Source organism: Amycolatopsis sp. NPDC003865, assembly GCF_053605345.1.
Genome location: NZ_JBSGJA010000028.1, coordinates 1 through 54,832, shown reverse-complemented (window position 1 = coordinate 54,832; position 54,832 = coordinate 1). Strand labels below are relative to the sequence as shown.

The following is a 54,832-nucleotide window of genomic DNA, read 5'->3' as shown; positions in this document are numbered from 1 at the left end:
CCGGCGAGCGGGCCGTCGGCCATGCCGACCGCGACGGCCCGGTTGAGCTCGACGACGGCGCTGGGGACGTATTTGCGCAGCTCGCCGTAAAGACCGGCGATCTGGGCCCAGTCGGTGTCGGCGGCCCGGGCGGCGCCGGCGTGGCAGGCGGCGATGGCGGCCTGGATCTGGTACGGCCCGGGTCGCCGCCGGCGCAGCGCGGTCTCCAGCAGCTGGGTCCCTTCGGCGATTTCGGCCGCGTCCCACCGGGCGCGGTCCTGTTCTTCGAGCGGGACGAGCTCGCCGCGGGCGCCGGCGCGGGTGGCACGCCGGGCGTGCTGCAGCAGCATGAGCGCGAGCAGGCCGAGGACCTCGGGTTCGTCGGGCATGAGCCGGGTCAGGACGCGGGCGAGGCGGACGGCTTCGGCGGCGAGGTCGGGGCGCTGCAGGCCGGGTCCGGCGCTGGCGGAGTAGCCCTCGTTGAACGTCAGGTACAGCACGCCGAGGACGGCGTTGGTGCGTTCGGGCAGCAAGTGCGCGGGCGGGACGCGGTAGGGGATCCCGGCGCCCTTGATCTTGCGCTTCACCCGCACCAGGCGCTGGGACATCGTGGCTTCCGGGACGAGGAACGCGCGGGCGATTTCGGCGGTGGACAGCCCGGCGAGCGTGCGCAGGGCGAGGGCGACCTGCGCTTCGGTGGCCAGGGCCGGGTGGCAGCAGGTGAAGATCAGCCGGAGCCGGTCGTCGGTGACGCCGCTGTCGTCGGGGTCGGGGTCGTCGGGGACGTGCATCAGCGCGGCCTCCCGCAGCTTGGCGGCGCCGACGGTGTCGCGGCGGAGCCGGTCGGTGGCGCGGTTGCGGGCGGCGGTGGTCAGCCAGGCACCGGGGCGCTTCGGGACGCCGTCACGCGGCCAGGAGCGCAGCGCGAGGGCGAACGCGTCCTGCGCGCACTCCTCGGCGAGGTCCCAGTCGCCGGTGATCCGGATGAGCGTGGCCACGACCTGGCCCCACTCTTCGCGGAACGCCTCCGCGACCGCGGTCTCGACGTCCACCGTGCCTCCTTCGCGCCGGGTCACCCACCCGACGAACGGCCGGGACCGGAACCGACAGCGGCGGCCGCGTGGCAGGCGCCGAACCCCTCGGCGCGCGCGACGATCCGGCGGTGCTCGACGCGGACGGCGGTTTCGGTGGCGTCGCTGACCGCGGTGACGCCGGCGGCCGCGGCGAGCTCTCCGGTCGCGTCGCAGACCAGCCGCAGCCGGGGCCGGGCCGGGGGCGTGACGGCCTGGTCGAGGCAGCCGCGCAGGTCGGCGACGGCGAGCCGGGCCAGGGGCGCGAGTTCGCCGGGGTCGCTGGTGACGAGCACGGCGGTGACGTCGGCGCCGGCGCGCACGGCTTCTTCGAAGGCGGCGGCGCGGTGCAGGCCCAGGACGGCGACGACACCGTCGCCGGGCCGGAACGGCTCGCCGGTCAGCAGGTCGGTCGCCGACGGCGGGGTCCAGGGCTCGTCGGCGGGCCGCGCCCGGGTGGTGATGGGCGGAGTGGCCGGCCAGTCGTCGTCCAGGTCCAGGTCGAGCAGCGCGGTGCAGGCGGCGACGATGTGGAACGGTTCGCCGAAGCCGGGCGCGGCCGCGGCGAGCTGGCTCGTGCCGTGCAGGGTCGTCAACGCGGCTTCGGCGACACGCACCAGGCGCCGGCCCGGGCGGAGCCGTTCGAGGGCGAGCCCGAGCAGGATCGCGTCGACCCGCATGAGCTGCGCGAACGGCCGGCGGGTGTGTTCGTCGGCGAGGATCTCGGGCAGCAGGTCGCGGCCGAGGCGCGCTTCGCCGCTGTCGGTGTCGGTGGCCAGGGGCAGCCGGGCGATCCAGGCACGGGCGAACGCGGCGAGGGCGTCGGCGGCGGTGGGGGCGGCCGGCGGCGTGGCGGGGCGGTGCGCGTGTTCGGCGAGTTCGGCCAAGACGGCGAAGTACAGGGCCCGCTTGCCGGGGAAGTTGGAGTACACCGCGCCGCGGGTGAGCTCGGCGTGTTCGGCGATGACGTCGATCTTCGCTTCGCGGAAGCCGCGCCGGGCGAACTCGTCGCGGGCGGCGGCGAGCACCTTCGCGCGGTTGCGCTCCTGGGTTTCCGCCCTGCTGAGCCTGACCATCGTCCTCCTTGCCGCGGCGTCGCGAGTCAAGATACCGTGACCACTGAGATGATAAGAACATCTGATATCAACATCTGGAGTGGTGGATGACGCCCGAGATCGACCTGACCGACTTCAAGGTCCTGACCGACCCCTTCACCGCCTACGACCAGGCGCGGGAAGTGAGCGCGGTGGCGCGGCTGGTGATCCCCGGCTTCGGCCCGTTCTGGGCGCTGACCCGTTACCGCGAGGCCCGCGCGATGCTGGCCGACCCGCGCTTCGAGGTCCGCCCCGAGAGCTTCATGCGCCCGCCGGGCATCCCCGAGCACTGCCTCGAGTACCTGCGCACGATGGCCGAGCAGGACGGGCCCGAGCACCTGCGGCTACGCCGGCTGGTCGCGCCCGCCTTCACCCCGAAGCGCGCGGCTCAGCTGCGGCCGAGGCTGGCGGCGCTGACCGATCGGCTGCTCGACGAGCTGCCCGGCCACGCCGAGAACGGCGTCGTGGACCTCGTGCCCCACTTCGCCCGGCCGCTGCCGATGGACGTCATCTGCGAGCTGGCCGGTATCGCCGAAGCCGACCGGCCGCGGTGGCGCGAATACGGCGCCGCGGTCGCCAGTGGCGTTGGCCCCGATTTCGCGGCCGCGATCCCGGCGATCATCGAGGGCGCGAAGGAAGCGGTGGCGCGCAGCCGGGCCGAACCGGGTGACGACCTCATCGGCGATCTCGTCCACGCCCAGGACGACGACCGGCTCACCGACACCGAGCTGGTCACGCTCGTCTGGCACCTGGTGCTGGCCGGGCAGACGCCGGTGAACCTGATCGCCAACGCCGTCGAAGCGCTGCTGCGGCACCCGGACCAGCTGGACCTGCTGCGCGCGGACCCCGGGTTGTGGCCGGGTGCGGTCGAGGAGCTGATGCGCTTCTGCAGCCCGCAGCTGCTGACCACGCCGCGGTTCGCCCGCGAAGACGTCGAGGTCGACGGGCAGCTGATCCGGGAAGGCGAGCGGGTGACCGCGGCGATGGTGGCCGCCGACCGCGACCCGCGCGTCTTCGGCGACGCGGACCGCCTCGACGTCACGCGGCCCGGGCCGGCCCAGCTGGGGTTCTCCCACGGCCCGCACTTCTGCCTGGGTGCCTCGATCGCGCGGGTGGAGACGGAGGTGGCGCTTTCGGCGCTGTTCTCCCGCTTCCCGGACCTCGCGCCGGCCGGTGACGTGCCGCGGGCGCCCGACGGCGGGACCTGGCGCCCGGCGTCGCTACCGCTGACGCTCTGACACCAGGGCCTCGATGCCGTCGAGGACGCGGGCGAGGCCGAAGCGGAAGGTGTAGGCCGGGTCTTCGGCGGCGTTGTGGGCTTCGCCCGCGGCCTGGCCGACGCGGGAGGCGAGGGGGTAGTGCTCGGGCGCGGCGGCCGGGATGCCGGCCAGCACCGGCGCGGCGCGCTCCCACCACTGCGCGTCGGTCAGGCCGCTGGTGCGGACCAGCCGGGCGGCGTCGAGCGAGCTGCGCGCGGTGGTCCGCACCAGTCCGGTGACGAGGCCGACGGCGGCGTCCATCTCGACGTCGTCCAGCCCGATGCCGTCCAGGGCGCGCAGTTCGTGCTCGTACTTGGCGAAGCTGTGCGGCCCCAGCGCCGAGCGGCTGGTGGTGACCTGCAGCAGCCAGGGGTGGCGGTGGAACAGCGCCCACTGGTCTTCGGCGATCGCGGTCAGCGCGTCGCGCCAGCCCAGGGCCGGATCGGGGACGGCCAGTTCGCCGTGGGCGTGGTCGATCATCAGGTCCAGCAGCTCGGCGCGGCCGGGTACGTAGGTGTAGAGGGACATGGGGGAGACGCCGAGCTGCTCGGCGACGCGCCGGATGGTGACGGCGTCGATGGTGTCGGCGTCGGCCAGTGCGATGGCCGCGCGGACGACGTCGGTGGTGGTCAGCTTCGGTTTCGGGCCGCGCCGCGGGGGCGCGGCGACGCCCCAGAGCAGCTCGATCGCCCGTCGCGGGTCGCCGTTGCCGTTGTCCTCGGTGCTCACGCCGCTCATTCTGCCCACCGGATTCTCGTACGCCGTACAGAGTTGTGCTACAGTTTCTTTGTACACAGTACAGAGTTAAGGGGCTCGATGACTCCGCAGATCCACGCCGAGGGACTCCGCAAGCGCTACGGCGACGCGTACGCCCTCGATGGGTTCGATCTCTCCGTCCCGGCCGGGACGCTGCACGGCCTGCTGGGACCCAACGGCGCGGGCAAGACGACGGCCGTGCGCGTGCTGTCCACGCTGCTGCGCCACGACGGGGGTACCGCACGCGTGGCCGGCTTCGACGTCGTCACTGAATCGGCGAAAGTGCGCGCCTCGATCGGGCTGGTCGGCCAGCAGGCCGCGGTCGACGAGATCCTGTCCGGGCGGCAGAACCTGATCCTGTTCGGCCGACTGCACCACCTGGGCCGGCGCGAGGCCGCGCGCCGTACCGACGAGCTACTCGAGCGCTTCGGCCTGGCGGACACCGGCGCCAAGCCGGTCGCGGCGTACTCCGGCGGCATGCGGCGACGGCTGGACCTGGCCGCGTCGCTGCTGGCGGCCCCGCGGGTGCTGTTCCTCGACGAGCCGACGACCGGGCTCGACCCCCGCAGCCGCACCGAGGTCTGGCGCGCGGTGCGCTCGTTGGTCGCCGACGGGACCACCGTCCTGCTGACCACGCAGTACCTGGAGGAGGCCGACCGGCTGGCCGACCGCATCTCGCTGGTCGAACACGGCCGCGTGATCGCCGAAGGTACCCCCGGGGAGCTGAAGGGTTCGCTCGGCGCGACCCGGATCGAGCTGGCGCTGAGCGAGCCGGACACGGTGGCCGCGGCGACGGCGTTGCTGGCCAGGGTCACCGGCGCCGACCCGGTCGCCGAGGAGCTGCGGGTGAGCGCACCGGCCGAGCCGTCGATGCTGACCGACCTGGTGCGCGAGCTGGCCGCGACCGGGCTGGCGGTCGCCGACGTGGCGCTGCGGCACCCGACGCTGGACGAAGTGTTCCTGGAGCTGACCGGAAAGGGGGCGCGATGAGGTGGGCCCTGGCCGACGGCTGGACGCTGACCGGCCGTTACCTCGCGCAGCTGGCCCGGCGCCCGGCGCGGCTGGCCACGGTGGTGGCGTTCCCGATCCTGATGGTGCTGATCTTCGCCTACCTGCTCGGCGGCGGGATGACCGTGCCCGGCGGTGGTTCCTACCGCGAGTTCCTGATGCCGGGGATGTTCGCGATGACCATGGCCTTCGGGCTGTCGGGGACGATGATCGCGGTGCTCGACGACGCCACCAAGGGCGTCACCGACCGGTTCCGGTCGCTGCCGATGGCACCGTCGGCGGTGCTCACCGGCCGGGTCGCGGCGGACCTGGTCAACGCGGTGCTCGCGCTGGTGGTGCTGCTGGGCTGCGGGTTCGCCGTCGGCTGGCGGCCGCACGGTTCGCTCGCCGAAACCCTGGCCGCGTTCGGGCTGCTGCTCCTGCTGCGCACGGCGCTGGTGTGGGCCGGGATCTACCTGGGGCTGCTGACCACTGATCCGGCGATGGTGACGCTCGCGCAGACGCTGGAGTTCCCGTTCGGGTTCCTCTCCAGCGCGTTCGTCGCGACCGCGACGATGCCGGCGTGGCTGGGAACCGTGGCCGAGTGGAACCCGTTGTCCTCCACGGTGACCGCGGCGCGGGTGCTGTTCGGCAACCCGGGCGCGGCCGGGACGTCCTGGGTGAGCGCGCACCCGGTGCTGATGGCGGTGGTCTGGCCGCTGGTGCTGCTCGCGGTGTTCGTGCCGCAGGCGGTCCGCCGATACGGGAGGCTGGGAAACTGAACGTCGACTTCGAACCGGGCGAACCACCGCGCGCGAGCCGCCTCGTCATCGACGGCCGCCGGCTGTCCATGGTGGATGGTCTGCCCGAACTGCTCGCCGGGCCCGATCGTTTCTGGGCGACCGCGGCGAAGGCGGCGCTGCGCTTGGTCGCGGCCGGGCGGTTGCTGCCCGGCGTCACCGACACCGGGCACGACGCCTGGCGCGTCGGTCCCCTGGAGCCGGCGGAGGCGGCGTGGCTGCGGGACCTGGCGGCGGCGATGCCGGTGGACGAGCGTGCGCCGGGCCCGCTGCTGCGGGCGTTCCTCGACGCCGTCGCCGACACCCTGCCCCGCACCCCGGCCGCCGCGAAGGCGGCCGGGGTGCGGCTGTTCGCCGCGGTGGCCCCGCAGCGGGCGGAGTCGCTGCGGGACTGGGCCGACGAGCTGGCGGCCGGGCTCGACTCGGGCATCCGGGTGTCGCTGCGCGTCGAGGCGCCCGACGGGTTCGACACCGGCCGCTTCCACCTCGTCGTGCAGGTGCACAGCCTGGCCGAGCCGGGCGAGGTCGCCGACGCGGCGCGGTTGTGGGAGACGGGCCGGTTCGGGCCGCGGGCGCGCATCGACGTCGTGCTGGCGCTGCGGCGCGGCGCGCAGGTGTGGCCGGCGTTGGGCCCGTTGCTCACCTCGGCCGTGCCGGATGAGCTGGCGCTGGGCGAGGACGAGGTGACCGAGCTGGCCGCGGCCGCGGCGCCGCGGCTGGCGGCGGCGGGCATCGACGTGCACTGGCCCGCGGAGCTGGCGGGGTCGCTGACCGCGCGGGCGGTGGTGACCGCCGGCGACGCGCCGGGCGACCTGCCGTCGTTCTTCGGCGGCGGCCGGGCCTTGGCCTTCGACTGGCAGCTCGCGCTGGGCGGGCAGGTGCTGACCGAGGCGGAGCTGGACGCGCTCGCCGAGGCCCGCCGCCCCGTCGTGCGGCTGCGCGACCGCTGGGTCCTGGTCGACCCGGCACTGGCGGCGAAGGCGCGGGACCGGACGCTCAAGCCGTTGACGCCGGTCGACGCGCTGGGCGCGGTGCTGACCGGGACCACCGAAGTCGACGGCGAGCGCGTCGAAGTCGTCACCGAAGGCTGGCTCGCCCGGTTGCGAGAGCGGCTCTCGGCACCGCCGGAGCCCCAGGCGCCGCCGGCCGGGCTGGCCGCGACGCTGCGGGACTACCAGCTGCGCGGGCTGCAGTGGCTGGCCACGGTCACCGGCCTGGGTCTCGGTGGTTGCCTGGCCGACGACATGGGGCTGGGCAAGACGGTGACGCTGATCGCGCTGCACCTGCACCGGGCTTCCGGTGCGACGCTGGTGGTGTGCCCGGCGTCGCTGCTGGGCAACTGGGAGCGGGAGATCCGGCGGTTCGCCCCGGGCGTGCCGGTGCGCCGCTTCCACGGCACCGCCCGGTCGCTCGAGGACGCCGCCGGGTTCGTGCTGACGACCTACGGCACCCTGCGCGCCGATCCGGCGCCGCTGGCCGGCGTCCGGTGGGGGCTGCTGGTGGCCGATGAGGCCCAGCACGTGAAGAACCACCGGTCGAGCACGGCGAAGGCGCTACGGCTGGTGCCCGCGGCGGCGCGGGTGGCGCTGACCGGCACGCCGGTGGAGAACACGCTGTCGGAGCTGTGGGCGATCCTCGACTGGTCCGCGCCGGGTCTGCTGGGGTCGCTGCCGGAGTTCCGGGCTCGGTGGGCGAAACCGATCGAGGGCGGGGACGCGGTCGCGGCCGAGCGGCTGTCGCGGCTGCTGCGCCCGTTCCTGTTGCGGCGCCGCAAGTCCGACCCCGGGATCGCGCCGGAGCTGCCGGCGAAGACCGAGACCGACCGGCCGGTGGCGCTGAGCCCGGAGCAAGTGGCCCTGTACGAGGCCGTGGTGCGGGAGATGATGGCCGGGATCGCCGCGAGCGAGGGGATGGCCCGGCGCGGCCGGATCGTCAAGCTGCTGACCGCGCTCAAGCAGATCTGCAACCACCCCGCCCAGTACCTCAAGCAGCCCGGTGGCCGGTCGGGCAAGCTCGACCTGCTCGACGAGCTCCTCGACACGATCCTCGCCGAGGGCGGCGCGGTGCTGGTGTTCACCCAGTACGTCGCCATGGCCCGGCTGCTGGAACAGCACCTCACCGCGCGCGGGATCGGGACGCGGCTGCTGCACGGCGGCACCCCCGTCGCCCGCCGGGAGGACCTCGTCCAGCGGTTCCAGGACGGCGAGGTGCCGGTGTTCCTGCTGTCGCTCAAGGCGGCCGGGACCGGGCTGAACCTGACGCGCGCGGACCACGTCGTGCACTTCGACCGCTGGTGGAACCCGGCGGTCGAGGACCAGGCGACCGACCGGGCGTACCGGATCGGGCAGACGCGGCCGGTGCAGGTGCACCGGCTGGTGGCCGAAGGCACGGTCGAGGACCGGATCGCGGCGATGCTGCGGGAGAAGCGGGCGCTGGCCGAGGCGGTGCTGGCCGGCGGCGAGGCGGCGTTGACGGAACTGACCGACACCGAGCTCGCGGAGCTCGTCGAGCTGAGGAGCCGCGGATGAGCGACGAGGCGGTGCGGGGGTTCCCGGCGTTCGGGGCGGGCGGCCGGCTGGCCCGCTCGTGGTGGGGGCGGGCGTGGGTGCGCGCGATGGAGGACACGGCGCTGGACCTGCGGCAGCTCAAGGCCGGACGCAAGTACGCCGCGGCCGGGCTGGTCGGCCCGATCACGGTGAGCCCGGGCCGGATCGCGGCGGTGGTCGAGGACGCCGACGGCGGCCCGTTCCGGACCGAGCTGCGGCTGGCGGTGCTGTCCGAAGTGGACTGGACGCGGTTCCTGGACCGGGTGGCCTCCCGCGCCGGGCACCTGGCGGCGCTGCTGGACCGGGACATGCCCCACGACCTGGTGACGGCGGCCGACGACGCCGGTGTCCACCTGCTGCCGGGCATCGGGGACCTGGACCCCGAATGCGACTGCCCGGGCTGGGAACTGCCCTGCCGGCACGCGGCGGCGTTGTCGTTCCAGGCGTCGTGGCTGCTGGACGCGGACCCGTTCGTGCTGCTGCTGATGCGGGGCAAGGGCGAGCGGGAGATCCGGGAGGAGCTGGAGAGCCGCACGGCACCGCGGGCGGAGCTGGTCGTCGAGGACCGGACGCTTTGGGTGCTGCCGGACCTGGCGGAATTCCAGCCGGCGGGGGCGCCGTCGATCCCGGCCGCGCCGGGCGTGCCCGCGGAGGCGTTCGCCGTGCTGAGGGCTCACGCCGGGGCGCAGGCGCGGGCGGTGCTGGCCGGGCAACCGTGGCCGGGTCGGCGGGCCGACACCGTCCGGCTGGCCGCGGAGTTCCCGTCGGTGGCGTCGCGGCTGGGCGAAGGCGCGGAGTTCGAGCGAGCGGTCGCGGCCTGGAGGCACGGCGGGCAGGCCGGTCTCGAGGTCCTGGACTCGGCGTGGAGCCCGCCGAAGGCGGCGCTGGCGGCGGCGCTGGCCGCGCTCGCCGAGGAGGAACCGGTGTTCGAGCGCAACCGGTGCACGGTGGGGGAGGTGCAGCTGCGGCTGGACCGGGCCGGGCGGTGGCACCCGTACCGGCGTGAGGGCGGCGACTGGTGGCCGTCGGGTCCGCCGGAGTCCGATCCGGGGCTGCTGGTCGGCTGACGCTTCTTCACGGGCTCAGTCCGTGGCAGGCCAGGGATTTTCGTGGGATTTCGCGGTATCCAGCGTGATCGTCGTTGTCTCCTGTGCGCGACGGCGGGATATCCGCCGGGACCCACTGGGGGTGCGGGCGCGCGGGGCCGGTCTTTCCCGCGCGCCCGCCCGGTTTCGCTACGCGGCGGCGCGGTCGGCGAGCGGACGGCGGCGCAGGTCCGGCCGGCTCAGCCACGGCGGCTGGTAGGCCTGGTCGAGGACCCCGACGTCGGTGCCGGGCGGGACGATCTCGTCGATGCGGTCGAGGAGGTCGTCGGACAGGGTCACGTCCACACCGGCCAGCAGGTCGTCGAGGTGGGCCGTCGTGCGGGCGCCCAGGAGCGCGCTCGTCACGCCGGGGTGGGCGATGGTGAACGCCATCGCGAGGTGGGTCGGGGGCAGGCCGGCTTCCGCGGCGAGGGCGGCGAACTTCCCGGCGACGGCGAGCCGGGTTTCGTCGTCGAGGTGGCGGACCAGGCCGGCGCGGCGCAGCTCGCCGGGTTGCCGGCCGGTGAGCAGGCCCTGCCCGAGCGGGCCCCAGACGAGGGTGCCCATGCCGAACCGCTGGGTCGCGGGCAGGACCTCGCGTTCGATGCCGCGGTTGAGCAGCGAGTAGACCGGCTGTTCGGTGTGGAAGCCGGTCAGGCCGCGGCGGGACGCGGACCACTGGGCTTCGACGATGCCGGCGGCGGGGGTCCCGGACGCGCCGATCGCGCGGACCTTCCCGCTGCGCAGCAGGTCGTCGAGGGCCGCGAGCGTCTCCTCGATGCCGGTGTCGGGGTCGGGGCGGTGCAGCTGGTAGAGGTCGATGTGGTCGGTCCGCAGGCGGCGCAGGGAGTTCTCGACCGCGGTGACGATCCAGCGCCGGGACGCGCCCTGGTGGTTGGGGTCCTGCCCGGTCGGGCGGCCGAACTTGGTGGCGAGCACGACGTCGTCGCGGCGGCCTTCCAGGGCTTTGCCGACGATCTCCTCGGAGTCGCCGTAGGCGTCGGCGGTGTCGACGAAGTTGATGCCGGCGTCGAGTGCCTTGTGCAGGACGCGGGCGGAGTCGCTGGGGTCGGCGTTGCCGATCGACGTGGCGAACATCAGGGTGCCCAGGGCGTAGGGACTGACCTGGATGCCGGTCCGGCCCAGGGTGCGGTACTGCATGGGAGCTCCTCGGGAGTACGCTAAGCGGAAAGCTTTTCCGCAACTATACGGAAAGCCTTTCCGCTTAGCTACCACGAGGAGGACCGTGACCGGCAGCAGCACCCCACGGCGTCGCCGGGCCGACGCGCAACGCAACGTCGACGCGCTGCTCGACGCGGCGAAACGCGTCTTCGCCACGTCCGGGGTGGATGCACCGGCGAAGGAGATCACCGATCTCGCCGGGCTCGGCGTCGGCACGCTCTACCGGCACTTCCCGCAGCGCGCCGACCTGGTCGCGGCCGTGCTGCAGCGCGAGATCGACGTCCTGGCCGACGCCGGGCCGGCGATCAGCGCCGGGCACGCGCCCGCGGCGGCGCTGCGGGAGTGGCTGCGGCGCTACACCGAGCTGGTCGGCACCAAACGCGGGCTGGCCACGGCGCTGCACTCGGGCGACCCGGCGTTCGACGCCCTGCCGGGCTACTTCATGGAGCGGATGGAACCGGTGCTGGCCACCCTGCTCGAAGCGGCGGCCGCGGCGGGGGAGGTCCGCGCCGACGTCAGCGCGAAGGACCTCCTGCACGCCGTGGCCCTGCTCTGCCAGCCCGTGCGCGGCGAGGACCTGACCTACAACCAGCGGATGGTCGCGGTCCTCGCCGACGGGCTCAGCCCACGGGCGTGACGGCGTAGTCCCCGACCCGCATCGAGTCGTGCATCCGCACACCGCCGGTGTTGAGCTTCGCCAGCGCCGTCGTGACCCGGGCCGGGAGCGCCGACACCAGCTGCCCGCCGCGCGCCAGCGCCCAGACGCCCGCCCGCGAACCGGGGATCAGGCTGCGGGCCGCGCCGACGGCGAACGCGCGGCTCTTGCGCACCAGCTCGCCCATTTCCCGTTCGTAGGCGGCGAAAGCGCGCTCGTGGTCGCCCCCGGCCGCGGCCAGCTCACCGGCCAGCACGTACGCGCCGAGCACGGCGAGACTGGTGCTGCCGCCGACCGCGGGCCCGGGGCAGTAGCCGGCGTCGCCGACGAGCGTGACCCGCCCGCGCGACCAGCTTTCCAGCCGCAGCTGGGTGATCGAGTCGAAGTAGAACGGGCCCGGGCCGTCCAGCTCGGCCAGCCAGGCGTCGACCTGCGGGTGCATCCCGGCGTAGGCCTGGCGCAGCAGCTCCTTCTGCCGCGCCAGGTCGCGGTGGTGGTAGTCCAGCTGCCGGTCGCGGCGGAACAGGAACACCGCACGGGCCTCGTCGAGGTGGCGGGCGCCGTAGATCCCGGCGGTGCGCCCGGCACCGAGGTGGATGACGGTCTCCCCGTCGCCGAGGCCGAGCGTGTCGGGCAGCGACAGCACGGCCAGGTAGGCCCCGATGAACTTCGTCAGCCCGGCTTCCTCGCCGAAGGTCAGGCGCCGGACGTTCGAGTGCAGGCCGTCGGCGCCGACGACGAGGTCGAACTTCCGCGGCGCGGCGTGCTCGAAGGTGACTTCGGCGTCGGGAGAGATCGCCGTGATCGAGTCGCCGAAGAGGTACTCGACGTCGTCGCGGCCGGCGTCGTAGTAGATCTCGCTGAGGTCGTCGCGCATGATCTCGACGTGCCGTTCGGAGGTGGCGCGGTAGATCTTCGTCAGGTCCACCCGCGCCGGCCGGCGGGCGCCTTCCCGGTGCAGCGTCATTCGCGTGGTGCCGGTCTTGAGGGCTTCGACGCGCGGGAGCACGCCCATCTTTTCGGTGATCTCCACGGCCGGCCGGAAGAGGTCGACGGCGTGGCCGCCGGTCTTGCGCAGCTCCGGGGCGCGCTCGACGACGGTGACGTCGAAGCCGTGCCGGGTGAGCCAATAGGCGAGGACCGGGCCGGCGATGCTGGCGCCCGAGACGAGGATCCGCATGAGTACCTCCCTGACTTAACGGTAGGTAAGTTGTACCACAGCTCCTTACCTATCGTTAAGTCAGTTATGCTGGGCCGGTGCCGAAACCCTCCGACACCAAGCAGCGCATCCTCGACGTCGCGCGCGAGCTGTTCGCGACCCAAGGCGTGCAGCGCACCAGCCTCCAGGACATCGCCGACCGGCTGGGCATCACCAAACCCGCGCTCTACTACCACTTCCCGTCCCGCGACGACCTCGTCCGCAGCATCATCCAGCCGCTGCTCGACGACGGCGAGCAGTTCCTCCTCGCCCACGAGGCGCGCGGCGACACCCCGGCGCGGGAGCTGATCGAGGGGTTCTTCGACTTCAACCACCGCCACCGCGCGCCGGTGATCATGCTGCTGGCCGAGATGCCGACACTGGCCGACCTCGGGCTCATCGACCGCGTGCTGGGCTGGCGCAAGCGGCTCACCGAGCTGATCTGCGGCCCGCAGCCGTCACTCGAGCAGGCCGCCCGCGCGGTGCTCGCGCTGGGCGGCCTGCAGGACGTCTGCATGCAGTTCCCCGACGCCCCGGTCGACGACCTCAGGGCCGCCGCGGTCGCCGGCGCCCTCGACGCACTCGGCCGCTAACGCACCGCGGCGCGGTCGATGATCGCGGCCGTGTCCACCCCCGCCGGCAGCGTGCCGAACGCGATGCCCCAGTCCCCGCCGAACCGGGACGCGCAGAACGCGTCCGCGACCGCCGGGTGCCCGTGGCGCACCAGCAGCGACCCCTGCAGCACCAGCGCCATCGCCTCGACCAGCCGCCGGGCCCGGTACTCGATGCCGTCGAGGTCGGTCAGCTCCTTGCGGACCCGGTCCACGGCGTCGTCGAGCCGCGCGTCCCCGCCGGCCGCCCGCTCGACCTCGGCGAAGAACGCCGCGACCGACTCCGGCTGCTTGCCCATGGCACGCAACGCGTCCAGCGCGGCGACATTGCCCGAGCCCTCCCAGATCGACGACAACGGCGCCTCGCGGTAGAGCCGCGGCATGCCCGACTCCTCGACGTAGCCGTTGCCGCCGAAGCACTCCAGCGCCTCGGCCGCGTGCATCGGCGCGCGCTTGCACACCCAGTACTTCGACACCGCCAGGCCGAGGCGCCGGAACGCCTGCTCCTGCCCGTCGTCGCGCCGGTCGCCCGCCGCGGCCAGCCGCATCGCCACCGTCGTCGCCGCCTCCGACTCGACGACCAGGTCCGCCAGGACGTTGGCCATCAGCGGCTGGTGGAGGAGCGCCTTGCCGAACGCGTACCGGTGCGTCGCGTGGTGCACCGCGCGCACCGCACCCAGCCGCATCCCCGACGCGCTGCCGAGCGTGCAGTCCAGCCGGGTGTTGTTGACCATCTCGATGATCGTGCGGACCCCACGGCCCTCCTCGCCGACCAGCCAGCCCACCGCGTCGTCGTACTCGATCTCCGACGACGCGTTCGACCGGTTGCCCAGCTTGTCCTTCAGCCGCTGCAACCGGATCGGGTTGCGCGAGCCGTCGGGCAGGACCCGGGGGAGCAGGAAGCACGAGAGCCCGCCGGGGGCCTGGGCCAGCGTCAGGAACATGTCCGACATCGGCGCCGAGGTGAACCACTTGTGCCCGACGAGGGTGTAGCCGCCATCGGCGGACGGTGTCGCCGTGGTCGTGTTGGCCCGGACGTCGGAGCCGCCCTGCTTCTCCGTCATCGACATACCCGCGATCAGGCCGCGCTTGGAGCTCGGCTCGCGCAGCCCGAAGTCGTACTCGGTCGCCGCCAGCAACGGCTCGTACCGCGCGGCCAGCTCCGGGTTCGCCCGCAGCGCCGGGATCGCCGCGTACGTCATCGAAATCGGGCAGCTGTGCCCGGCCTCGACCTGCCCCCACACGTAGAACTTCGCCGCGCGCGCGGCGTGCGCCCCCTCGCGCGGGTCCTGCCAGGGCGTGCCGTGCAGCCCGTGCGACACCGCGACCGTCATCAGGTCGTGCCAGTGCGGGTGGAACTCGACCTCGTCGATCCGGTGCCCGTACCGGTCGTGGGTGCGCAGCACCGGCTCGTTCTCGTTGACCAGCCGCCCCCACTCCTGCGCCTGCTCGCTCCCGGCCAGCCGGCCCAGCTCGTGCAGCTCCTCCGCCGCCCAGCCCGCCCCACCGCGCTCGAGCCCGGCCACCAGCGCGGGATCGTCGGCGACGTCGTGGCCCACCAGCGGCGGGACCTGGTTGGTGACCTCATGCGTGGCGGGCATCGGAACCTCCTAGAGCGCGGACGACGAACGTGCGGAGCTCGGCGACGTCACCGGCGTTGCCGCTGGTCAACGGGCCGATGAGAACTTCGGCCGCCGCGCCGACCAGCGCGGCGGCGGTGAGCCGGCCGTCCTGCGGCGGCAGCACGCCCTCCTTCACGCCGGCCGCGACGTGTTCGGCGACGACCTCGGTGAACGCGCGCCGGAACTCCAGCCGCTCGGCATCGATCAGTGCGTCGACCGGCTCGGCGAGCAGGGCGTAGGCCTGCCTCGGGGCTTTCAGGGCGCGCTGGGCGAAGGTCTCGAACACCGCCACGACCCGCTCGGCGGGCTCACCGGGCTGCGCCGACACCGCCCGCACCGCCTCGACCTCCCGCGTCACGACCTGCCGGAACACGTGCACGACCAGGTCGGCCTTGGTGGGGAAGTGCTGGTAGACGCTCCCGACGGCAACCCCGGCGCGCTCGGCCACCGCGGCGACCGAGCAGCCGCCGTAGCCGTGCTCGGCCAGCTGCTCGGTAGCGGCGGCGACGATCGTCGCGCGCTGAGCGTCCAGGCGTTCCTGCACCTTCGGGGTACGGCGGTACGGCACGTCAAGAAGTGAAGCACCGATTCATTGCTTCAGTCAACGGCTCGAGCCGACCTGAGGAACGCCCGCACCGCCCGCGGCGACCGCAGCTCCACGACGTCCACCCCGGACTCCGCCAGCACCCGCCGCACCCCCGGCAGGTGCCGCCACCGGTAGGTCAGCACCCACCACCAGAAGTCCCACCGCTCCCGGCCCCTCCGCAAAGCCCGCCACGCACACCGCACCGGCGACAGGTTCAGCAGCACCACCGTGTCCGCCGCCGCCAGCCGCACCTCGAGCACGTCGTACGGCCCCAGGTCACCGTCCAGAATCCACTCCGGACCCGCGACCAGCCCCCGCTGCGTCGCCACCCACTCCGCGCGCGAAAGCCCCACCGGGCCCGGCCGCCAGAACACCGAGTCCAGCTCCACCACAAGCAATCCCGTCCGCACCCCCAGCCGCCGCGCGAAGACCGACTTCCCCGCCCCGCCGCAGCCCAGCACCAGCACCCGCTCCACACCGGCCATTGTCGCTACTTCCCGGTGATCACACCCACCGCGATCCCCAGGATCGCCGTGTTGTAGACGAACGACACCACGCTGTGCGTCAGCACCGTGTACCGGATCGGCCGCGCCCGGACCTCCACATCGGACGTCGCGAACGAAGTCCCCACCGTGAACGCGAAATACGCGAAATCCAGCAGGTTCGGCTTCTCAGTCCCCGGGAACCGCAACCCCGCCTCCGCCCGGTGGTGCAGGTGCGCGTACCGGTCCGCGTACCCGAAGTGCAACAGGATCCACGCCGCCAGCACCGCCGGCACCGCGCACACCTGCAACGCGAACGCGTACTCGTCGTCCTCCTCCGCGATCGCGTTCGCCACCAGGATCAACCCGCCCGCCGACATCCCCACCACGCTCACCAGCACCGTCGCCGCGAAACTCGACCGGCGGCCCAGCAGGCTGTGCAGCCACGCCGGCTCCGCGTCACCCGCCACCCGGTACCGCCGGATCCGCAGGAACCGCGTCCCGATCACCGCCACCGCCAGCACGTCCCACGCCAGCAGGAACACCACGTCCAGCCCCGTGTCCGGCGCCAGCAACCAGCCCAACCCCAGCAGCACCAGCACGAACTCCGCGCACTGGTACCAGAACCTCCGCAGACGACGCACCGCGCGAAGCTAACCGCCACCGCCCGCCACGGCACCCCGGATCACCCGCTCAGGTGGCCCGCTTCACCAACGCCACCAGGTACCGGCAGGGGAGCGGCCCCGGGTTCACGAACACGCAGTCCGCCGCCGCCCCCAGCTGCAGGCAGTCCCCAGCGGCCAGCTCGTGCACCTGCGTGTCCTCGAGGAACCGCAAGTGCCCCGCCAGCACCCAGATCTGCTGGTGCAGGAACGCATACGTCCCCGCCGCCAACGGCACCTCCGCACCCGGCGGCAGCTCGACCTCCACCAGCTCCAGCGGACGCCCGCCCGCGGGGGAGACCGCCCGCCGCCGGTAGCCGGTGTCCGGATCCACCCACACCGGCTGCTCCGCCGCGCGCACCAGCCGCCGCTCGTCACCCTCCGCGCGCGCGATCAGCTCCGACAACGTCATGCCCAACGCCGCCGACAGCTTCGCCAGCAACGCGGCCGTCGGCTGCACGTCACCCCGCTCGATCTTGCCGATCATCGCGCGCGAAACCCCGGACTGCTCCGCGAGCACCGCCGCCGACAGACCTCGGGACGTACGAGCCGTGTGCACAGTGGCCGCCAGGCGAGCGGTCAGGGGATCCGTCATAAACCTGGATACTATACGACCCAAATTGGCTACCATCTGAGCCATGATTCGAGACGCCCTCCCGGCCGACGCCGCCGCCTGCGCCGCCCTCTATGCGCCCTACGTCACCGACACCGCGATCTCCTTCGAAACCGAACCACCGTCCGCCACCGAAATGGCCCACCGCATCGCCCACGCCCACGCCTGGTTCGTCCTCGAAGACGACGACCACATCGCCGGCTTCGCCTACGCCCACCCCTTCGCCGAACGCGCCGCCTACCAGTGGGCCTGCGAAACCAGCATCTACCTCGAACGCGGCCGCCGCCGCACCGGCGCCGGCCGCGCCCTCTACGAAAACCTCTTCGAACGCCTGCGGGAGAAAGGCTTCTGCTGCGCCTTCGCCGGCATGACCCTCCCGAACGACGCCAGCGCCGGCCTGCACCGCGCGCTCGGCTTCGAACCCGCCGGCGTCTACCGCCGCGTCGGCTGGAAACACGGCGCGTGGCACGACGTCGCCTGGGTCCAGAAAGACCTTCAAGCAACCGATGGTTGCGCGTCGCCGCCGGCGCGGCTACCGTAACGAGCAACCAAACGTTGCACGAGGAGCCGACATGGACCACGGAACACTCGAACGCGAAATCCACATCGACGCCAGCCCCGACATCGTCTTCGACGTCGTCAGCAACCCCGAACACGTCCGCGACTGGTGGACCGACGAAGCCGACTACCCCGTCGAACCCGGGGGAGCGGGCCACATCGGCTTCGGCGGCACCCGGATCGGCTTCACCGTCGTCGACGCCATCCCGCCCAAGCTCTTCTCCTTCCGCTGGACCCACGCCGAAGGGGAGACCGCCGCACCGGGCAACTCGTTCCTCGTCGTCTTCGAACTCGAACCCACCGCCAACGGCACCCGCCTGCGCATGACCGAAACCGGCTTCCGCGAACGCGGCTGGGACGAAGCCAAGATCGCCGCCGAATACGCCGACCACGTCAGCGGCTGGGACCACTTCCTGCCCCGCATCCCCGCCTGCGCCGCCAAGGCCGGAGCCGCACGGTGAGCACCGCCGTCGACGACGACCTCTGGTCCGCCATCGGCGACCCCACCCGCCGCCGCCTGCTCGACCTGCTGCTCAGCGCCGGCGGGGGAACGGCCACCACCCTCAGCGAACACCTCCCGGTCACCCGCCAGGCCGTTGCCAAGCACCTCGCCGTCCTCGACCGCGCCGGCCTCGTCCACGCCCGGCCCGAAGGACGCGAAAAACAGTTCCGCGTCGACGAAACCCAGCTCGCCCGCGCCGCCGCCCAGCTCGCCGACGTCGGCAAGACCTGGGACGCCCGCCTGCAGCGCGTCAAGCGCATCGCCGAAACCATCGAACGGAAGAAGAAGGAGCAGTAGAAATGGACATCCTGCACCGCATCGGCGTCCACAACGCCACGCCGGAGAAGGTCTACGACGCACTCACCACGATCGACGGCCTCGCCGGCTGGTGGACGGAAAAGACCGAGGGGGAGACCGCACCCGGTGGCGTCATCGCCTTTCGCTTCATCCCGGGCGGCTTCGACATGAAGGTCCTCGAACTCGATCCGGGCAGACTCGTCCGCTGGGAGGTCGTCGACGGACCGCCGGAGTGGATCGGCACGACGATCCGCTGGGACATCGAGCAGCGCGACGACTACACGATCGTCTTGTTCAAGCACGAGGGCTGGCGCGAGGCCGTCGAGTTCATGCACCACTGCAGCACCAAGTGGGCGATCTACCTGATGAGCCTGAAGCGGCTGCTGGAGACCGGGGAAGGCGCCCCGGCACCGCGGGACGTGATGATCAGCGACTGGCACTGACGTTACTTGACATAATGTACATTATCGGCACTTGAGGACACGCTGGGACGCCGAGCCGGGAGGGGTGCCGAGGGCGGGAAATGCAGGAGACACGTTCACTTCGTCAGGACGGCTTCTCCTCAGGTTTCCGGCGAGCCGTCCGTCCCTCCAGTCCCTCGAGAGCACCAGAGATTCCCCTGAAGGCCACGAGAAGGCCGCAGGAGCACCCCCTCGGAGCCGTTGAGCCGACGTCGGACCACCCGACCTCAAAACGTCACGGTGACGAAACTATGGTGACCGATCCGGCGTTGCGAAGCCCGCCGGTGACGCTCACGTGGCGGCCCGCCGAGGTCTCCCTGGATACCCAGCTTTCCCAGGCCGGCGGTCCAGCTGCAGGTTATCGAACACCTGTGCGCATCCCCGCTGCGCGCATCAAGGGGTGTCTCGGCGGCCGGAATCGTCGCGGAGAGAGTCCCGGATCCCCCAAGGGCCCGATCCGGGCCAAACCGGCATTTCATGCATAATGGCAATTATGCATGAAATGGGGAGAGTGACCCGGCGGCCGAAACTGTCGGTGGTGTGCGGTACAAGATCCACATGAAGGTTTCCGAGGCCCAGCAAGCCTTCTTCGCGGCCCGCCGGCCCCGCAAGGACTCTCCGCACACCACCGACGCCTACCGCCGGGACCTCGCCGGGATCACCACTCTCCTGGTTTCGGAACTGGGGCGCCCGGCCGAAGACCTGGATGTCGCCGACCTCACCGGGCCGGCGCTGCGGGCGGTGTTCGGCGTGTTCGCCGACGGGCACGCGAAGAGCTCGGTCCTGCGCGCGTGGTCGACGTGGAACCAGTTCCTGACGTTCTGCGTGGCGGACGGGCTGCTGGAGGGCAATCCGATGGGGGCGGTGGCGCGGCCGCGGACGCCGGCGTTGACGCCGAAACCGTTGCGGGGTGAGGAAACCCCGGAGCAGCTGCTGTCGGCGGCGGCCGCGGGTTCGCGGCGGGCGCGGGATCCGTGGCCGGAGCGGGACGTGCTGGTGATCGCGCTGGGGCTGGTGGCGGGGTTGCGGGCGGCGGAAATGCGGGCGCTGACGGGCCGGTCGCTGGTGGGGCGCGCGGGTGAGCTCCGGTTGCACGTGAAGGGGAAGGGCAGCCGGGACCGGTCGATCCCGGTGCAGCCGGTGCTGGCGGAGCTGATCGAGCGGTACCGGGAGTCGTGCCGGGTGCGGTTCCCGAGTGTGCGGTTCTCCCCTGGTTCGCCGTTGCTGCTGGACCGGTCGGGTGAGCCGATCGGGCGGGGTGCGCTGGAGTACCTGGTGAAGTCGTGTTACCGGGGTGCGGGGTTGCACGACCGGGTGCCGGTGGGGGCGAATCTGCACGCGCTGCGGCACACGTTCGCGACGCGGTTGGCGGAGGACGGGGCGTCGGCTTCGGAGATCATGGCGTTGCTGGGGCATGCGAGTTTGGCGACGAGCCAGAACTACATCGAGGCGACGGGTCGCGAGCAGCGTGCGGCGGCGGCGAGCAACCGGACGTACCGGGCGCTGGACGGTTTGGGCTGATCGTGGGGGTCAGCGGAGTTGTTCGAGGTCCTTGGCGGCGTGGGCGATCTCCTGGGCGAGTCCCCGGAGTTCTCGGGGGTCGGCGCCGTCGTCGGCGGCGGTGACGATGTCTTCGGCGGCGCAGCGCAGCTGGAAGAGGCGGTCCTGGAGGGCGGCGATTTCGGCGTCGGAGAGCACGACGGCGTCTTCGGGGAGGCCGCTTCGCTGGAGTGCGGTGCGGCGTTCGTAGGCGCGCTGGCGGCAGGATTGGCCGCAGTAGCGGCGGCGGCGGCCGACGTTGCCCGCTTCGGGCAGGCGGCGGCCGCACCAGCCGCAGTGCTTGGGGGCGCCGCGGCGGGCGGGGGCGGGTTCGAGCTGGATCGGTTCGGCGGCTTCCCTCACCCGGGAGACCCTAGCTGGCCACCGGTTGCTCATGCCGGGGTCATGGCGGAAGGGCACACTTGGGGGATGCAGGCGTCGTATCCGTACCTGGCCGATCCGGTTCCCCGTGCGTTCGCGCACCGGGGGTGGCACCTCGACGAGCTGGAGGGGCTGGAGAACTCGTTGCCGGCGTTCCGGCGGGCGTGTGAGGAGGGGTACCGGTACCTGGAGACGGATGTGCACGCGACGGCGGACGGGGTGGTCGTGGTGCACCACGACGCGAACCTGGACCGGACGACGGACGGGTCGGGTCCGATCGCGGCGCAGACGTGGGCGCAGCTGAAGAACGTGAAGGTGGGTGGGAAGGCTCCGCTGTCGCGGCTCGAGGACGTGCTGGAGGAGCTGCCGAACGCGCGGTTCAACGTCGATGTGAAGGCCGATCGGGCGGTGGAGCCGTTCGTGGGGGTGCTGGAGCGGACGAAGGCGCACGACCGGGTGGCGGCGGCGGCGTTTTCGGACGCGCGGCTGGTGCGGTTGCGGAAGCTGGCGGGGCCGGAGCTGGTGACGGCGATGGGGCCGCGGTCGGCGTTCGCGTTGTGGGCGCGGGGGAAGCTGCCGCTGCTCCCCCTGGGCCGGCTGGTGCTGGGGGCGATGGCGCAGGTGCCGGTGCGGCAGGGGGCGTTGCGGGTGGTGGACAAGGCGTTCCTGTCGATCGCCGGGCGTTCGGGGGTCGAGGTGCACACGTGGACGATCGATGATCCGGCGGAGATGCGGATGCTGCTGGACCTGGGGGTGCACGGGATCGTGACGGACCGGCCGGATCTGCTGCGTGAGGTGCTGGTGGAGCGGGGCAAGTGGCAGCAGTCCCAGGAGCCGTGAGGCGTCAGCGGGGTGGTTTGCCGGTCCAGGCGGCGTCCCAGGTCTTGGGGCCGAGCAGGCCGCTGTCCTTGATGCCGTTGGCGCGTTGGAGGTCGAGGACGGCGGTGCGGGTCTTTTCGTAGTAGCAGCCGGTGCCGGTGAAGCCGTAGCCGAAGGCGTTCATGCGCAGCTGGAAGGTTTTGAGCGGGGTGGCGCAGTCGCCGTAGGAGTAGACGACGCCGGGCCAGGCGGGTTTGGGGCCGCCGGGGCCCGGTGGCGGGGTGGGGAGTCCTCCCCCGCCGATGTAGGCGGCTTCGGCGTAGGTGGGGACGCGTTTGCTGCGGGCGTCGGCGTCGCCGGCGAGGTTGAGCATGCCGGCGCACTGCCAGGGTTGCCAGCCGCGCATGCGGTAGAGGTAGAGGGCGCGGTAGTCCTGTTCGGCGGGGGCGGCCTGGTCGGGGCGGCCGGTGCCGCCGACGCTGCGCCAGGTGGGCAGGTCGAACTGGTAGGCGCCGTAGTAGCCGTTGCCGGTGTTGGTGGCGTAGCGGCCGCTGGATTCGCACATGCGGAGCTTGGCCCAGGCGCTCGACGCGGGGTCCGCGGAGGCGGCGGCTGGGGTGGTGAGCTGCAGACCCAAGGCGGTGAGGGCGAGGAGCAGGACTCTCGCGGCGGTGCGTCTGCGGTTTTGGATCATGCGGTGCACAGTAGGAGCGTGTCCCACTGACCACAAGGGACACACTGCGCGCCTCAGTCTCACATGAAACACCGTTCACTTCTGTTTGCGACACGCCGTGCGGGGTGGTTCGTGATTGCCCCGGAAGTGGCGGATGGGCGTGAAGCGACAAAGCGGACACGGTTTGGGCGGGCCGGGTCCTTCGCGTTGCGAAGGACCAGTAGTCTCCGCGCTGACCTGGAAGTTTCCGACCTCGAGGAGCCGTGGATGACGCTGGCCGGGACGCGCTCGACCAAGCGCGAGCGCTGGGGCTGGTATTTCTACGACTGGGCGAATTCGCCGTTCTATTCGTCGTCGACGACGGTGTTCGGCGCGCTGTCGATGAGCGGGATCGCGGCGGCGGACGCGAAGACGAACTTCACCCTTAACGGGGACCGCCCGTGTGTCGACGCGGCGGGCAAGACCGACACGTTGCACAACTGCGACGTGACGTTGTTCGGGTTGCACTTCCCGGCCGGTTCGGTGTGGGGGTACCTGCTGTCGGTGGCGACGGTGGTGCAGGTGCTGGTGCTGCCGATCGCGGGTGCGGTGGCCGACCGGAGCCACAACAAGCGGCGGATCCTGGGCGGGTTCGCGTTCCTGGGCGCGGCCGCGGCGGCGGCGTTGTTCTTCTTCGCGGGGTCGGACTGGCAGCTGGGTGTGGTGCTGTTCGTCGTCGCCAACATCGGGTACGGCGGGTCGCTGGTCGTCTACTACTCGTTCCTGGTGGACATCGGGGGGCCGGACGAGCGGGACGACATCTCGGCGAAGGGCTGGGCGTTCGGGTACCTGGGCGGCGGGCTGGCGCTGGCGTTGCAGCTGGGGTTCTACCTCGGGCACGACTCCTTCGGTGTCAGCGAGGGCATGGCGGTGCAGATCTGCTTCCTGACCTCGGGGCTGTGGTGGGCGGCGTTCACGGTCCCGGCGGTGCGGGCGCTCCCCCGGCGGCACGAGCCGGTCGACGTCGTGCCGGGGAAGTCGGTGTTGCGGGCGGGCTTCGCGGAGCTGCGGCAGACGCTGGTGTCGGCGAAGGCGTTCCCGTTGACGCTGGCGTTCCTGGGCAGCTACCTGATCTTCACCGACGGCATCAACACCGTGGTCACGGTGTCGGCGCAGTACGGCAAGGACGAGCTGGGCTTCGGCAACAGCGTGCTGATCGTGACGATCCTGGTGATCCAGTTCGTGGCGTACCTGGGCGGGACGCTGCACGGGCTGGTGGCGCGGCGGATCGGGGCGAAGCGGACGATCCTGGGCAGTTTGGTGCTGTGGGTGGTGGTGCTGGCCGGGGCGTACTTCGTGCAGCCGAAGCAGATGCTGCAGTTCCTCGCGGTGGCGGTGGGGATCGGGCTGGTGCTCGGGGGAACGAACGCGCTGTCGCGGTCGTTGTTCAGCCAGATGATCCCGGCGGGCAAGGATGCCCAGTACTACTCGCTCTACGTCGTGGGCGAGCGCGGGACGTCGTGGCTGGGGCCGCTGGTGTTCGCCGGGGTCGGGCAGGCGACGGGGTCGTTCCGGCTGGCCATCGTGGCGCTGGTGATCTTCTTCGCGGCGGGGTTGGTGCTGGTCTGGCTGGTGCCGGTGCGGCGGGCGATCGTGGCGGCGGGCAACACCCCGCCGGAGGTTCTGTAGGTCCCGATAGGGTCGGGCGTCGTGACCTTGGTGAACGACCGTCCGACCGGCCCTGATCCCACCGACGCGTTGTCGTCGGTTCCCGCGGCCGGGTCGCGGCGCGGGACGCCGCCGGTGGGCAGGCTGAAGTTCTGTTACGGGCCGATGGACTGCGGGAAGTCGACGCTGGCGCTGCAGATCGACCACAACCACGCGCGGCAGGGCCGGCGGGGGCTGGTGCTGGTGCGCCACGACCGGTCGGGGGCGCCGCAGATCTCGAGCCGGATCGGGTTGACCCGGCAGGCGGTGGAGGTCGGCGAGGACACCGACGTGCGGGATCTGGTGCGGCAGGAGTGGGCGCGCGGGCAGCACGTGGACTACGTGGTGGTGGACGAGGCGCAGTTCCTCTCCCCCGGGCAGGTCGACCAGCTGGCGGAGCTGGCCGACGAGGTCGAGATCGACGTGTACTGCTTCGGCATCGCGACGGACTTCCGGAGCCGGCTGTTCCCGGGTGCCGCTCGTCTGTTCGAACTGGCGGACGAGTTGCAGCCGGTTCAGGTGGAGGTGCTGTGCTGGTGCGGGCTGCCGGGACGGTTCAACGCGCGGGTGCTGGACGGCGAGGTCGTGCGCGAGGGCGACACCGTTGTGGTGGCAGATACCGAACAATCCGTAGTTGAATCTTCAGCTTTGGCCGATTTTGAGGCCGAAAACGCTACCGTGCGTTATCAGGTATTGTGCCGCCGCCACTTTCGATCGGGTGACTTGGGGCCCGTTACTGGTCGTCACGGTCAGTTACGGTTGACCTGACGTGGGTGCCAGTAGCCCATCCGGGGGATATCAGCACTAAGAAGGCCGTATTGACGTCACGCCGAAGCGCGAAACGCCTCCTACTAGAGGAAGCTGATGCCGAGGGGTGATGCAGCTCATCGTGAGCAACGACATGGTGGCCCGGGAATCCTCGGGGCCCCCGAGTCGTTGCATAGGGTGAGCATCACCCTGGCTCCACCCGGAGCTGACTGAAAGGACCCCATCATGGCCGACCGTGTTCTTCGTGGAAGCCGGCTGGGAGCGGTCAGCTACGAGACCGACCGCAACCACGACCTCGCCCCACGCCGCACCGTGCGCTACGCCTGCCCGAAGAACCACGAGTTCGAGGTGCCGTTCTCCGACGACGCCGAGATCCCGACGGTCTGGGAATGCCGCCTGCACGGCAGTGAGTCGGAGATCGTGGATGGCGGGCAGCCCGAGCAGAAGAAGGTCAAGCCGCCGCGCACCCACTGGGACATGCTGCTCGAGCGGCGCACGATCCCCGAGCTCGAGGACCTGTTGAACGAACGTCTCGCCGAGCTGAAGGGCCGGCGGACCTCCCGGTCCGCGTAACGCCCTGAGCGTCGGCCCGTAGCCACCGCTCCCACCACAACGGAAAGGCCCCCGCGACCTCCCCCCGCGGGGGCCTTTCGCATGCCCGGCCACGACCGCGCCGATCAGGAATCCCCCGCCACGCCGTCGGTACTGTCAGCCCCTCTCGCACCGGTGGAAGGAACGACGACCCATGACCGACGCGGCGCGGTTCGCGCTTCTCGCGGAGCGCCACCGGCGCGAGCTGCAGGTGCACTGCTACCGGATGCTCGCGAACTACGAGGACGCCCGGGACCTGACGCAGGAGACGCTCCTGCGGGCGTGGCACAAGCGCGAGTCGTTCCAGGGCCACGCCACCCTGCGGACCTGGCTGTACCGGATCGCGACGAACGCCTGCCTCGACTTCCTGGACAAGCGCACACCGGTGCCGTTCGGGCCGCCGGACCCCGGCTCCGAGCTGCCGTACCTGCAGCCCTACCCCGACCGGATGCTCCCCGAGGACCCGCAGGAAGCGGCGGTGGCGCGGGAGACGATCGAGCTGGCGTTCATCGTCGCCGTCCAGCACCTGCCGCCGCGGCAACGGGCGGCGTTCATCCTGCGCGACGTCCTCGGCTGGCCGGCGCCGAAGGCCGCCGATGCCCTCGAGCTGACCGTCGCCTCGGTGACCAGCGCCCTGCAGCGGGCGCGCGTGACGGTGCGCGAACAGCTGCCCGGCCGCCGCCTCGACTGGCGCAGCCCCGCCACCCACGAGCTGACGAGCGACGAACGCGCCGTGGTGAGGTCCTACACCGACGCCCACGAGCGCAACGACCTCAAGGGACTGACGTCCCTGCTGCGCGACGACCTGCGCTTCGCGATGCTGCCCGACCCCGGCACCGTGACCACGACGGCCGAGGAGGCGGTGGACGGCTGGGTCTCCGGCGGGCTCTTCCAGCGTGGCCACGACGACTGGCGCGGTATCACCACGACGGTCAACCGCATGCCGGCCGCCGCGCTGTACCTGCGCACCCCCGGCGCCCCGGAGCACCGGCTCTTCGCCGTCGCGCTCCTGCACGTCGTCGACGGGAAGATCGCCGAGCTCACCGGGTTCGACGCCGGGGGCAAACCCTGGCTGGGCCTGCCCCCGGCGCTGTGATCACCTCGTCGCGTACCGGGCCAGCACCACGCCGCCGGGGAACGTCCGCGTCTCCACCAGGCTCAGGTTCACCCAGCTGTCCAGCGCCGTGAAGAACGGGGTGCCGGCGCCCACCAGGACCGGGTGGGTGACCAGCACGTACTCGTCGACCAGCCCGGCGCGCACGGCGGCCCCGGCGAGCGTCGCGCCGCCGATGCTCATCGGGCCGCCGTCCCCGGCCTTGAGCCGGGTGATCTCGGCGACCGCGTCCCCGGTGACCAGCCGGGTGTTCCAGCCGACCTCGCCGACCGTCGAGGAGAACACCACCTTTGGCGTGTCCCGCCAGTTGCGCGCGAACTCGATCTCCGCCGGCCCGGCGTCGGGCTGCCGGTCGCCGGTCGGCCAGTAGGAGCTCATGGTCTCCCAGAGCTTGCGCCCGTACAGCGCCGTGCTCATGGCGAGGTCGTGGTCGAGCCAGAACCGGAACAGCTCCTCGCTCGGCGCGCCGCTCCAGCCGATGTCGTCCCCGGGCGCGGCGATGTAGCCGTCCAGGGTCAGGTTCATGCCGAAGATCAGTTTCCGCATCCTGCCAGCCTCCTGTGGGTCGATCTCCCCGGTACGGACGGGCGGGGCGCGAGAACCTGATCGGTGCGGAACGGGCCGCGCAGGGCAGCCCACTGGAGCAGCATGATGGTCTTCGCGTCGGCGATCTCGCCGGTTTCGATCATCTTCAGCGCGTCCTCGAAGCGCAGCTCGATCACTTCGATGTCCTCCCCCTCCGCCGCGATCCCGCCGCCCGCTCCCCGGTCCGCCGGGTCGTAGGGCGCCGCGTAGCAGTGCAGGCGCTCGGTCACCGAGCCCGGGCTCGTGTAGACGTCGAACACGTGCTCCAGCGCGCCGATCCGCACGCCCGTCTCCTCCTGCGCCTCCCGGCGGATCGCGGTCTCCGGGTCGTCGGCGTCCAGCAGGCCCGCCGCCGTTTCCACGAACATCCCGTCCGGGTGGTCGTTGACGTAGACCGGGTAGCGGAACTGGCGCGTCAGCAGCACCGTGCCGCCGGCCGTGTCGTACAGCAGCACCGTCGCGCCGTTGCCGCGGTCGTAGGTCTCACGCTGCTCGGTCGTCCAGCGGCCGTCGCGGTGCCGGAAGTCGAACGTCGTGCGCCGCAGCACGTACCACGCCGAGGACAGCAGCTCCACGTCCCGGACCCGGACGCGCGGATTGCGGGACAAGCTTGGCGAAGAGGTCATGCCGCGACCATAATGTGCAGGACTCGGCGGAAACAAGGAGGATCGTGCATGTTGGTCGGGGAACGTCGTGACCTGCTGCTGGCCCGGCTCGCCGCGGACGGCAAGGTACTGGCCAAGGACGTCGCGGCCGAGCTGGGCGTCTCGGAAGACAGCATCCGCCGGGACCTGCGCGACCTCGCCGCCGCCGGGCTCTGCCAGCGCGTCTACGGCGGCGCACTGCCCGTCTCCCCCGCCGTCGCCGACTACGCGAGCCGCACGGAGATCGCCGTCGACGGCAAGGACCGGGTCGCCGTGGTCGCCGCCGGGCTGGTCCAGCCGGGCTCGACCGTCATCCTCGACGGCGGCACCACCACCCTCGCCGTCGCGAAAGCCCTGCCCCGGGACCTCGAGGCCACCGTCGTCACGCACAGCCCGACCGTCGCCGTCGCCCTCCTCGAACACCCGGGCATCGACGTCTTCCTGCTCGGCGGCCTGCTGTTCCGGCACTCCGCGGTCACCTGCGGCGCCGCCGCCGCCGAGGCCGCCCAGGCGATCAGCGCCGACGTCTTCCTCCTCGGCGTCACCGGCGTCCACCCCGAAGCCGGTTTCACCACCGGCGACGCCGAGGAAGCCGCGATGAAGCGCACCCTCGCCCGGCGCGCGGCCGACACGTTCGTCCTGGCCAGCGCCGAGAAGATCGGCGCGGCCTCGCGGTTCGCCGTCCTGCCCTTCACCGACGTCGCCGGCGTGATCACCGACGCCGAGAACGTGCAGGAACTTGCAGAGCGGGTGCCGATCCTGTCCGCGTGACCTCGACGTACCACTCCCGGCCCGCCACCACCGCGAACAGCGGCGCCGGCAGCCACACCAGCAGGCGCAGCACCGCCGCGAGCCGCCCCGAGCCGCGGACGTCGGACACGTGCGCCGCCAGCGCCGCCTGCTTGCGCCCGGCGAAGCGCCGCACGTCGAACCGGTGGGTGACGGACGCGGCCGGGCTGTAGACCCGCTCGAGCGCTTCGGCGTCGTAGTCGAACGGGATCCGCAGCGCCCGCACGACCCGGACGAACCGCCGCGCGAAGTCACGCGGCATCGTGGCCTCCAGCAACCGCGTTCCGGTCAGCCGGGCCGCCCGCCGCGCGACTTCGTGCACCTTGACGTGGTCGCGGTGCCCGTAGCCTCCGTTGGCGTCGTAACCGAGCAGCAGGCCGGCGCGCTCCTCGTGCAGGATGGCCGCGAGCCGGTGCGCGGCTTCCTCGGTGTCAGCGCGGGCGAAGCGCTGCCGTCCGGGCGGATCCGCGTACAGCTGCGGCCCGTGCCCGCTGTCGGCGTACCCGAGGTGCACGACGCGCCGGACGCCCAGGATGGCCGCGCTCGCCTCCAGCTCGGCCCACCGCGGGGTCGGGTGCTCCGCGGACATGCCGTCGGTGGCCACGACGACCACCACCCGGTGCCCGTCGGCCGCGGCGCGGGCCAGGGTGCCGCCGCTCAGCAGCACGGGGTCGTCGGCGTGCGCGTGGAAGGCCACGATGGTCGTCATCGGCCCCATGATGGCCGAGGACGGGCGAAATCGGCATGAGCGCCGAACGGGACCGCGCGGCTCAGCGGCGCTTGACCAGCCGGCGCAGCTGCTGCCAGCGCCGCTCCGCGCCCCACGTGGCCACCCGCAGGAACGCCTCGCGGATGATCGAGCCGCTCATCTTCGACTCGCCGATCTCGCGCTCGGTGAAGGTGATCGGCACCTCGACGATCTCGAACCCGGCGTCGGCCGTGCGGATGGTCAGGTCGATCTGGAAGCAGTAGCCGTGCGAGTTGACCTCGTCCAGCGCCAGCTTCTCCAGCACCGGGCGGCGGTAGGCCCGGAAACCCGCGGTGATGTCGCGGGTGCGCATGCCCAGCGCGATCTGCGAGTAGATGTTGGCGCCGCGCGAGAGCACCTGGCGGTTGAGCGGCCAGTTCACCACCGCCCCGCCCGGCACGTACCGCGACCCGATGGCCAGGTCGGCGTCGCCGACGGCGTCCAGCAGCCGCGGCAGGTCCTCCGGCGCGTGCGAGCCGTCGGCGTCCATCTCGACGATCGTGTTGTACTCCCGCGCCAGGCCCCAGCGGAAGCCGGCGATGTAGGCGGCGCCGAGGCCGGCCTTCTCCGTGCGGTGCAGCACGTGGACGTGGTCGTTGGCGGCCGCGCGCTCGTCGGCCAGCTCGCCGGTGCCGTCCGGGCTGCCGTCGTCCACCACGAGCACGTGCACGTCCGGGAGTACCTTGTGCAGGCGATCCAGGATCGGGCCGAGGTTCTCCCGCTCGTTGTACGTCGGGATCACCACCAGCACCGGCTCGATTTCCCGGGCCCCCCGCGGCGCCTGCGACATCCGTGCTCCTCCGATATCCGCGACGGTCAGTCCGCCGCTTCCCCTGCCGTGCCGGCGCTGCCGCGCCGGGTGCGAAAACGGAGCACGAGCCCGCCGGCCACCCCGGCGATCGCCAGTGCCAGCAGCCCGTACTCCGTCCACGCACCGAGTCGATCCGACAGCGTAGTCTGCGTCCGCAACGGGACGCGCCCGACCAGGGAATCGGCGGTGAAAAGGCCCGTTGAGCTGGTAACCGTCCCGTCGGGGGCGACGATCGCGCTCACTCCTGAGACGGCGGACACCACGACGGCGCGGCCGTGCTCGACCGCCCGCAGCCGCGACATGGCCAGCTGCTGGACGCTCATTTCGCTCTCGCCGTACCAGGCGTTGTTGGTCGGTACCACGAGCACCTCGGCGCCGTCGCGCACGGCGTCGCGGCCCGGGTAGTCGAACGCGGCCTCGTAGCAGACGAACACGCCGACCTTGGTGCCCGCGACGGCCATGGCCTGGTTCGTGCCGTCCCCGGGGACCATGTCGACGGTTTCGGAGTCCAGGAACGGCGTGACGAGCTCGGCGACCTTGCGGGCCGGCACGTACTCGCCGAAAGGCACCAGCTGCTGCTTCGCGTAGCGCGGCCCCGGCCCGGAGTTCGGGTCCCAGGCGATCACGGAGTTCTGCAGGTGGCCGTCCGGGAGCTGGTAGAGCGCGCCGATCAGGGCGGGCACGCCGAAGTCGGCCACGAGCTGGTCGACCTGCGGGTCGGGCCCGGTGACGGTCGTCGCGCTCTCCGGCCACAGCAGCAGGTCCGGCTTCGGCAGCGTTCCGGCGCGGATGGCGTCGAGCAGCCGTTGGCTTTCGGCGATGGTGTTGCGGCGCAGCAGCGCGCGCTCGCCTTGTAGCGCCAGCCCGATGTCCGGGGCGTTGCCCTGCACGGTCGCGATGGTCCGCTCGCCGTCCTGGGCGCCGGTGCCGATCGCCGGCCACAGCGCCAGGCCCGCCACGACGGGCAAGAGGGTGCCGAGGGCGGCGAAGACGGCCGGACGGGTCGCCTTGCGCGTCTCCCACAGGCGCGCGGCGAGCGCGGCGAGGCAGAAGCCGCTGAGGACGACGGCGAGACCGACCAGTGGCGCGCCGCCGATCGAGGCCAGCGGCAGGAACGCGCCTTCGGGCTGGCTGAACGCGACCCGGCCCCACGGGAAGCCGCCGAAGGGGAACCACGCGCGCGGGGTCTCCAGCGCGATGAACACCAGCGCGGCCCACAGCGGCGCGGCGGGCAGGCGCGAGACCCACGTGATGAGACCGCCCGCGAGACCGTAGTAGAGCGCCAGCGCGAACGACAGGCCCAGCCACGGCCACGGCCCGAAGTCCGGGCCCAGGAAGTCCAGCAGCCACGTCAGCAGCGGCAGGAAGAACACGAACCCGAACGCGAAGCCGTAGCCGAACGCGCCGCGGAAGGTCCGGCCGCGCAGCACGAGCGCGAACCCGGCGAAGGCCAGCGGCGCCAGCCACCACAGCGGGCGCGGGGCGAAGCTCAGGTAGTAGGCGAAACCGGACACCAGCGCCGCGGCCAGGCGCAGCGCCCAGGCGCGCGGGAACCGCCGGGTTCGCGAAGGTTGGTGCGAGGCGCCCGGTTCGGGGTCGGCCACGGTGACTGCCACGGGTGCCAACTCTAGGAGATCGCGTCGTGGAGGACCGCACCCGCGCGGACCGTGCGCAGGCAGCGCGGGAGAGCGGCATCCGGTTCCAGCCGGGGCAGGGGCGGCACGCCGGCGCGCGGATCGGTGGACCAGCGCTGCACGCGGCTGTCCGGGGTGGCCACGACGAGGTCGGTGGCGTCCCAGATCGCGTAGTGCGCCGGCGCGCCGGGGACGAGGCTGCCGGTGACGCCGTCGTTGACCCCGGCGGCCCGGTGCCCGGCGCGGGTGTGAGCGGTGAACGCCGCGCGCGGCGACAGACCGGCGCCCGGGGTCCGGTGGTAGGCGGCCGCGCGGACGCTCGCCCACGGATCCAGCGGCGTGACGGGCGCGTCGGAGCCGAAGGCCAGCAGGACGCCTTCGGCGGCCAGCGTCGCGAAGGGGTTGAGCCCGGCCGCACGGTCCGCGCCCAGACGTTCGGCGTACATGCCTTCGGTGCCGCCCCACAGCGCGTCGAACAGCGGCTGCATCGACGCGACGACGCCCCAGCCGGCCAGCAGCTTGGCCTGCTCGGCGGTGACCATCTCCAGGTGCTCGAGGCGGTGGTGACGGGCCGCGAGCGCGCGCTGCCCGACCTCCTTCTCGGCCAGCCGGAAGCCTTCGACGACTTCGGCGACGGCGGCGTCGCCGATGACGTGGAACCCGGCCTGCAGCCCGGCTTCGGTGCAGGCGGCCAGGTGTTCGGCGATGCGGTGGGCGTCGAGGTAGAGCGTGCCTTCGCTCGGGTGGTCGGCATAGGGCCGCGTCAGGGCGGCGGTGTGGGAGCCGAGGGCGCCGTCGACGAACAGGTCGCCGGCCAGGCCGCGAGCCCCGAGCGCCGTGGCGGTCTCGACGGCGCCGAGTTCACCCCAGTAGCCGACGACCTCGGGCGTGGCGGGGCCGGCGAGGGCGAACAGGGCGGCGAGGTCGTCGCGGCCGGAGATGTCGGGGCCGGCGCATTCGTGGACGCTGACGATCCCCTGCTTCGAGGCCTCGGCGAGGAAGGCCCGCTGGGCGCGGTCACGCTGCTCCGGGGTGATGGCGGCGCGCACCGCGGCGCGGACGGCGTGGTGCGCGCCGCGGGTCAGCGGGCCGTCGGGTGACCAGCCGTCGGCGTCGCGGGCGGCCGGCGCCAGCTCGACCAGCGCGGTGGAGACCAGCGCGGAGTGGACGTCGACGCGGCTGAGGTAGACGGGCGTGCCCTCGGCGGCGGCGTCGAGCTCGGCGCGGCTGGGCAGCCGCGAGTCGGTCCAGCCGCTCTCGTCCCAGCCGTGGGCGAGCAGGACCTGGCCGGGGACGACGGCGTCGCGCACGCGGGCCAGCAGCTCGGCGCCGCTGTGGACGCCGGTGAGGTCGAGGCCGGTCAGGTGCAGGCCGGTGGCGGTGGCGTGAACGTGCGCGTCGACGAAGGCGGGGGCGACGAAGGCGCCGTCGAGGTCGACGATCTCCGCGTCCGGGTGCAGGGCGCGGGCCGGGGCGTCCTGGCCGATCCAGACCACGGTGCCGCCGGTGACCGCCATGGCCGTGGCGTCCGGGCCGGCGGGGGTGTAGACGCGCCCGCCGAGCAGGAGCGTCGTGTGTTCGTCCGTCACGCCCTTGAGTCTGCCTCCCCGGCCGGGCCCCTCCGCCACCTGGGGGAAGATCCGCCAGCAGGCAGGAAGATTTACTCTGTGAGAGCGTTATGACAGGATATTTTTACGCGTTCCCGACGACTAGGAGTACAAGTGACTGCGATCCAGGAACCTGTGACGCCTGCCGCCGCCTATGACCAGCCCTACGAGTACGCCCGCGCCGAGCTGGTGGAACCCGACTGGCGCCGCTTCCCGGGCTGGCACGACGTGACCGAGGCCGAGTGGCGCGACGCGCAGTGGCAGCGCGTGCACTGCGTCCGCAACGTCAAGCAGCTGCGCGCCCTGATGGGCGACCTGCTGGAGGAGCGCTTCTACGACGACCTGCTCGCCGACCAGCGCGAGATGGCGACGATGTCGATGCTGCTGCCGCCGCAGATGCTCAACACGATGGCGCCGACGGCGGGCACCGACCCGGCGAAGGTCACCGAGGCGTTCTACGCCGACCCGATCCGCCGCTACATGCTGCCGGTGCGCAGCGACCGTGACTCGGTGTGGGCGAGCCACCCGCACTCCGAGCGCGACTCGCTGCACGAGGCCGAGATGTGGGTCGTCGAGGGGTTGACCCACCGCTACCCGACCAAGGTGCTGGCCGAGATGATCTCGACCTGCCCGCAGTACTGCGGCCACTGCACCCGCATGGACCTGGTCGGCAATTCGACGGAGACGGTCGAAAAGCACAAGCTGACGCTCAAGCCGGTCGACCGCCAGGACGCGATGATCGCGTACCTGAAGAAGACCCCGGGTGTGCGCGACGTGGTGGTCTCCGGCGGCGACGTCGCCAACGTGCCGTGGCCGCAGCTGGAGTCGTTCCTGATGCGCCTGATGGACATCGACACGGTCCGCGACATCCGCCTGGCGACGAAGGCACTGGCGGCGCTGCCGCAGCACTGGATCCAGCCGAAGGTCGTCGAAGGCCTCGAGCGCGTCGCGGTCACCGCCCAGCGGCGGGGGGTCAACCTGGCGATCCACACCCACGTCAACCACGCCCAGTCGGTGACGCCACTGGTGGCCGAGGCGGCCCAGACGGCGCTGAACGTGGGTGTCCGCGACGTGCGCAACCAGGGTGTGCTGATGCGCGGGGTGAACGCGACCCCGGCGGCGCTGCTGGACCTGTGCTTCGCGCTGCAGGGCGAGGCGAACATCCTGCCGTACTACTTCTACATGTGCGACATGATCCCGAACGCCGAGCACTGGCGCGTGGCCGTGTGGGAGGCGCAGGAGCTGCAGCACGCGATCATGGGGTACCTGCCGGGGTACGCGACCCCGCGGATCGTGTGCGACGTGCCCTACGTCGGGAAGCGATGGGTGCACCAGCTCGCCGAGTACGACCGCGAGCTGGGGATCTCGTACTGGACCAAGAACTACCTGACCAGCGTCGACAAGGCTGACGCGGAGGATCGGGGCGAGGCGCTGCAGCGGCGCTACCCCTACTACGACCCGATCACCACCCTTCCCGAAGCCGGCCAGGCGTGGTGGGCGAACCACTCCAGCTGACGCGACGCATCACCGGCCAAGAGGCGTACCGAGGGGTGCTGCGGGGCCTGATCGGGGCCGCGCAGCACCCCTTCGGTCGTCTCGGGCATTTGGGCTGGTCAGAGCCGGTGCGTACCGGTTACGACCGATCACGATATGCCCCAGGTATGCCCCAGAAATTCCATTGTGGACAGAAGGGTGTACCCGATGATCAGCGCGGGCGAGTCGGTCAACCAAGTCCCTCGGTCGCCTTTTCGTGGGGCTGATTCATCCGTCCGCGCGGCAACAAATTCCAAAATAACGCTGGCATCCGCAGGCTGACATTGCGAGAGTATTAATTTCACTTCATTGGCATGTATAGTGAATTGCCATATGAGCCCAAGTGAGGGTGATTGGACTGATCACTCACTGTAGTTTCGTCACAAGGTGGGACGTCAGGGAGTGCCGCGGTCTGGTGGTCCGAGCTGCGAGAACGGTCGACCGTCGGCGACAATTCGGATACAAGATGTGGGTGATACCCCTGGGTATCACCCACATGTTGCGGGTCTCGGGAAGGTCAGGTTGTGCAGTGGTCGCGAATGCATGCTGCTCGCGGTGTTTGTGTCGCTTGCACACGCTTGATGGCACTCTGGGAATGTGTCCAGGCCCGCAGCCTCCGTCAACCCGAAGGCAACCTCGCGCCCCGACGTCGAACTGCGCCCATCGGTGGTGCGGCAGTACTCCCCCAAGACACTCGCGTGCTACCGCGCCCGGCTCGCGCACTACCAACACTGGTGCCGCACCCGCGACTACCAGCACGGGACCGACACGATCACAACCTCCAAGCTCGTCGAGTACGTCCACGATCAGATCAGCCGCTGGAACGACTCCCGCGACACCCCGGACCCCGACGTCTACCCGCGGTACCGACCGGACACCATCCGGCAGGCCGTGAACGCCCTCGTCTACTGGGCCGAACGCAGCACCGGCCAGCCACCTGACGACCGCGCCGCGAAGGAAGCTCTCCGCCGATTCGCCGACGACTTCAACCAGGCCCACCCAGCAGCGTGGCGAGTAGTCGCACGCCGATCACCCAGGCCACGACGCCAAGCCATTCAGCGACCGTCCGAGTGAGGCCCGCCGGAGAGACAGCGCCTGCAAGCCGGAGCAGCTCTAGCCACCGCGAGGACAGCTTCGCCGGAGTAGGCAGCGTCGTGGTTCAGGTGTGGTCGAGGTCGTCGAGTTGGTGTTGGACGCGCTCGGCATCGGCGTCGCGGCCTTGTTCCCGGTACAGCTGCAGCGCCTCCCGCCACACCGCGCGGGCCTGCTCGTACCGGCCGAGCGCGGCGTGGGGATGGCCCACGTGGTCGAGGGTGTCCGCGACTGTGTAGGCGGCGCCGACGCCGCGGAGCAGGGTGAGGGCGTGGTGGTAGTGGTCGAGGGCTTGGTGGTAGTCGCCGGCGTGGTGGGCGATGTAGCCCAGGCTGTCCAGCGTGACCGCCTCGCCGTCGGGATTGTGGTGGTGTCGATGCAGGGGGAGAGCGGCCTGGCAGTGCTCGCGGGCGGTGTCGAACCGGCCCAGGCGCGCGGCATACCAGCCCACCGCGCTGAGCGCACAGGCTTCCCACACCGGCTGGTCGACGGCGCGGTAGAGGTCGAGGGCGTGGTGGGCGTGCTCCAGGGCCTGCTGGTCGTCCCTCCGTCGTTCCCAGGCGACCGCGAGTGTCTGGTGGGTGTGGGCCTGTTCGGCGGGGTCGTGGTGGCGCAAGGCGAGGTCCAGGGCCTCCACCAGGTGGGTGCTGGCCTGGTCGTGCAGGCCCAGCCGGGAGCAGGCGTCACCGAGGTGCCGGTGGGTGCGGCTGCGAGTGGCGGTGTCGGGCAGGTGGTCGGCGGCGTCCAGTGCGGCTTGCCATGTGGTGACCTCGTCGTGCCGGTGTCCCCGTCGGAGGTGGAAGGTGGTCAGGTTCCAGGCCAGGTGCCAGACGGTGTGGTGGTGGCCGAGCGTGGCGGCGGTGTGCTGGGTGGCCAGCAGCGTGGCGTGTTCGGCGTCCATCCACGCCAGTGCCGCGGCAGTGTCGGGTAGCGGGTGTGGGTGCACGCCGGGCGCGGGCGGCTCGGGCCGCACGAGCACGAGGTGGGGGTCCAGGAGGCGGTCGGCGGTGTGGGCGGTGTGCAGGTGGAAGTCCCCCGCCCGGGTCAGGGCCGCTTCCCGTACCTGCTCGGGCAGGGTGGTGTGGGCGGTGTCCGTGGCGTAGCGGCGGACCAGGTCGTGCATCGCGTAGCGGCCGCCCGGCCGCCGTTCCAGCAGGGAGGCGTTCTCCAGCCCGCTCAGCGTCCGGCGGGCGAGGCGGTCGGGCAGGGCGGTGAGGGCGGCGGTGGCGGGTGGGGTGGTGTCGGGACCGGGGGCGATGCCCAGCAGCGCGAACACGGTGCGCTGGGTGTCGGTGAGGTAGCGCAGGGACCAGGACAGCACGGTGGGCAGGCTGGCGGCCGGGTCGGTGTCGTGGTCGAGCGCCTCCAGGCCGAGCTCGCGCAGTTCGGCGGCGGCCTCGGCCAACGGAACGTCGGGGCGGGTGCCGGCGGTGCGCGCGGTGATCGACAACGCCAGCGGGTGGCCCCCGCACAGTCCGATCAGCTCGTTGACCGCCTCGGGTTCGGCGGCGACGCGGTCGGCGCCCAGGCGGGCGGCCAGCAGGCCGCGGGCCTCCTCGGGGGGCAGGACGTCCAGGGGCAGGTGGCGGGCGTCGTGCCGGTCGATCAGCGAGGCCAGCCGGTGCCGGCCGGTGACCAGCACGGTGCAGGACGGCGAGCCGGGCAGCAGGGGTGCGACCTGGTCGCTGGTGGCGGCGTTGTCCAGCACGATGAGCATCCGCCGCCCGGCCACCAGGCTGCGGTAGAGCGTCGCTTGGGCGTCGAGGTCGGTGGGGATGCGGTTCGCTTCGACGCCCAGGGCGTCGAGGAACCCGCGGACCGCCGTCGCTGGCTGCACCGGTTCGTCGGTGGGGCTGAAGCCGTGCAGGTCGACGAACAGCTGCCCGTCCGGGAACCGCTCCAGATGCCGGTATGCCCAGGCCAGGGCGAGCCAGGTCTTGCCGATGCCCCCGGCACCGCCGACCGCCGAGACCAGCACCGTCGCGCCCTGCCCCTGCGGTGTGGCGGCGTGGGTCAGGGCGCAATCCAGGCGGGCCAGTTCCGTGGTCCGGCCGGTGAACAGTCCCGGTGCGGCGGGCAGCTGCCGCGGGATGGTCGGCGCGGGTCGCGGGGGTGGCGGGTGCAGGTTCAGGTTGCCGTGCACCACACCGACGGCGGCACCGTGATCGGTGGCGACGAGGTCACCGTGGATGCTCGTGGTCACCGCGGTACCGGCGGCCGAGGTGATGCCGGGGTGAGGCGGGTCGGCCGCCGACGCGGTGCGCCCGTGGTCCGCGTCGGCTAGCGAGGGTGGTGCGGCTGCTGCGCAGAAGGTGGTGGTGTGCCGATGGTGAGGTGGTCGCCGGTGGCCGCGCCGATGGTGATGCCGGGTCCGGAGCCGTGCACGTCGCCGGCGATGTGCACCCCGCGCGGCCCGGGACCGTCGTACCGACCGTGTGTTCCGGGGCCGGCGGCAGGGCCGGCCGACGCGGTCTCCGGTGCTGGAGTGTCCGGCGGGCGTGGGGTGAGGACGGTGGGGTCGGCCGGGTAGGGGTGGTCGGGCAGGGCGATCCAGGCGCGGTCGTGGAAGGACTTCACCGTCACCTCGACGGGCCGGAACGTGGCCGGGTCCAGGGTAGTGGAGTTGCGTACGACCTCGTCGAAGACCAGCCCGGACACGATCATGGCCAGCACGCCCGGTGAACCGGTCAGGGCCTCGCGGACCGGGGCTGCGTCCAGCAGCCGGAACGCCGCGACCATCGTGGGCGAGGTCGCGCCGTGGTCGTCGAAGGCGACCTCCCCGGCGTGCACTGCCAGCCGCAGCCGGGCGCGCGCGGCGGTGGGGCTCGTGCTGTTGTGCCCACGTATTGCGCGCACCAGCGCCTGGGGCAGCACCTCCAGCAACGGCGCCTTCGGGTACTCCGGCGGGACCAGTACCACCACACCGTCCCCGGCGTCTCCGTGCCAGCACGCCTGCATCGGTACCCCGGCTGCCGCCAGCGCCTCGGTGACCACCGCGTACATCCCGGCGCGGGTGCCGAGCTGGTGGGGCAGCGTCCGGGTCGGAGCGCTGTAGCCCTCCACGTCGACCAGGACCATCGTGCGGTGGACCGCGTGCCGACCCGTTTTCGCCATGCCGACCCCCCGAGGGCAGAACCGCGTGGTGCGCCGATGAACCACCGTTGTATCGGCTGGCGGGGCGGGTTCCGCGTCATGTGACGCACCGGCCGCCCGTTCGGCCCTACGAGTCCACCCGACCGGGCGACACGCCGCGATTCGTCGGCAAGTGGGTGATCAGGGCGTCCCAGCGGCCGTTGGGGTCGCGGCGTCATCAGGACCCCGACAATGCCGCCATGACCTCGGCGCCGGGCTGGCTGGCGAACATCCTGTGGGAGGGCGAACCGGATGGTGTGCTTATCCGAGAGTCCCGTCGAGCACCTGCACTGGCTGCTCCACGACCAGGCGTTCCCGCCGTGGGCGCTGCTGTTCACCCGCGAATGGGTGTACCAGACCAGGCCGGAGGCGGCCCGGTCTGGTACACCCGCGAAGCCAACACCGGACCCTGACGGCGGAGCAGCGGAACTGGGCGGTGAGGTTCGAGGGCTACACCAGCGACTGGCTGCACGAGCGGGAATGGCGTGTCCCCGTCCCTCCCGGCTTCACCGGGCTGCAGCTCACCGCCGGCATCGTCAAGGCCGTCCTCATCGGAGAGCCGACGTGGGCGCCGCCGTGGCGGCAGGTGCTCGAGCCGACCGGCTACCTGATCGACGTGGATGGCACTCCCGGCCTCGACGGTGTCGCCCCGGAGCTGGCGCCGCAGTGGCGGCTGCCGGCGTTGTGGGAGCGGATCCCCGCGTTCTGGCGGGATCGCGCAAATCGCCGGTTTGTCCTCGTGCAAGGTCCAGCGCAGAGCTGACCCCGCACCACGCGCGCCGGCTACATCGAGGCGACGGCGCGGAACCGGGCCGTGACGTCCACGCCGAGCCGGAGGCCGGCGGTGATCCTGATCAGGCGCCCGTTGACGTGGGCGGAGTGCCGGCCGGCCGTTTCGAGCTCGGCCACCGGAACCTCACGGGCCTCGCGCAGCGCGTAGGTAGCGCTGTCGAAGGTGATCAGCACAGCGATGTCGAAGTCGAAGGACCGGAAGACCGAGAACACCGCACCCGCGCCGGTGTCCGGCCCGACGGTGCGGGCCTTCACCTGGATCCGGCGGCCGTCGGCGTCGATCAGGTCGTAGGACTTGACCGAGTTCGGCTCGAGCGTCCCGTGATAGACCTTCGCGGCGAGGTACTCGGCGTAGTCGCCCAGGGGCGCGTTGCGGGTCCGCACGACACCGCGGTCACGCAGCTCGGCCAGGATCGCGGCGTACCGGCCCAGCAGTTCCGGGACGGACGCCGCGCCGAGGTCGTCGGGTTGTTCAGTCACGCGCTCATCTTCCGCCGACGCTGCCGAAGGTGAGCGCGCCAGGGCTGTCAGGACTACTTTCCGGCAAGAGCTACGGCGCCCGGGGAGGGTGATGGTGTCGAGGATGTCGCACTGGTAGCGGCCGTCGGTGGGGTGCTGGGTGACCGCGGCGACGTGCAGGGCGTCCGGCTGCCAGGCCCAGCGCCGGCGGACGTGGTTGATGCCGGTGGCGTCGAGGATCTCGCGATCGGCCCGGGGGTAGGCGTGCGCGAGGTGCGGTCGCCAGTGCCGGCCGATCGCGTCGGCGTGCGCGAGCGCGCGGACCTGGTTGACCAGCTGCCCCAGGGGCTCGTCGCGGGCCTCGAACACCTCCGGGCCGGTCGGGCCGGGGCTGCTGATGTCGAGCTGGACACCGTCGGCGTTGACAGTGGTGGGCCCAGCAGCAGCTCGATGCCCTGCAGCAGCTTGTCGCCGGCGCCCTGGCGCAGCCGCGCGGTCAGCTGTTGCGCCGCGTGCTCGTGGTCGTCGGCGTTGACGCCGGCCGCGGCGCCGCACAGGGTGAGGTGCGGCCAGTCCGCGGGCACCGCGGCGCAGCCCCACTGGTCGGCCAGGATCTTCTGGTAGGCGCCGTGACCCGGCGGCGGATGTCCAGCGGCGGCGCGGCGAGCACCTGCAGCCGAGTCTCACCCGGTGTCCACGAGTGCGCGGCGAAGTGGTCGCGCGTGGCCACGCCGGGCCGCGACCGCGCGGCAAACGTCCAATGTGAGCAGGCGGAATCCTTCGGCGGTCCGGGTATCGGGAATCGACGCCACCCAGGACGGCCGCCACGCGCTCGGGTCGTGCATGCCGGCCCGCGCTGCTTCGGCGGCCGCGGCGGTACGCCACGCGGGCTGGTGCTCCTGGCCGCAGCCGGGCACCTGCGCCGGCGTCACGATCCGGGTGGTCACCACGCTGCTGGCCGGGAGCAGGACGATCCCGCCGGCGATGTCGCCGCACGGGCTGCCCAGCTCGTCGGCGATGACGACGATCGCCCGCGCCAGCTTGCGGGCGTGGGCGCGCAGCTGCTGCTCCTGCTCGGCGTCGGCGGTGCGCTCGATCGCCCACAGGCAGTCCGCGTGCCGGGTCCGCAGCCCTGCCAGCCGCGTCATCCCCTCGGTGCGGTCGGCGCGCCCGAGTGACCGGAGCCGCTGGTCCAGCAGCAGGTCCCGGGCATCCACGAGTTCGCGCTCGTCGCTCATGCCCGCAGCGATCAGCGATCACCCCATGGGCGGGCCGGTGACGCACTTCGGGTCAGCGCGACGACCGCCTCCCAAGCTGCCGGCTCGAGCACCCGCCGCCCACGTATCGCGGCTCCCTTTTCATCTCCGGTGGTCGGGACGCCGGTGAAGTCGATGGTCAGCACTACTGTGTGGCGCAGTAGCCCTTCACGAGCTCAGCTGAGGACCGCGAATGACCGTTCAGATTGACTTCGAGATGCCGGCAGAGATCGCGGAGGGCCTGCTCAAGGGCGATCTGCGCCTCTTTGGCGGCGTTGTGCGCAACCGCGCTGGACACATCGTGGCCCACCTCAAGGAGGCCTCCGCCTCCAAGCTGCACCAGCAGGGCGCGGTCGGCGCGGCAGCCTCGATGCTCAAGAAGAAGCCGGTCGTCGTTGCGGGGCTCGCGACGCTGGCGGTCGCCGGGACGGTCGCCGCCGTCGTTCCGATCGTGCGCCAGCGAAGGCGGGCCCTGCCGGAGTGCGTCACGAACTACAACGACTCGCTGCGCGCCTACCTCGAGGGCGTCCGCGACCAGAACCTCGACGCTGAGATCATCGAACGCCTCATCGCCGATCTCGACGCGGTCAAGGCGTACTCCGAGAACGGCAACATCACCGTCGACTTCTCCGCGGAGCAGTCCGAAACCCTCGTCCAGGTCGTCATCGACTACACGCGGCAGCTGGCCCAGGCGAACTCGTTCGAACTGGACGAGCCACCGGAGCCGACCCCGACCTCGACCGACGCTCCCGTCGTCGACCTGCGTCGCTACCTGGAGATCCAGCGGAAGATCTTCAACGACGCCGCCTGATCGACTCCGCTCGAGTCCGCCCTCTGCCGTGGACCGTCAGGCCCGAACGCGCCAGCCGGACACGCATCCGGACGTCGGCTACGCGCGGATAGCCGACGTCGGCGCCGACCAAGGTCGGGCGACCTTCGCCAAGGGCCTGCACCGCCACCGCCGAGGTGGAGGCGAAAAACCACGACAGGGTGACGGTGGTGGCCAGGTACTGACGGTGCTATTCGCAGGACGCCCTGCTACCAGCCAGCGGCCGGGTCGTAGGGCGGGAAGTTCGCCCGTTTGGGATTGAGCGCCACGACCGGGTCTGGTGCGGCGGCCAGCGCGGGACGCCGGTGATCCGCCGGCGAGGAACACTGCCGGGGCGTCGCCGGGCTGGGTCCGGTTGTAGTCCGGGGCATCAAAGTACAGATCGCTTGGCTCGCGCTGACGTAGGTCCACTGGCGCAGCATCTGCGGTGATGACATGCGGTAAGAGAGAGTTGTGCACGTCGCGGTGCTCCAGTCCAACGCCGTACCCGCGCAGCGCGAGCCGCCCGGCGGCGAGCTCGGCCAGGGTGAACGCTGTGGTGCCGGCCGCGGAAGCAGCCGAAGGCCGGGCCGTCCGGTTACCAGTTCGGTGTCAACAGATGTCTTCACCGTCGTCCGCCACGGCCCGACACCCGCGAACGGTCGCTACTCGCTCAGCTCGCGACGTTCGGGCGTGTCTTCCACCTGTGCTCGGGTGACCTCCAGGTGACCCAGCTTGATCGACAGCGCCGGGCTCAGCATCCGCAGGACACGCACAGCGACCTGGCGGCGCTTGGCGTTGCTGGTGTTGAGCGCGATCAAGACGGCGTAGACGACCAGGGCGCAGCGGACCAGAGTGGACACCGCAACTGCGCTGATGAAGGCGACGAAACCAACTTGGACAGCCGACACGGCTCCTCCAGGTGAGGATGACGTGCCGGGTGCCTCAAACCCGACGTGGCGAGCGGTCCCGCCTCAGGCATGCGTTTGTGCGATCAGGATACCGGAGCCTCGTCGTCTGGTTGCGGTACGCGGGTGGCGGGGTGTCGGATTTTCCGGCCCTTGGCCCGGTAACGGTCAACGATGGCCCGGCAGTCCGCGCCGGTGATCCGCAAGCCTCCGTGGCCGCGCCAGCACACCAGGTCCGCCGTCTCGTCGTCGGCGGGTTCGGCGGCCGTGATCAGTGTGTAGAAGGCGTATCCGACGCTCAGGCTCTGCGGGTTGGCCACAGACGAGCCGCGCATCCAGGAGGTGAGGCCGACGCCGTCGTCACGGTCGCGCAGCCGGGCGAGGATGTTGTTGCAGTCCGGGCAGACGATTTCGGCGATGAGCCGTCGATCACCTGAGCCCGCGGGGATGTCCTTCTCGGTGTAGGGCCCCTGCTGGGTTCGCCAGAAGGTCATGCCGGCCGCCTGACCCCACGAGGCGGTGCCGCAGACGCGCCGGGGCGCTCGGTGAAGGGGGCGCGGTCCGACATGGTTATGAGGGTACCGAGCGGGCACCGCGCTTGATCCGAACCGATCGCGCGGCGTGGACTACCTTCAGACCAACCCGGCGCCGACGTTGATGCGGCCGACGTGCCACCGGTGCGGCTGCACCTCGCAGAACATGGGGTAGCTGCGCAGCAGTTCGTACAGGCTGTACATCCGCTCGATGTGGCTGTGGCCTGGGAACTCGGGCACTGCGGCCAGAATTTCCGACCGGGTCATCGGCTCGGGCGAGCAGGCCAGCACTCGGGCGACCCGGTGCAGCAGGGCCTCGCCGATCGAGCCGCGTTCGGCGACGGCCCAGACGGTCTCACCCCGCTCGAAGCGTTTGTTGACCGCGGTGGCTTGCTTGACGATGGCCTCGCCGACGTCGTGTAGGAGCGGCTTGATCGTGTCGTTGGGTATGGGGTGCGCGCGCCGGTATGCCAGGAACCCGCCCATCAGCGCCGCGGCGATCAGCAGCGCCGCCAGCGGGTGATCCCACGAAGCCCGCGCCGTCCGCACGACCGCGCGGGCGGTGCCTTCCACTGCGAGCGTGACGACTTTGTTGGCGGTGCTGGCCAGCCCCTCGGCGGTCGTGACCTGCCCTACCGCCGAGCGCAGGCTGATCCAGTCCTCGTGCGCCAGGCCGCTGCGGCGCAGGTCGCGATCGCCGGTGATCAATGCGGCCGGGCTGAGCACGGGGTGCAGCAGCAGCATTCCGACGTCGCTGGGGTCCTCCGTGGCCAGCTGCTCTGACTCGGGCGTGGAGGGCAGCCGATCGGTGTCCACGGTGTAGAGGAGGGGAACGTAGATGCTCCACCAGATGTGCCTTGCGGCGTCCAGGTCGAACCCGCCGTCGCTTTCCTGCCAGCGGTCTTCCAACACCCGTGGCACCTCGGCCCAGACTTGGCGGGTGATGAACCCGCGGAGCGTGCCGTCCCTCATCGCGTCGACGAACGACGAGTGTCGTGGCAGCCGGCGGGTCGCGGCGATCACGTCAGAGCTGAGCACCGAGCAGTCGAAGATCGCCAGGCGCCGAGGAGCCGTGTGCAGCACGCTGCGCCTCGCGGGCGGCACCAGGGTCGGCTCACGGGTCATGTGATCAGGGTACGGGGCGGCTCAGACAAACACCCTTGATTTCAGCGCAAGCGGCATGCGTCCTCTGACAGGCCGACGAGGTCCAGGAACGACTGGCCGTGGGAGCGCTCGCGCGGAGAGATCCCGCCGTAAGCGGGCAGCTACGGCCGCGACCCGGGATCCTGGTCGAGTACTCGTCAGACGGCGTCATCCAGATTGGTCTTGGCCGCAGCGAAGCCAGCGCCCTGGTCGGCCTGCTGGAGTTGCTTGGCGCTCGGCCCGCCGACGACGCGACCAGCGCCGAAGGCATCCTCAATGCCACGGCGCGACGCCTGGCGGCCTGGCTGCGGGAGCAGGTCGCACGGCGCGGATGACGTAGACCGCCCCGGACGACAGGCCTCGCACGAGCTCGGGTTACTGCTGGGCGGTCGCCTCGCCGTCGGGCTGCGTCGTGGGCTCGCCCTCGCCGTAGGACGTCCAGTCTTCGGGCTGCGGGAGCGCATAGCCGTGTTCGCGCAGCGTGTCGAGGATCGCGGCGACCTTCTGGTGCTGCTGCTCGAGGATCGCGTCCTCCTCGTCGTGCTGCACGCGGGCTTCGATGACCGCCTTCTCGCCGGGCTGGTCGAGCCAGCCGGTCCATCGCTCGTCGACGTCAAGGCCAGCGTCGCGGGCCAGGTGCACGGTCAGCGACAGATCTTCCTGGGCGCGGTGATACTCGATGGCCGCAGCCTTCAGCGCCTCATACGCCTGGTGCGCGTTGCGGGTGACCAACTCCAGGTCCGCGTGGTGGCGGCTGATCTCCGGTCGCTGCGTGAGGTAGGTCCAGCTGCGCAGCTCGAGCGCGTCGCCGAGGGCGACGGCCTCGCTGACCTTGACGGGCCGTTGTTTGCTTTCGATCTTCCAGATCGTGGCTTGGCTGAATCCAAAGCCGCGATCGGTCATCCGTTGGGCGAGCTCGCCCTGGCTCAGGCCCTGGCGCTCGCGGAAGTTCCGCACGTTGGCCGCGACGTTGTCGTCGATGTCGGCCGGCGGCTTGGGCGTCTCACTCATCATGACTCCGATACAGAGTTGCGATCTATGTCAAACCGTAGTCTACTTGGTTCCAGAGTCAAGTCGAACACCACATTGGAGTTGCGATGGCAGCGCAGACCAGCGACCGGCCGACGTCCGCAGGACCCCACCCCACAAACCGAGAGTTCGTGGACCAGCTCACCGCGTGGGGATTCACGCGCCGCAAGGAAGAAGGAGTGCACCTCGTGTTCCGCGGACCGCACGGCGGCACGCTTCGAGTGGTCCGCTCCCTGCTCGGCCGGGTCGACACCGACCGCGTGGACAAGGCCGCCCGGCTGCTCCGCGTCACGATCAGCCAATTCTGGGCTGGTCCAGAGACCAGCGTCCCCGAGCCTCTCAGCCCAGCCCTCGACACCGACCTCGCGCACCGCCGGGCCGCGTCGACCGACCGCGTCACGTCCGTGGTGCTCGGCGTCCACGCTTCCGAGGACCGTCCGCTCGGCTTCGACCAGGTCGTCGCGCTCGGCGGCGGGAAAGTGACCCGGGAACAGGTGCGCACCGCCAGCGCGCAGCTCTGCCGCGAGGGCGACCTCGACCGCATCCGATCAGGCGTTTACCAGTGGGCGGAAGGCACCCGAGTACGGAACCGGCAGGAGACGCCGTCACTGCTGCCCGCAGCCGGCGCGGCCGGCCCCTCTGCGCGGCTCCGGACGGCGCCGAGCACACTTAGCGCAGCGGCGATGCTGTTCAACCAGCTGTTCCCCACCGGCATCCGCATGACCGCTGAGGCCGTCGTCGACGTCGCCCGGTGGACCGAGCTGACCGAAAAGCTCGTCTCCTACGCCGAGGCATCCTGAACCCGGCCGCCTCTCCTCCACTGGCTGCCAGGGGTTCCGTGCCGCTGACGGCCAGCTCGTCCCGGCGCAGCGCCAGGGCGCCGACCACCAGGTGCGCCTGCCGCCCGACGCCCGACACCCCAGGCCGCGGGCGGGGCGGGCAGTTCTAACGAGTCGAACTGGGTCTCCTCCCCCGGCGGGTGCACGATGATTGCGACGTCGCCGCCGGGGGCGACCTGACACGGCTCGCAGTGCGGGCGCAGCTCATAGCGGCGCAGCCCCGAGTGAAGGTCGAGTAGCAGCCCTGGTAGACCAGCTCGGTGACCTCGTCCAGCAGCGTCGAGGCCCACACGTGCGGGTCGTCGGCGAGCCGAACGCGGCAGTAGGCGACGAACGAGCCGAACGGGTCCGGCCCCGCCGGCTTCCGCTCGCCGGACAGGTAGCTGCGGATCGTCTTACGGGTCGCGTCCGAGGCGCGGGGCGATCGCCGAGTCGGGGCTACGCAGGGGTCGGATACTGTTTGGCGTGCTCTCCACCGATTCCCCTGACGTGACGCTGTTCGCCGGCCGAGCCCGCGTGTATGCCCGCTGCGCGTTCGCGCTGCGATCAGACCCGAACGCAGTCGGGGCCGAGTCCTTATTCGACGCCGCGCTCAGCAACGGCCTAGCCGTTGTCGTCGGATCGGGATGGCGCGGCGAGGAGTTCGTCGCGCAAAAGCCGAACAAGCCCGGTAAATCCAGGGTCAAGTTCGCTCGCGTCATGCTGGAGCTACTCGCGACAAAGGCTCGCCGCCAGGAGACGACCCCAGTCGGCGCTGAACTTGTCCCACCGCAGGTGCGGGTGGACGCTATCTCCGCGGAATGGGAGGCAACAGGTGAAGTCGCCAAGTCCGTGACGCTGACGGTGACGCAGTACCTCACCGTTCCATCGGAGCAACACCGGCCGACCAGCGAGGTGGAGCGCGAGCCGTTCGCGCCGCGCGCCCACGATCATGCTGTGGTGAAAGTTGAGACAGCGATCTTGCTGGAGGCGATCGACATCGCCAATGCGATCAGGCATGGTAACGAGAGCAGTGGTGAGCTGGAACAACGTCATCTCGACGCGCTGTTCGCCTTGGACGAACACCCCCGCCTGCGCGGACTGCTCGACGAGCAGATCGACGCCCACCAACGCGGCGATTCCGAGGCAGACAGCATCCGCGCCGGCATCGCGCAGGAATACCTCAGCCTGCTCGACCCCGACGAAATCGCTCGCCGGGTCGAGGCGGCGGGCTGGCATGCGCCAGCCCCGGGCGACGTCGGCGAGGCCCTCCAGGAATGCCCGGTCTGCGACCAGGAAGCACTGATTCCCGACGGCGGTGTAGACGATTTTGGCGCCGGCATCGTCGCGGGCACATGCCACGTATGTGGTTACCGCCGCAGTCGTGAGCAGGCAGATCGTGAAGCCTGGCAAATCAGGCTGGACAAGCACCAGGACCGCTGAGCTTGGGGGTGCAGGTCGCGACCGCGATTCACGGAAGCTGCGCGGCCCGTGCTGACCCGGCGCCGGTTGCCTCTTCCGCCAGGGCGCCGCCGATCGACCGACCGCGTCGACTTACATCGGAGACGCACTGCAATGACTACTGGCACTGAGCTGACCGCTGCAGCGCTGCGCCATCCGCCGGACGGCGGCTCGCCGCCAGACCGCGAGGGCTTCAGCCAGGCTAGTGGCGCGGGGAGCACGCTCCCCGGCCATGCTTCAGCCCGGTCGGCTGTCAATGTAAGTTGACTCTCCCGTCCGTGAGCGATTGAGACTACGCGGCCCAGACCGAGCAGCACGTCGTCAACACCATCGAGGCTCGTGGCGGAAACTACGTGCGCAGCCGCATCCTGGACGAGCTTCGGCTGGCCGCAACCGGCTCGCTCAGTGCGAGCCGGCGGAAGCTGCCCGGATCGGCATCAGCGCGTTGCAGCAGGCCGAAGGGATGCGGTCCACGGTCGTGACGAAGTGGCTGATCGGGCTGGCCGGTCCGTTGAACAAGAACTACGGCTCGGTTGCGGAGGTGACGGATTTCGTTGAAGGTCTGACTGCCTACGTTCAGCACGCCGCTCCAGGAGGAACACCGTGACCGCTCCGTCCAGCGACATGCCTATCCTGATCGATCAGGCCGCCGAGCGGCGGCCGAGCTGACGCCCACGCTGACCGGCATCTACTCGCGCGTGTACGCCGAACCGCCCTTCCGGGTGCGAGCGTGGGTGCGCCAGGGCGCGGGGCGCCCGCGCGGGCCCTGAAGGTAGTGGAGTCGAGCTTGCCGAACCGGACCGCGCGGTCTGGGCGTAGACGGTGCCGCGGCGCGCGGTAAGGAGCCGGCCGACGCCGCGGTGGTGACGCGGTTGGACGTCCAGGCCAAGCAACACGCCACGATGGTTGCAGCGGCTGCCGGCTCTCGCGCCGCCCGTCAGCTAAGCGGCGCAGGTCCACCGTGGCCACGGCCGAATGCGGCACGACGCGGCCGCCCGTGCCCGGCCGTGGCCAGGTGCTGGAGCTAGAACCAGCCTCCTGTCATTGCTGCTGCTCACGCGGTATCCGGGGCAGGTCTCTGCCGTCGTCCGCGGATGCATGGCCGCCGTTGTCCCGCGACGCTTCCTGTTGCGCCAATCGAGAGAGCAGCCTCCCCACCTGGCCTGCCTTGAACAGGTAGTGCGGAAGGGAGATCAGCCACGCGGTCAGCACGACCGCGCAGATGGCCCAGATCAGCGCGAACCTGATGTCCAGGCCGCCCAGCTTCAGGATTGGGGTCAAGATGACCATCAGCATGGTCAGCACGACATCTGACCAGGGGCGGGGTGGGCGCGTGCCGTGTGGTGCCGCCCTGGCGGCGTCGATCATTGTTCCTCCCGAGCGGCGATAAGTGATCGAAAAATCCGGGGTGCGATGCGCCCCGTAATCACTTCTCTGATTGGTGTGCGGTCGAGCAAAATCAAGCGTGCTCGAAGAGCAGAACCGCGTCTGGAAACACGGTTCATCGAGCGGTGGCGCCGCCTGCTGGCGGACACCACGTGTAATAAACCACTATTAGTCGCAGACCGCTACCCCGCGTACCAGGCGGGAGAAACTTTCCTGAAAACGAGCCAAAGGGGTTCTCGGCAACAGCCGTGAACCCCTTCGGAGATCCGTGATCAACTCTCGTTCCAGCGAGGCTGACCTCGTGTCCTTGCGCTCGACCGCACACCAGTCTTCGCTCAAGGTGGCCGGGTCGTGACCCGACTTGCCCGACGGACGCCGTGACCAGCGCTCCGTGCGACGCTGGGTAATCGTAAGCACCTCCCCCCTGGTCAGTCCAGATTTCAATCAGCAATACCCGGTTGGCGGAAGCGATCGTGATGTTCCCGTGACCAGACCCCGCACATTACGATTAATCGGTTTCAGGATGACTGCTGGTCGAGCCGTGAATCTGCCATTTTCGGGCGCAGTTGGCGAGGTATCGACTGACCCGGTGGAACGTTTTCCGAATTGAACAATGGCTTTGCGGGACAGTTGTGGATGGCCTGGCCGCGACACCGAAATCCCGGTCTCGCGATCTCGATCTTGGCGGCTGGTCCGGGGCTTCGCAGCCTTCCGGGGGCTGGATCGTGCCGCGCTGCCTGCGCCAGCCCGCCGGCCGAGTCGGTGCCGGCGACGGCAACGTTGCCGTCGCCGAGGGAGACGTGCGCCGGTGCCGTCAATCGTGAAGTTGCGTTTATCGGCTGGACGTCGACCACAGACATCGCTGAAGGAGGGACGGGTCCGGCCGGCAAGCGTACGCGGGAGCACGAGCGCTGACGGCGTCCGCGGTAACTGTCTGTAAGGTCCGCCGGGTCACGAGGTTGGCGAACAGGTAATAGCTGCGCGTCGGTGCGCCACCGACGCGGAACGTCGTCGAGCGGGCGCTACACGGCCACGGCCGTGGTCATGTGCGAGCAGTAGAACCCGTCGCCGAGCTGCATCCCGTCGGGCAGATGCTGGGCGGCCCAGAACGCGCGAGCGCCGGCCGTCGTCCCGAGATCGGTCGTGGACCACCGGTAGCCGGGCCGGTGGTTCAGCGCCGCGAGCACCAGCACGGTCCCGAACCGGCGGAGCCGGTAGGACGGGGTTGACTTCGACCCGGCTGATGACGCCGCTGAGGTCGATGGCGCACAACTGCATGCTCAGGACGGCGACCTGCTGCTCGCGTAGCTGGAGAACGAGGTCGCCGATCCCCGTCGGCCGGCGGGGCGGACAGGTGCGGATGACGAGCTCGGCCAGGTCCTCGGGGACGGTGCGGTGGAATCGGAGGTCGACCTCGAGCCACGTCGCGCGGTCGAGGTGGGATTCCAGGCACGCGTTGCAGCTGGTGGTGTGCAGGCTGAGCGTGTGGTCGTAGCCGGCGGTCTGCCCGCCGACCGCGAGGACGTGCTTGCGGTTCCGGCACCTCGTGTGCGGACCCGCGGGCTGGACCGGCAGGTCGCTGTCGCTGCCCGGGCTGTGCCCGCCACCCTTGAGCGTGGTCACCGGCGACGCATCAGCGGAAATCCCGGCTGCCAGCGGCGAGCGCGCGCAGGTCGAGCTCGGTCACCCGGTCCGCGATCAGCCACGCGGCACCCTGGGCAACCTGAGCGCGGCCGCGCACGACCACCGCCGAGCTGGAGCGCAGCACCTGCGCGAAGCGCGCCCAGGTGGTGGCGTGGACGACGACGTTGGCCAGCCCGGTCTCGTCCTCGAGGCTGAGGAACGTGATCCCGCCGGCCGTGGCCGGGCGTTGCCGGTGGGTGACCGCGCCGCCGACCAGGACCCGGGTGCCGTCGACGACGTCGAGCAGCCGCCCGGCCGCCACCAACGGGACCCCGTCCGTAGCGGCGAGGTTCTCCAGGTGGTCGCGGATGAACCGCATCGGGTGCAGCCCCGGGGTGGTGCCGGTGGCCCACAGGTCCGCGGCCGCGACCTCGATCGGCGACATGCCAGGCAGCGTCGGCGCCGACGGCGACGCCGGGCAGGTGGCCGGGGCGGGTGCGGGCCGCGGCGCCGGCGGTCCAAAGGGCGCGGCGGCGGTCAGGCCGTCGTCGAGGGAGGTGAAGCAACCCACGGTGGCCAGCGCCTCGGCGACCGGGCGGGCCAGCTGCACCCGCTCGGTCAGCTCGGCGATTCCGGTGTAGGGGCCGTGGGCGTCGCGCTCGGCGACGATCGCGGCCGCCACGTCGGCGCCGACGCGGCGGATGCCGGCCCTGGTCGACGCGCTGACCCGCCCGACGACCATCGCAAAGGACCCGCCGTGACCACGGCGGCGTCCGCCGTTCTCGCCGGGAGCCGTTCACCGCCATCCGCGAGGGCGACTCGCTGGACCGACGCGGGATCATCGGCGTGCACACTGATCAGGCCCAGCGCCTGCTTGCCGTCGTCATCCGGTCTGCGGTGCTTGTAGCGCCACCCGCGGGTGCTGACCAACGCGGACGGGCTCGCGTGCCACCCGCACACTGTTCTTATAACGAAAAGGTAACGTGGCGGTCGTGGGGCGGTGAAGGCGCACCTATAAGGCTGAGGTCCGGGTTGCCGAAGGGTTCGTGGGAACTCCTCGGTCGCCGTCGTTCTGGCTCTGCTGCAACCGAGGAATCGCCGATGACGTCCGAGGACAACGCCCTCGCCCAGGCACAGCGCCGTCGCGGCGTTCCGCTGCTGCGGAAGGCCGTAGCAGCACCGGTCGCGCCACTGGGCCGGGCGGCTCTGAACAGGCTGCTGGAGCTTGTCCTACCGGATGCCACCGCGCCGGTGGGCGAGCTGTGGATGGGGGACGGGCCCACGCGGCCGATGTCGATCCCGGACCTGGAGCTGCTGTGCGCCTTGGAAGCCGAGGGATTCGGCGGGCACGTCTGGAAGGCGCTGGGGGAGCGGCTGGCCGCCTACGGAGTCGGGGTCATCGGCGCGTGGACCGGCAGCGGGGAGATTTACCGGCGCAGCCGAGAGAAGGGCCGGCCGGTGCCGCGGCCGCAGCCGGCGTTCACCTCTGAGGAGGGGATCACCGTCGTCTACGAGACCGTCGGCAAGGGCATCCAGCTGCTGCGCAAGCGCGGCATCGAGGAAGGTACCTGGCGCCCCGATCGCGGCGCCAAGCTCTCGACCTACTTCCTCGGCTCTTGCGTGCTGTGTTTCGCCAACGCCTGCCGCAAGCAGCTGGACGCCCGCCGCAAGGTTGCACACCACGTGCTGGTGGACGCGCTCGATTGGACCGAGGGCTGCGCCCCTTCGGCTGAAGAGGTCGCATTGGCCCAGGTCGACCTCAACGCCGACCTGGCCGGGACGATGCGCACGCTGGGCAGGACGAAGCTGCCTCCGGACGTGGTCCGGCTGATCTTGTATTACCTGGCCAATGAGCACGAGGTGCCCGCCATCGCCGAGCTGGTGGCCAGCGAGACGGTCCCCTGCACGGCCCGGACCGTCCGCACCGTCCGCTCCGCCTACCGGGTCTACATCAAGCAGCAGCGCGAAGGAGAGCACCATGGCTGAGGCTTCCGCGACGGTGACGCCGGAACGCGCCCGGGCGCTGGTGGACCAGTCCTCGGTGGGCACCCGCGGGGCCCGGCAGCTGGCCGCGCGGGTGCCCCCGGAGGCGGTGGCCGCGGTGCTGGAGCGGGCCAACCGCACCGAACCTGAATCCGGAACCTGCGGGACGACCGCGGCGTACGTGACCCCGCGCGAGCTGCCCCGCTCGAGCGGGCGGCTCACAAAGGAGACTCTCGACCCTCTGGTAAAGGACGCCGGCAGCGGAGATCCCGCCGCCATCCATTCGCTGCTGCAGATGATCGAGCCGGTGGTGGTCCGCTACTGCCGGGCGCGGATGAGCGGCCGTGACCTGTCCTACCTCTCGGCCGACGACGTCGCCCAGGAAGTCTGCCTGAGCGTGCTCAAGGTCCTTCCCCACTATCAGGACCGTGGCGGCTCCTTCCTCTACCTCGTCCATGCCATCGCCGCGAACAAGGTCGCTGACGCCTACCGCGCCGTCGCCCGCGACCGCTACGAGCCCGTCCCCGAGCTCCCCGACCGCCCGCTGGTCGCCGGCAACGAGCCTGAGAGCCACGCGCTGCACCTGGACCTCGGCGCCCGGCTCGGCAAGCTGCTCGCCTCGCTGCCGCGCGTGCAGCAGGAAATCCTGGTTCTGCGCATCGCCGTCGGCTTCTCGGCCACCGAAACCGCCGAGGTGCTCGGGCTCCGTCCCGGCGACGTCCGCGTGACGCAACACCGGGCGCTGACCCGGCTACGCGGCATGATCCGCGACGACGAGTTTTGACAGACCAGCACCTGTGGGTCGACCTTACGGCACAGAGAGAACAAGTAGATCGGTCCCGCCGCCTCGAATGCTTCTCTGGCCGGAGTGCAGGGGCGGCGGGACCACCATCAACGGGATGAACCCGATTCGACAGGACGTGTCCCGTCACGCCACCCTTCCGGAAACCCGGACCGGTTGCGCACTCCATAGTGCTCGTCGAACCGGGCTACCACCATTAGCGCAGTGTGTCCTGTGTCACACAATGCCTTTTTCCCCGCTGAAGCGGGCGCAAGCTTGAAGATCGTCAAGTGGAATGTGACGTTTACCACCCATTAGCGCGCCGGAGATCTTGTTGCGCCCCCGGTGAACAGCTGGAGAAACTCCAGGTTGCAAGCGCGGTTCGTCATGTCGACTTCCTGGCCGGAGTGCAGGGGTGGCGGGACGCGGAAACCCATCAACGAAAGAGAACCCCGTTGTCTGACAAGGAAGGCGGCTCGCCGAGCCGTCGATTCCCTCTTCCCCGCTTCATCTCCGCCCTGCCGCAGCCGGGTGGCGCCGGCGAGCCGTCGCCGTGGCGGGAGCTGGTGCGGGCGCTCCCGTGGCTGCTGATCGTGTTCATCGGGAGTGGCGGCGACGTCGGCCACGCCGAGCAGCAGCACGATGGCGTCGAACGCCCGCGTGACGGGGCCGGTGTCCTTCTTGTTCGAGGTGGCGAGGGT

Annotated in this window: 57 protein-coding genes and 1 pseudogene (1 of these 58 cut by a window edge); 28 read left to right on the top strand and 30 right to left on the bottom strand. The window is 71.3% G+C overall.

Features of this window, described 5'->3' with window-relative positions:
* Positions 1–1,031, bottom strand: the 5' portion of a protein-coding gene (locus ACWEVP_RS43220) for an RNA polymerase sigma factor (RefSeq protein WP_452068396.1). It extends 244 nt beyond the left edge of the window; the window shows 1,031 of its 1,275 coding nt (coding positions 1–1,031); it begins with the start codon at positions 1,029–1,031; its stop codon lies beyond the left edge, outside the window.
* Between the two features lie 20 nt (positions 1,032–1,051).
* A complete protein-coding gene (locus ACWEVP_RS43215; RefSeq protein WP_452068395.1) occupies positions 1,052–2,125 on the bottom strand; it encodes a TetR/AcrR family transcriptional regulator in 1,074 nt (357 codons plus the stop codon).
* An 86-nt stretch (positions 2,126–2,211) separates the two neighbouring features.
* On the opposite strand from ACWEVP_RS43215, the gene ACWEVP_RS43210 reads away from it, so the two are divergent.
* On the top strand, positions 2,212–3,381 hold the full coding sequence (locus ACWEVP_RS43210; protein ID WP_452068394.1) for a cytochrome P450 family protein: 1,170 nt from the start codon (positions 2,212–2,214) through the stop codon (positions 3,379–3,381).
* On the opposite strand, the gene ACWEVP_RS43205 is transcribed toward ACWEVP_RS43210, so the two are convergent.
* Positions 3,364–4,140, bottom strand: a complete 777-nt coding sequence (locus tag ACWEVP_RS43205) for a TetR/AcrR family transcriptional regulator (protein ID WP_452068393.1) — start codon at positions 4,138–4,140, stop codon at positions 3,364–3,366. The two genes, ACWEVP_RS43210 and ACWEVP_RS43205, sit on opposite strands and share 18 nt — an antisense overlap.
* A gap of 78 nt (positions 4,141–4,218) precedes the next feature.
* Between ACWEVP_RS43205 and ACWEVP_RS43200 the strand changes: the two genes are divergently transcribed.
* From ACWEVP_RS43200 to ACWEVP_RS43185, 4 genes are all read left to right on the top strand, one after another.
* Positions 4,219–5,148, top strand: a complete 930-nt coding sequence (locus tag ACWEVP_RS43200) for an ATP-binding cassette domain-containing protein (RefSeq protein WP_452068392.1) — start codon at positions 4,219–4,221, stop codon at positions 5,146–5,148.
* Positions 5,145–5,927: an ABC transporter permease gene (locus ACWEVP_RS43195; protein WP_452068391.1), complete on the top strand. Its 783-nt coding sequence runs from the start codon at positions 5,145–5,147 to the stop codon at positions 5,925–5,927. The genes ACWEVP_RS43200 and ACWEVP_RS43195 overlap by 4 nt, the downstream gene beginning before the upstream one ends.
* A 68-nt stretch (positions 5,928–5,995) precedes the next feature.
* Positions 5,996–8,473: a DEAD/DEAH box helicase gene (locus ACWEVP_RS43190; RefSeq protein ID WP_452068390.1), complete on the top strand. Its 2,478-nt coding sequence runs from the start codon at positions 5,996–5,998 to the stop codon at positions 8,471–8,473.
* Complete coding sequence (locus ACWEVP_RS43185) at positions 8,470–9,558, top strand: SWIM zinc finger family protein (protein WP_452068389.1); 1,089 nt, start codon at positions 8,470–8,472, stop codon at positions 9,556–9,558. Before ACWEVP_RS43190 ends, ACWEVP_RS43185 begins: the two co-directional genes overlap by 4 nt.
* 168 nt (positions 9,559–9,726) lie before the next feature.
* Here ACWEVP_RS43185 and ACWEVP_RS43180 read toward each other — a convergent pair whose 3' ends face one another.
* Positions 9,727–10,737: an aldo/keto reductase gene (locus ACWEVP_RS43180; RefSeq protein WP_452068388.1), complete on the bottom strand. Its 1,011-nt coding sequence runs from the start codon at positions 10,735–10,737 to the stop codon at positions 9,727–9,729.
* An 85-nt stretch (positions 10,738–10,822) separates the two neighbouring features.
* Here ACWEVP_RS43180 and ACWEVP_RS43175 point away from each other — a divergent pair, with 85 nt between their 5' ends.
* The gene (locus ACWEVP_RS43175) at positions 10,823–11,395 is read left to right on the top strand and encodes a TetR/AcrR family transcriptional regulator (protein WP_452068387.1); all 573 of its coding nucleotides are present in this window, start codon (positions 10,823–10,825) and stop codon (positions 11,393–11,395) included.
* Here the strand turns inward: ACWEVP_RS43175 and ACWEVP_RS43170 are convergent.
* The gene (locus ACWEVP_RS43170; protein WP_452068386.1) at positions 11,379–12,593 is read right to left on the bottom strand and encodes an FAD-dependent monooxygenase; all 1,215 of its coding nucleotides are present in this window, start codon (positions 12,591–12,593) and stop codon (positions 11,379–11,381) included. The two genes, ACWEVP_RS43175 and ACWEVP_RS43170, sit on opposite strands and share 17 nt — an antisense overlap.
* A 77-nt stretch (positions 12,594–12,670) precedes the next feature.
* Between ACWEVP_RS43170 and ACWEVP_RS43165 the strand changes: the two genes are divergently transcribed.
* A complete protein-coding gene (locus ACWEVP_RS43165) occupies positions 12,671–13,204 on the top strand; it encodes a TetR/AcrR family transcriptional regulator (protein WP_452068385.1) in 534 nt (177 codons plus the stop codon).
* Here the strand turns inward: ACWEVP_RS43165 and ACWEVP_RS43160 are convergent.
* Genes ACWEVP_RS43160 through ACWEVP_RS43140 form a run of 5 tightly spaced genes read right to left on the bottom strand, consistent with a single transcriptional unit; the run spans position 13,201 to position 17,169 of the window.
* Positions 13,201–14,823 carry an acyl-CoA dehydrogenase family protein gene (locus ACWEVP_RS43160; RefSeq protein WP_452068384.1) on the bottom strand — a complete coding sequence of 541 codons (1,623 nt, stop codon included), beginning with the start codon at positions 14,821–14,823 and terminating at the stop codon, positions 13,201–13,203. The genes ACWEVP_RS43165 and ACWEVP_RS43160 overlap by 4 nt on opposite strands.
* Positions 14,807–15,412 carry a TetR family transcriptional regulator gene (locus ACWEVP_RS43155; RefSeq protein ID WP_452068383.1) on the bottom strand — a complete coding sequence of 202 codons (606 nt, stop codon included), beginning with the start codon at positions 15,410–15,412 and terminating at the stop codon, positions 14,807–14,809. The genes ACWEVP_RS43160 and ACWEVP_RS43155 overlap by 17 nt, the downstream gene beginning before the upstream one ends.
* Positions 15,413–15,441: 29 nt before the next feature.
* The gene (locus tag ACWEVP_RS43150; protein ID WP_452068382.1) at positions 15,442–15,915 is read right to left on the bottom strand and encodes a DNA topology modulation protein FlaR; all 474 of its coding nucleotides are present in this window, start codon (positions 15,913–15,915) and stop codon (positions 15,442–15,444) included.
* Between the two features lie 5 nt (positions 15,916–15,920).
* Positions 15,921–16,556 (bottom strand): DUF1345 domain-containing protein, encoded by a 636-nt coding sequence (locus ACWEVP_RS43145; RefSeq protein WP_452068381.1) that lies wholly within the window; start codon positions 16,554–16,556, stop codon positions 15,921–15,923.
* Between the two features lie 49 nt (positions 16,557–16,605).
* Positions 16,606–17,169: a helix-turn-helix domain-containing protein gene (locus tag ACWEVP_RS43140; RefSeq protein ID WP_452068380.1), complete on the bottom strand. Its 564-nt coding sequence runs from the start codon at positions 17,167–17,169 to the stop codon at positions 16,606–16,608.
* Positions 17,170–17,212: 43 nt separating this feature from the next.
* On the opposite strand from ACWEVP_RS43140, the gene ACWEVP_RS43135 reads away from it, so the two are divergent.
* The 5 genes from ACWEVP_RS43135 to ACWEVP_RS43115 all read left to right on the top strand — a co-directional run bounded on the left by ACWEVP_RS43135 (position 17,213) and on the right by ACWEVP_RS43115 (position 20,526).
* Complete coding sequence (locus ACWEVP_RS43135; protein WP_452068379.1) at positions 17,213–17,728, top strand: N-acetyltransferase family protein; 516 nt, start codon at positions 17,213–17,215, stop codon at positions 17,726–17,728.
* A gap of 31 nt (positions 17,729–17,759) precedes the next feature.
* Positions 17,760–18,206 (top strand): SRPBCC domain-containing protein, encoded by a 447-nt coding sequence (locus tag ACWEVP_RS43130; protein WP_452068378.1) that lies wholly within the window; start codon positions 17,760–17,762, stop codon positions 18,204–18,206.
* On the top strand, positions 18,203–18,544 hold the full coding sequence (locus tag ACWEVP_RS43125) for an ArsR/SmtB family transcription factor (RefSeq protein ID WP_452068377.1): 342 nt from the start codon (positions 18,203–18,205) through the stop codon (positions 18,542–18,544). The genes ACWEVP_RS43130 and ACWEVP_RS43125 overlap by 4 nt, the downstream gene beginning before the upstream one ends.
* Positions 18,545–18,546: 2 nt before the next feature.
* On the top strand, positions 18,547–18,987 hold the full coding sequence (locus tag ACWEVP_RS43120; RefSeq protein ID WP_452068376.1) for an SRPBCC family protein: 441 nt from the start codon (positions 18,547–18,549) through the stop codon (positions 18,985–18,987).
* Positions 18,988–19,545: 558 nt separating this feature from the next.
* Positions 19,546–20,526 (top strand): tyrosine-type recombinase/integrase, encoded by a 981-nt coding sequence (locus ACWEVP_RS43115; protein WP_400873689.1) that lies wholly within the window; start codon positions 19,546–19,548, stop codon positions 20,524–20,526.
* A gap of 9 nt (positions 20,527–20,535) precedes the next feature.
* Here ACWEVP_RS43115 and ACWEVP_RS43110 read toward each other — a convergent pair whose 3' ends face one another.
* The gene (locus tag ACWEVP_RS43110; RefSeq protein WP_452068375.1) at positions 20,536–20,907 is read right to left on the bottom strand and encodes a hypothetical protein; all 372 of its coding nucleotides are present in this window, start codon (positions 20,905–20,907) and stop codon (positions 20,536–20,538) included.
* Positions 20,908–20,973: 66 nt separating this feature from the next.
* Here ACWEVP_RS43110 and ACWEVP_RS43105 point away from each other — a divergent pair, with 66 nt between their 5' ends.
* Positions 20,974–21,765, top strand: a complete 792-nt coding sequence (locus ACWEVP_RS43105) for a glycerophosphodiester phosphodiesterase (RefSeq protein WP_452068374.1) — start codon at positions 20,974–20,976, stop codon at positions 21,763–21,765.
* A 4-nt stretch (positions 21,766–21,769) separates the two neighbouring features.
* Here ACWEVP_RS43105 and ACWEVP_RS43100 read toward each other — a convergent pair whose 3' ends face one another.
* Positions 21,770–22,438 carry a transglycosylase family protein gene (locus tag ACWEVP_RS43100; protein ID WP_452068373.1) on the bottom strand — a complete coding sequence of 223 codons (669 nt, stop codon included), beginning with the start codon at positions 22,436–22,438 and terminating at the stop codon, positions 21,770–21,772.
* Between the two features lie 246 nt (positions 22,439–22,684).
* Between ACWEVP_RS43100 and ACWEVP_RS43095 the strand changes: the two genes are divergently transcribed.
* The 4 genes from ACWEVP_RS43095 to ACWEVP_RS43080 all read left to right on the top strand — a co-directional run bounded on the left by ACWEVP_RS43095 (position 22,685) and on the right by ACWEVP_RS43080 (position 26,558).
* Complete coding sequence (locus tag ACWEVP_RS43095; protein ID WP_452068372.1) at positions 22,685–24,085, top strand: MFS transporter; 1,401 nt, start codon at positions 22,685–22,687, stop codon at positions 24,083–24,085.
* A gap of 114 nt (positions 24,086–24,199) precedes the next feature.
* On the top strand, positions 24,200–24,871 hold the full coding sequence (locus tag ACWEVP_RS43090) for a thymidine kinase (protein WP_452068470.1): 672 nt from the start codon (positions 24,200–24,202) through the stop codon (positions 24,869–24,871).
* A gap of 225 nt (positions 24,872–25,096) precedes the next feature.
* Positions 25,097–25,444: an RNA polymerase-binding protein RbpA gene (locus ACWEVP_RS43085; RefSeq protein ID WP_003081521.1), complete on the top strand. Its 348-nt coding sequence runs from the start codon at positions 25,097–25,099 to the stop codon at positions 25,442–25,444.
* A gap of 103 nt (positions 25,445–25,547) precedes the next feature.
* Positions 25,548–26,558, top strand: a complete 1,011-nt coding sequence (locus ACWEVP_RS43080; RefSeq protein ID WP_452068469.1) for an RNA polymerase subunit sigma-70 — start codon at positions 25,548–25,550, stop codon at positions 26,556–26,558.
* Here ACWEVP_RS43080 and ACWEVP_RS43075 read toward each other — a convergent pair whose 3' ends face one another.
* Positions 26,559–27,122, bottom strand: coding sequence for a dihydrofolate reductase family protein (locus ACWEVP_RS43075; RefSeq protein ID WP_452068371.1), 564 nt, complete (start codon positions 27,120–27,122; stop codon positions 26,559–26,561).
* Entirely contained in the window at positions 27,110–27,787 is a 678-nt protein-coding gene (locus tag ACWEVP_RS43070) for an NUDIX domain-containing protein (protein ID WP_452068370.1), read from the bottom strand. The genes ACWEVP_RS43075 and ACWEVP_RS43070 overlap by 13 nt, the downstream gene beginning before the upstream one ends.
* Before the next feature lie 48 nt (positions 27,788–27,835).
* Here ACWEVP_RS43070 and ACWEVP_RS43065 point away from each other — a divergent pair, with 48 nt between their 5' ends.
* Positions 27,836–28,576 carry a DeoR/GlpR family DNA-binding transcription regulator gene (locus ACWEVP_RS43065; protein WP_452068369.1) on the top strand — a complete coding sequence of 247 codons (741 nt, stop codon included), beginning with the start codon at positions 27,836–27,838 and terminating at the stop codon, positions 28,574–28,576.
* Here the strand turns inward: ACWEVP_RS43065 and ACWEVP_RS43060 are convergent.
* From ACWEVP_RS43060 to ACWEVP_RS43045, 4 genes are all read right to left on the bottom strand, one after another.
* Positions 28,518–29,303 (bottom strand): PIG-L deacetylase family protein, encoded by a 786-nt coding sequence (locus ACWEVP_RS43060; RefSeq protein ID WP_452068368.1) that lies wholly within the window; start codon positions 29,301–29,303, stop codon positions 28,518–28,520. The genes ACWEVP_RS43065 and ACWEVP_RS43060 overlap by 59 nt on opposite strands.
* Before the next feature lie 61 nt (positions 29,304–29,364).
* Positions 29,365–30,132, bottom strand: coding sequence for a polyprenol monophosphomannose synthase (locus tag ACWEVP_RS43055; protein WP_452068367.1), 768 nt, complete (start codon positions 30,130–30,132; stop codon positions 29,365–29,367).
* A gap of 26 nt (positions 30,133–30,158) precedes the next feature.
* The gene (lnt, locus tag ACWEVP_RS43050; protein ID WP_452068366.1) at positions 30,159–31,769 is read right to left on the bottom strand and encodes an apolipoprotein N-acyltransferase; all 1,611 of its coding nucleotides are present in this window, start codon (positions 31,767–31,769) and stop codon (positions 30,159–30,161) included.
* Between the two features lie 11 nt (positions 31,770–31,780).
* Positions 31,781–33,376 carry an amidohydrolase gene (locus ACWEVP_RS43045; protein WP_452068365.1) on the bottom strand — a complete coding sequence of 532 codons (1,596 nt, stop codon included), beginning with the start codon at positions 33,374–33,376 and terminating at the stop codon, positions 31,781–31,783.
* 132 nt (positions 33,377–33,508) lie between these two features.
* Here ACWEVP_RS43045 and ACWEVP_RS43040 point away from each other — a divergent pair, with 132 nt between their 5' ends.
* Positions 33,509–34,909: a KamA family radical SAM protein gene (locus ACWEVP_RS43040; protein WP_452068364.1), complete on the top strand. Its 1,401-nt coding sequence runs from the start codon at positions 33,509–33,511 to the stop codon at positions 34,907–34,909.
* Between the two features lie 615 nt (positions 34,910–35,524).
* The gene (locus ACWEVP_RS43035) at positions 35,525–36,001 is read left to right on the top strand and encodes a hypothetical protein (protein WP_452068363.1); all 477 of its coding nucleotides are present in this window, start codon (positions 35,525–35,527) and stop codon (positions 35,999–36,001) included.
* 85 nt (positions 36,002–36,086) lie between these two features.
* On the opposite strand, the gene ACWEVP_RS43030 is transcribed toward ACWEVP_RS43035, so the two are convergent.
* Positions 36,087–38,222: an ATP-binding protein gene (locus ACWEVP_RS43030; protein WP_452068362.1), complete on the bottom strand. Its 2,136-nt coding sequence runs from the start codon at positions 38,220–38,222 to the stop codon at positions 36,087–36,089.
* Positions 38,223–38,299: 77 nt separating this feature from the next.
* Entirely contained in the window at positions 38,300–39,133 is an 834-nt protein-coding gene (locus ACWEVP_RS43025) for a hypothetical protein (protein ID WP_452068361.1), read from the bottom strand.
* 454 nt (positions 39,134–39,587) lie between these two features.
* Here ACWEVP_RS43025 and ACWEVP_RS43020 point away from each other — a divergent pair, with 454 nt between their 5' ends.
* Positions 39,588–39,914 (top strand): hypothetical protein, encoded by a 327-nt coding sequence (locus ACWEVP_RS43020; protein WP_452068360.1) that lies wholly within the window; start codon positions 39,588–39,590, stop codon positions 39,912–39,914.
* A 20-nt stretch (positions 39,915–39,934) separates the two neighbouring features.
* Here the strand turns inward: ACWEVP_RS43020 and ACWEVP_RS43015 are convergent, their stop codons facing one another.
* Positions 39,935–40,771: a DUF6998 domain-containing protein gene (locus ACWEVP_RS43015; RefSeq protein ID WP_452068359.1), complete on the bottom strand. Its 837-nt coding sequence runs from the start codon at positions 40,769–40,771 to the stop codon at positions 39,935–39,937.
* Positions 40,772–41,085: 314 nt separating this feature from the next.
* Entirely contained in the window at positions 41,086–41,640 is a 555-nt protein-coding gene (locus tag ACWEVP_RS43010; RefSeq protein ID WP_452068358.1) for a hypothetical protein, read from the bottom strand.
* A 211-nt stretch (positions 41,641–41,851) separates the two neighbouring features.
* Here ACWEVP_RS43010 and ACWEVP_RS43005 point away from each other — a divergent pair, with 211 nt between their 5' ends.
* The gene (locus tag ACWEVP_RS43005; protein ID WP_452068357.1) at positions 41,852–42,469 is read left to right on the top strand and encodes a hypothetical protein; all 618 of its coding nucleotides are present in this window, start codon (positions 41,852–41,854) and stop codon (positions 42,467–42,469) included.
* 662 nt (positions 42,470–43,131) lie between these two features.
* On the opposite strand, the gene ACWEVP_RS43000 is transcribed toward ACWEVP_RS43005, so the two are convergent.
* The 3 genes from ACWEVP_RS43000 to ACWEVP_RS42990 form a co-directional block, all read right to left on the bottom strand.
* Positions 43,132–43,329, bottom strand: a complete 198-nt coding sequence (locus ACWEVP_RS43000; RefSeq protein ID WP_452068356.1) for a hypothetical protein — start codon at positions 43,327–43,329, stop codon at positions 43,132–43,134.
* Positions 43,330–43,460: 131 nt separating this feature from the next.
* Positions 43,461–43,868 (bottom strand): hypothetical protein, encoded by a 408-nt coding sequence (locus tag ACWEVP_RS42995; RefSeq protein ID WP_452068355.1) that lies wholly within the window; start codon positions 43,866–43,868, stop codon positions 43,461–43,463.
* A gap of 138 nt (positions 43,869–44,006) precedes the next feature.
* Positions 44,007–45,032: a hypothetical protein gene (locus ACWEVP_RS42990; protein ID WP_452068354.1), complete on the bottom strand. Its 1,026-nt coding sequence runs from the start codon at positions 45,030–45,032 to the stop codon at positions 44,007–44,009.
* A gap of 98 nt (positions 45,033–45,130) precedes the next feature.
* Between ACWEVP_RS42990 and ACWEVP_RS42985 the strand changes: the two genes are divergently transcribed.
* The gene (locus ACWEVP_RS42985) at positions 45,131–45,385 is read left to right on the top strand and encodes a hypothetical protein (RefSeq protein ID WP_452068353.1); all 255 of its coding nucleotides are present in this window, start codon (positions 45,131–45,133) and stop codon (positions 45,383–45,385) included.
* 40 nt (positions 45,386–45,425) lie between these two features.
* On the opposite strand, the gene ACWEVP_RS42980 is transcribed toward ACWEVP_RS42985, so the two are convergent.
* A complete protein-coding gene (locus ACWEVP_RS42980; protein ID WP_452068352.1) occupies positions 45,426–46,061 on the bottom strand; it encodes a helix-turn-helix domain-containing protein in 636 nt (211 codons plus the stop codon).
* Positions 46,062–46,210: 149 nt separating this feature from the next.
* Between ACWEVP_RS42980 and ACWEVP_RS42975 the strand changes: the two genes are divergently transcribed.
* The 3 genes from ACWEVP_RS42975 to ACWEVP_RS42965 all read left to right on the top strand — a co-directional run bounded on the left by ACWEVP_RS42975 (position 46,211) and on the right by ACWEVP_RS42965 (position 48,965).
* Complete coding sequence (locus tag ACWEVP_RS42975) at positions 46,211–46,879, top strand: hypothetical protein (protein WP_452068351.1); 669 nt, start codon at positions 46,211–46,213, stop codon at positions 46,877–46,879.
* Between the two features lie 504 nt (positions 46,880–47,383).
* Positions 47,384–48,340 carry a hypothetical protein gene (locus tag ACWEVP_RS42970; RefSeq protein WP_452068350.1) on the top strand — a complete coding sequence of 319 codons (957 nt, stop codon included), beginning with the start codon at positions 47,384–47,386 and terminating at the stop codon, positions 48,338–48,340.
* A gap of 496 nt (positions 48,341–48,836) precedes the next feature.
* Positions 48,837–48,965: a hypothetical protein gene (locus tag ACWEVP_RS42965; protein ID WP_452068349.1), complete on the top strand. Its 129-nt coding sequence runs from the start codon at positions 48,837–48,839 to the stop codon at positions 48,963–48,965.
* Positions 48,966–49,399: 434 nt separating this feature from the next.
* Here the strand turns inward: ACWEVP_RS42965 and ACWEVP_RS42960 are convergent, their stop codons facing one another.
* The 3 genes from ACWEVP_RS42960 to ACWEVP_RS42950 form a co-directional block, all read right to left on the bottom strand.
* A complete protein-coding gene (locus ACWEVP_RS42960; RefSeq protein ID WP_452068348.1) occupies positions 49,400–49,726 on the bottom strand; it encodes a hypothetical protein in 327 nt (108 codons plus the stop codon).
* A 1,040-nt stretch (positions 49,727–50,766) separates the two neighbouring features.
* A complete protein-coding gene (locus tag ACWEVP_RS42955) occupies positions 50,767–50,937 on the bottom strand; it encodes a hypothetical protein (RefSeq protein ID WP_452068347.1) in 171 nt (56 codons plus the stop codon).
* Between the two features lie 440 nt (positions 50,938–51,377).
* Positions 51,378–52,109, bottom strand: a complete 732-nt coding sequence (locus ACWEVP_RS42950) for a helix-hairpin-helix domain-containing protein (RefSeq protein WP_452068346.1) — start codon at positions 52,107–52,109, stop codon at positions 51,378–51,380.
* A 359-nt stretch (positions 52,110–52,468) separates the two neighbouring features.
* Between ACWEVP_RS42950 and ACWEVP_RS42945 the strand changes: the two genes are divergently transcribed.
* Both ACWEVP_RS42945 and shbA read left to right on the top strand, forming a co-directional pair.
* Positions 52,469–53,353, top strand: coding sequence for a hypothetical protein (locus tag ACWEVP_RS42945; protein ID WP_452068345.1), 885 nt, complete (start codon positions 52,469–52,471; stop codon positions 53,351–53,353).
* Positions 53,346–54,134 carry an RNA polymerase sigma factor ShbA gene (shbA, locus tag ACWEVP_RS42940; RefSeq protein ID WP_452068344.1) on the top strand — a complete coding sequence of 263 codons (789 nt, stop codon included), beginning with the start codon at positions 53,346–53,348 and terminating at the stop codon, positions 54,132–54,134. Before ACWEVP_RS42945 ends, shbA begins: the two co-directional genes overlap by 8 nt.
* Positions 54,135–54,736: 602 nt before the next feature.
* Here the strand turns inward: shbA and ACWEVP_RS42935 are convergent.
* A pseudogene (locus tag ACWEVP_RS42935) lies at positions 54,737–54,832 on the bottom strand (glyoxalase); the annotation flags it as partial.

Excerpts from the sequence above, each read along its gene's own strand:
- ACWEVP_RS43215 (WP_452068395.1), bottom strand. The coding sequence starts at position 2,125 with ATGGTCAGGCTCAGCAGGGCGGAAACCCAGGAGCGCAACCGCGCGAAG.
- ACWEVP_RS43210 (WP_452068394.1), top strand. The coding sequence starts at position 2,212 with ATGACGCCCGAGATCGACCTGACCGACTTCAAGGTCCTGACCGACCCC.
- ACWEVP_RS43205 (WP_452068393.1), bottom strand. The coding sequence starts at position 4,140 with ATGAGCGGCGTGAGCACCGAGGACAACGGCAACGGCGACCCGCGACGG.
- ACWEVP_RS43200 (WP_452068392.1), top strand. The coding sequence starts at position 4,219 with ATGACTCCGCAGATCCACGCCGAGGGACTCCGCAAGCGCTACGGCGAC.
- ACWEVP_RS43195 (WP_452068391.1), top strand. The coding sequence starts at position 5,145 with ATGAGGTGGGCCCTGGCCGACGGCTGGACGCTGACCGGCCGTTACCTC.
- ACWEVP_RS43190 (WP_452068390.1), top strand. The coding sequence starts at position 5,996 with ATGGTGGATGGTCTGCCCGAACTGCTCGCCGGGCCCGATCGTTTCTGG.
- ACWEVP_RS43185 (WP_452068389.1), top strand. The coding sequence starts at position 8,470 with ATGAGCGACGAGGCGGTGCGGGGGTTCCCGGCGTTCGGGGCGGGCGGC.
- ACWEVP_RS43180 (WP_452068388.1), bottom strand. The coding sequence starts at position 10,737 with ATGCAGTACCGCACCCTGGGCCGGACCGGCATCCAGGTCAGTCCCTAC.
- ACWEVP_RS43170 (WP_452068386.1), bottom strand. The coding sequence starts at position 12,593 with ATGCGGATCCTCGTCTCGGGCGCCAGCATCGCCGGCCCGGTCCTCGCC.
- ACWEVP_RS43160 (WP_452068384.1), bottom strand. The coding sequence starts at position 14,823 with ATGCCCGCCACGCATGAGGTCACCAACCAGGTCCCGCCGCTGGTGGGC.
- ACWEVP_RS43150 (WP_452068382.1), bottom strand. The coding sequence starts at position 15,915 with ATGGCCGGTGTGGAGCGGGTGCTGGTGCTGGGCTGCGGCGGGGCGGGG.
- ACWEVP_RS43140 (WP_452068380.1), bottom strand. The coding sequence starts at position 17,169 with ATGACGGATCCCCTGACCGCTCGCCTGGCGGCCACTGTGCACACGGCT.
- ACWEVP_RS43135 (WP_452068379.1), top strand. The coding sequence starts at position 17,213 with ATGATTCGAGACGCCCTCCCGGCCGACGCCGCCGCCTGCGCCGCCCTC.
- ACWEVP_RS43130 (WP_452068378.1), top strand. The coding sequence starts at position 17,760 with ATGGACCACGGAACACTCGAACGCGAAATCCACATCGACGCCAGCCCC.
- ACWEVP_RS43120 (WP_452068376.1), top strand. The coding sequence starts at position 18,547 with ATGGACATCCTGCACCGCATCGGCGTCCACAACGCCACGCCGGAGAAG.
- ACWEVP_RS43105 (WP_452068374.1), top strand. The coding sequence starts at position 20,974 with ATGCAGGCGTCGTATCCGTACCTGGCCGATCCGGTTCCCCGTGCGTTC.
- ACWEVP_RS43100 (WP_452068373.1), bottom strand. The coding sequence starts at position 22,438 with ATGATCCAAAACCGCAGACGCACCGCCGCGAGAGTCCTGCTCCTCGCC.
- ACWEVP_RS43095 (WP_452068372.1), top strand. The coding sequence starts at position 22,685 with ATGACGCTGGCCGGGACGCGCTCGACCAAGCGCGAGCGCTGGGGCTGG.
- ACWEVP_RS43085 (WP_003081521.1), top strand. The coding sequence starts at position 25,097 with ATGGCCGACCGTGTTCTTCGTGGAAGCCGGCTGGGAGCGGTCAGCTAC.
- ACWEVP_RS43075 (WP_452068371.1), bottom strand. The coding sequence starts at position 27,122 with ATGCGGAAACTGATCTTCGGCATGAACCTGACCCTGGACGGCTACATC.
- ACWEVP_RS43070 (WP_452068370.1), bottom strand. The coding sequence starts at position 27,787 with ATGACCTCTTCGCCAAGCTTGTCCCGCAATCCGCGCGTCCGGGTCCGG.
- ACWEVP_RS43065 (WP_452068369.1), top strand. The coding sequence starts at position 27,836 with ATGTTGGTCGGGGAACGTCGTGACCTGCTGCTGGCCCGGCTCGCCGCG.
- ACWEVP_RS43060 (WP_452068368.1), bottom strand. The coding sequence starts at position 29,303 with ATGACGACCATCGTGGCCTTCCACGCGCACGCCGACGACCCCGTGCTG.
- ACWEVP_RS43055 (WP_452068367.1), bottom strand. The coding sequence starts at position 30,132 with ATGTCGCAGGCGCCGCGGGGGGCCCGGGAAATCGAGCCGGTGCTGGTG.
- ACWEVP_RS43025 (WP_452068361.1), bottom strand. The coding sequence starts at position 39,133 with ATGGCGAAAACGGGTCGGCACGCGGTCCACCGCACGATGGTCCTGGTC.
- ACWEVP_RS43010 (WP_452068358.1), bottom strand. The coding sequence starts at position 41,640 with ATGAGCGACGAGCGCGAACTCGTGGATGCCCGGGACCTGCTGCTGGAC.
- ACWEVP_RS43005 (WP_452068357.1), top strand. The coding sequence starts at position 41,852 with ATGACCGTTCAGATTGACTTCGAGATGCCGGCAGAGATCGCGGAGGGC.
- ACWEVP_RS42995 (WP_452068355.1), bottom strand. The coding sequence starts at position 43,868 with ATGACCTTCTGGCGAACCCAGCAGGGGCCCTACACCGAGAAGGACATC.
- ACWEVP_RS42990 (WP_452068354.1), bottom strand. The coding sequence starts at position 45,032 with ATGACCCGTGAGCCGACCCTGGTGCCGCCCGCGAGGCGCAGCGTGCTG.
- ACWEVP_RS42980 (WP_452068352.1), bottom strand. The coding sequence starts at position 46,061 with ATGAGTGAGACGCCCAAGCCGCCGGCCGACATCGACGACAACGTCGCG.
- ACWEVP_RS42960 (WP_452068348.1), bottom strand. The coding sequence starts at position 49,726 with ATGATCGACGCCGCCAGGGCGGCACCACACGGCACGCGCCCACCCCGC.
- ACWEVP_RS42950 (WP_452068346.1), bottom strand. The coding sequence starts at position 52,109 with ATGGTCGTCGGGCGGGTCAGCGCGTCGACCAGGGCCGGCATCCGCCGC.
- ACWEVP_RS42945 (WP_452068345.1), top strand. The coding sequence starts at position 52,469 with ATGACGTCCGAGGACAACGCCCTCGCCCAGGCACAGCGCCGTCGCGGC.
- shbA (WP_452068344.1), top strand. The coding sequence starts at position 53,346 with ATGGCTGAGGCTTCCGCGACGGTGACGCCGGAACGCGCCCGGGCGCTG.